The organism is Saccharospirillaceae bacterium (genome assembly GCA_022448365.1).
GTDB lineage: Bacteria > Pseudomonadota > Gammaproteobacteria > Pseudomonadales > Oceanobacteraceae > Bacterioplanoides.
On the sequence record JAKVCS010000008.1, the window covers coordinates 1 to 56186 of the forward strand.

A 56186-nucleotide genomic window follows, 5' to 3' on the forward strand; every position below is an offset into this window, starting at 1 on the left:
GCTGTTGAACTGCCAGAAGGCGTTGAAATGGTAATGCCAGGTGACAACGTGACTCTGGAAGTGACTCTGATCGCTCCAATTGCGATGGACGAAGGTCTGCGTTTCGCCATCCGTGAAGGCGGCCGTACAGTAGGCGCTGGTGTTGTAGCGACTATTGTCGAGTAATAAGAAATTACAATTTCTTATTACCGGTAAGTTTCAAATAAATCAGAGACTTACAACAAAAAGAAAAAGGCTTCATCCCTCGCGGGGTGCGGCCTTTTTTTATTGGCTTGACACTTTTTGTACAGCCGAATACAATTCGCGTCCCTTTTATTAGGGGAAATTAGAGGAATCGCTATCCAACGCGGTTCTGGTTCTTTGATTTTGGGAGTTTGGTGATGCAAAACCAACGTATCCGTATCCGTTTGAAAGCTTTCGACCATCGTCTGATCGATTCTTCGACTCAGGAGATTGTTGAAACTGCAAAACGTACGGGCGCTCAGGTTCGTGGTCCTATTCCACTGCCTACTCGTAAAGAGCGTTTCACCGTTCTGATCTCTCCGCACGTTAACAAAGACGCGCGTGATCAGTACGAAATCCGTACACACAAGCGCATGCTCGACATTGTTGAGCCGACTGAGAAAACAGTTGATGCGCTGATGAAGCTTGATCTGGCTGCCGGTGTGGAAGTTCAGATCAGTCTGGGTTAATCCGTAAGGTTTTTTCCAGAACACACAGTGCTCTGTGTAACGCCCGTTCAACTGGGCGGCCATAGTGGGTTAAAGCCCCGTACACGAGAGGAAATACAAAATGGCAATTGGTATTGTCGGTAAAAAAGCGGGTATGACTCGCGTATTTACCGAAGCAGGTCAATCTGTTGCTGTAACTGTTCTTGAAGTAGCGCCTAACCGCATTACTCAAGTTAAAACCGCCGAAACAGACGGTTACAGTGCACTGCAGGTTACTTATGGTGAGAAGAAAGCTTCTCGCATTTCTAAACCAGAAGGTGGTCACTTCGCTAAAGCTAATGTTGAAGCGGGTCGTGGTCTTCTGGAATTCCGTACTGAAGAAGCGCTGGCAGTGGGTGAAAACCTGTCTGTTGAGCAATTCGAAGCGGGTCAGAAAGTAGATGTAACCGGTACTTCTAAAGGTAAAGGTTTCCAGGGTGGCGTTAAGCGCTGGAATTTCTCTACTCAGGACGCAACTCACGGTAACTCTCTGTCTCACCGTGCTCCTGGTTCTATCGGTCAATGTCAGACTCCAGGCCGCGTATGGAAAGGTAAGAAAATGGCAGGTCACATGGGTGCTGAGCAGGTAACTACTCAGGGCTTAGAGGTTGTTCGCGTCGATGCTGAAAACAACCTGCTGTTGATCAAAGGTGCTGTTCCAGGTGCGACTGGTTCCGATGTAATTGTTAAACCAGCTGTTAAGGCTAAGGGGTAAGCAATGGAACTGAAAACTAACTCTGGTGCAGCGGTAGCTGTTTCCGATGTAGCCTTTGGTCGTGAATTTAACGAATCTCTGGTTCATCAGGTTGTAACTGCATACCTGGCCGGTGCTCGTCAGGGCTCTAAAGCTCAAAAGAACCGCTCTGATGTTGCTGGCGGTGGTGCTAAGCCATGGCGTCAAAAAGGAACCGGTCGTGCTCGTGCGGGTACTGCTAGTTCTCCGATCTGGCGTTCTGGTGGTGTTACTTTCGCAGCTCGTCCTCGTGACTTCTCTCAGAAAGTAAACAAGAAGATGTATCGCGCAGCGATGCAGGCCATTCTGTCTGAACTGGTTCGCCAGGAGCGTTTGATTGTTGCTGATTCTTTCGCAGTTGAATCTCATAAGACGAAAGAATTTGTTGCCAAACTGAATGAACTGAAGCTGGATAACGTGTTGATCGTTGCTGGCGAAGTAGACGAAAAACTGTATCTGGCAGCTCGTAACGTACCTCATGTGGGTGTTACTGAAGCTTCTGCTATCGATCCGGTTAGCCTGATTGCTTTCGATAAAGTTCTGGTGACGGTAGACGCTCTGAAAAAGCTTGAGGAGGCCTACGCATGAACCAAGAACGTATCTATAAGGTGTTAGTAGCTCCGCACATCTCTGAAAAAGCAACCATCGTTGCAGAGAAAGCTGGTCAATACGTTTTCCGTGTTGCTCCTGATGCGACTAAGCCAGAAATCAAAAAAGCTGTTGAAGCTCTGTTCGAAGTGAAAGTTCAGTCCGTTCAGACCGTCAACATCAAAGGCAAGACCAAGCGTACCGCTCGCGGTATGGGTAAGCGCAACGATATTCGTAAAGCTTACGTTCGCCTGGTTGATGGCCAAGACATCGATTTTGCAGACGTGGAATAAGGGGAGCTAAGTTATGGCATTAGTAAAAACTAAACCGACTTCAGCTGGCCGCCGCCACCTTGTAAAAGTCGTTAACAGTGAACTGCACAAAGGCAAGCCTTTCGCAGCTCTGTTAGAGAAGAAGTCTAAGTCTGGTGGTCGTAACAATAACGGTCGTATCACCACTCGTCACATTGGTGGTGGTCACAAACAACACTACCGTGTAATCGACTTCAAGCGTAACAAAGATGGTATCCCGGCTGTTGTTGAGCGTCTGGAATACGATCCGAACCGTAGCGCTAACATTGCTCTGCTGAAATATGCAGATGGTGAACGTCGTTACATTCTGGCACCAAAAGGCGTTTCTGCTGGTGATCAGATCATGTCCGGTGAAGAAGCTCCGATCAAGCCAGGTAGCGCAATGTCTTTGCGTAATATCCCGGTTGGTTCGGTAATTCATAATATCGAACTGAAGCCTGGTAAAGGTGGTCAGATCGCTCGTTCTGCGGGTACTTCTGCTCAGCTGGTTGCTCGCGATGGTGCTTACAGCACTCTGCGTCTGCGTTCCGGTGAGATGCGTAAGGTTTTGTCTGACTGTCGCGCGACCATGGGTGAAGTGGGTAACTCTGAACACGCTCTGCGTGAGCTGGGTAAAGCTGGTGCGTCACGCTGGCGTGGTGTTCGTCCTACCGTTCGCGGTGTTGTGATGAACCCTGTTGATCACCCACACGGTGGTGGTGAAGGGCGTACCTCTGGTGGTCGTCATCCAGTTACTCCTTGGGGCGTTCCGACTAAGGGCTACAAGACTCGTAAGAATAAGCGTACCGATAAACTGATCGTACGTCGTCGTTCTGCGAAATAATTAAAGAGGATTGAACTGTGCCACGTTCATTGAAAAAAGGTCCATTTATTGACCATCACTTAATGAAGAAGGTAGAGGCTGCTCTTGAGAAGAACGACAAACGTCCGATCAAGACTTGGTCTCGCCGCTCCACAATCTTTCCGGATTTCGTGGGGCTGACGATTGCTGTACACAACGGTCGTCAACACGTACCTGTTTTCGTAACTGAAGACATGGTTGGTCATAAACTCGGCGAATTCGCTCTGACACGTACCTACAAAGGTCACGTGGCAGATAAGAAAGCCAAGCGTTAATAGGAGGGGTGAAGTATGTCTGAAGTAGCCGCTGTATTACGTGGTGCTCGCTTATCTGCACAAAAAGCACGCCTGGTTGCGGATCAGATCCGCGGCAAAAACGTTGCTGAAGCGCTGGAAATCCTGGCATTCAGTGGTCGTAAAGGTGCCGACATCATGAAAAAAGTATTGGAATCTGCGATTGCCAATGCTGAGCACAATAACGGTGCTGATGTCGATGAGCTGAGCGTATCAACTGTGTTTGTTGATGAAGGTATGACTATGAAGCGTATTCGTCCACGTGCTAAAGGCCGTGCGGATCGTATCTTCAAGCGTACTTGTCACATCACTGTGAAAGTTTCTGAATAGGAGTTGGTCAGATGGGTCAAAAAGTTCATCCAACCGGTATCCGCTTAGGTATTACTAAAGACCACAATTCGGTCTGGTATGCCGGTAAGGATAAGTATGCCGACAACCTGCTGACTGACATCGCTGTTCGTTCTTTGATCGAAAAGCGTTTAGAAAAAGCTTCAGTGAGCAAAGTTGTTATCGAGCGTCCTGCGCAAAACGCTAAAGTTACCATTCACACTGCCCGTCCGGGTATCGTGATTGGCAAAAAAGGCGAAGATGTAGAAGTTCTGCGCAAAGACGTAAGTGAACTGATGGGTATTCCGGTACACATCAATATTGAAGAAGTTCGTAAGCCAGATCTGGATGCCAAACTGGTAGCACAGAGCGTTGCTAGCCAGCTGGAGCGTCGTGTGATGTTCCGTCGTGCTATGAAGCGTGCAGTACAAAACGCTATGCGTGGTGGTGCTGAAGGTATCAAGATCCAGGTGAGCGGCCGTTTAGGTGGTGCTGAGATCGCTCGTTCAGAGTGGTATCGCGAAGGTCGTGTTCCGCTGCATACTCTGCGTGCAGACATCGACTACGCAACTTACGAAGCACACACTACCTACGGTGTTATTGGCGTAAAGGTTTGGATCTTCAAAGGTGAGATCCTTGGCGGGATTCAAGAAGTCCGTGACCGCGCTAAGAGCAGCCAGGGTAAAAAGAAATCCGGTCGTTCATAAGGGGAATTAGATATGTTGTTACCAAAACGTACCAAGTTCCGTAAGGTTCAGACCGGCCGCAACCGTGGCCTGGCGATCCGTGGCTCTAAAGTGAGCTTCGGTGAATTCGGCCTGAAGGCGACTGGTCGTGGTCGTATGACCTCACGTCAGATCGAAGCCGCACGTCGTGCTATGACCCGTAAGGTTAAGCGTGGTGGTAAGATCTGGATCCGCGTCTTCCCAGACAAACCTATTACAGCCAAGCCTCTGGAAGTTCGTCAGGGTAAAGGTAAGGGTAATGTTGAGTACTGGGTTGCTCAGATTCAACCGGGTCGCGTCCTGTACGAAATGGAAGGTGTTCCTGAAGAGCTGGCGCGTGAAGCGTTCTCTCTTGCCGCAGCGAAACTGCCTTTCAAAACTGAATTTGTTAAACGGACGGTGCTGTGATGAATGCAAGTGAGCTGAAAGAAAAATCAGTGGCTGAGCTGCAATCTCAGCTTGAAGAACTGTTGAGCGATCAATTCAAACTGCGTATGCAGAAGTCTACTGGTCAACTGGGTCAGTCCCACCTGATCAAGCAGACTCGTCGTGATATCGCTCGCGTTAAAACCGTGCTGGCACAGAAGGCAGGTGAATAATCATGACTGAGACAACTGTTCGTACCCTGAGTGGTCGTGTCGTGAGCAACAAGATGGACAAGTCCATCACCGTTCTGGTTGAACGTCGCGTAAAGCATCCGATCTATAAAAAGTTCGTGAAAAAGTCAACCAAGGTTATGGCCCACGACGCCAATAACGAGTGTCAGATTGGTGACACCGTTACTGTTAAAGAGTCACGCCCTTTGTCTAAAAACAAGACTTGGGCGCTGGTAAGTATCGACGAGCGCGCCGCCAAGGTTTAACACCAGGCGCAGTTAGTAAGGAGCGATAGGCATGATCCAAACGCAAACCATGCTTGACGTTGCTGATAACAGTGGCGCGAAGCGAGTTCAGTGCATCAAAGTACTGGGTGGCTCGCATCGTCGCTACGCTGGCATCGGCGACTTGATCAAAGTGTCCGTTAAGGAAGCAATTCCTCGCGGTAAAGTTAAGAAAGGTCAGGTGATGACCGCAGTAGTTGTGCGTACCCGTAAAGGTGTACGTCGTCCGGACGGTTCTATTATCCGTTTTGACGTCAACTCTGCTGTACTGTTGAACGCATCTAATGCGCCAATTGGTACCCGTATCTTTGGCCCTGTTACTCGTGAACTGCGTTCTGAGCAATTCATGAAAATCATTTCCCTGGCACCAGAAGTGCTGTAGGGAGGGGTGACTATGTTAAAGATTCGCAAAAATGACGAAGTAGTAGTTATTGCTGGTAAAGACAAAGGCAAGCGCGGCAAGGTACAGAAAGTACTGGCTGACGGTCGTTTGATTGTTGCTGGCATTAACATGGTGAAGAAACACCAAAAACCAAACCCGTACCTGCAACAGCCAGGTGGTATCGTTGATAAAGAAGCCGGTATTCAGGCATCTAACGTTGCTATCTGGAATGCTAAGACTGAAAAGGCTGACCGTGTTGGCTTTAAGGTTGAAGGCGAAAGCAAGGTACGTATCTTCAAATCCACAGGCGAACAACTGGACGCCTAATCGGACCTGGATACTGCTATGTCACGTTTAGAAAAACTGTACAAAGAAGAAGTAGTAGCCAAGCTGAAAGAAGAGTTTGGTTACGATAATGTAATGCAGGTGCCTAAGATCACTAAGATCACCCTGAACATGGGTGTTGGTGAAGCTTTGGGTGACAAGAAGTTGCTGGACAGCGCGGTTGCCGATATGGAAACCATCGCTGGTCAGAAAGTTGTTGTTACTAAGGCACGTAAGTCGGTAGCGGGCTTCAAGGTTCGTGAAGGCTGGCCAATTGGCTGTAAAGTAACCCTGCGTCGCGACCGCATGTGGGAATTCCTGGACCGTCTGGTAGATATCTCTCTGCCACGTGTTCGTGACTTCCGCGGTATCAACCCGAAATCATTCGATGGTCGTGGTAACTACAGCATGGGTGTGAAGGAACAGATTATCTTCCCGGAAATTGAATACGATAAAGTAGACAAAATCCGTGGTATGGATATCACCATCACTACTACAGCTAACACTAACGACGAAGGCCGCGCTCTGCTGAAAGCGCTGCAGTTCCCGTTCCGTAACTAAGGAGTTTGTAACATGGCAAAGATTGGCATGAAGCAGCGTGAACTGAAGCGTGAAAAGTTGGTCGCTAAGTTCGGCGCTAAGCGTGAAGAACTGAAAGCCATCATCAAAAACCCTAACTCTTCTGACGAAGAGCGTTGGGATGCACAAATAGCACTGCAAAAGCTGCCGCGCGATTCTTCCGCCAGCCGTCTGCAGCGCCGTTGTCAGATGACAGGTCGTCCTCACGGTGTATACCGTAAGTTCAAACTGTCACGCATTAAGTTGCGCGAAGAAGGCATGAAGGGTAATGTCCCTGGCCTGAAAAAAGCTAGTTGGTAAGCAATTCCCAAAAGCTGTAGAATGCGCGCCTGTTTTTTGTTCCGTTGCTGATTTTTTGAGCAGCGGGTGATAGGTGCGCGTTTTGTACTGCTGTATGGGGCGCTGTACAACCGAGGTATATTTAAAATGAGTATGCAAGATACGTTGGCGGATATGTTCACCCGCATTCGTAATGCCCAGCAAGCTGGTCATACGAATGTGAGCATGCCGTCTTCAAAGATTAAAAAATCCGTAGCCCAGGTTCTTGAAGCCGAAGGTTACATTGGTGGTTTTTCTGTCGATGAGGCTGTTAAAGCAACAATGACCATCGACCTGAAATACTACGAAGGTAAGCCAGTTATCGAACGTATTGAACGTGTTAGCCGTCCAGGCCTGCGTCAGTACAAAGGTGCTGCTGAGCTGCCAAAAGTAGAGGCAGGCTTAGGCGTTGCTATCGTTTCCACTTCTAAAGGCGTTATGACTGATCGTGCTGCTCGTGCTGCGGGCGTTGGCGGTGAAGTTATCGCGACCGTATTCTAAGGAGTATTAACGATGTCTCGCGTAGCAAAGGCTCCTGTCGCTATCCCAGCCGGTGTTGAAGTAAAACTGGCTGACGACAAAATTTCGATTAAAGGTAAGCAAGGTCAGTTAGACCTGGACGTTCACGCTTCTGTGGCTATCAGCCAGGAAGAGAGCGTACTGAAGTTTGCTCCAAAATCTAACGACAAAGCGTCTAACGCTTTGGCTGGTACTTTCCGTGCTCTGGTTAACAACATGGTGAAAGGTGTATCAGAAGGTTTTGAGAAAAAGCTGATCCTGCAAGGTGTTGGTTACCGTGCGAAAGCATCAGGCAACACGCTGAATCTGTCATTAGGCTTCTCTCATCCTGTAGATTATGAGCTGCCAGAAGGCGTTAAAGCCGAAACTCCTAGCCAAACTGAAGTTGTTATCAAAGGTATCGACAAGCAGAAAGTTGGTCAGGTTGCAGCTGAAATCCGGGGCTACCGTCCACCAGAGCCTTATAAAGGTAAAGGTGTTCGTTATGCAGATGAAAATGTGCGTCGTAAAGAAGCCAAGAAAAAGTAAGGTCTAGGCCATGAATGAGAAGAAAAAAGCTCGTTTGCGCCGTGCTCAGAAAACTCGCTCACATATCCGTGAGAAGAGCTCGGTACGTCTGTGCGTTCATCGTACGCCCAGACACATCTACGCACAGATCATCTCTGCCAATGGCGCTACCGTCCTGGCAACTGCTTCGACTGTAGAAGCCGATCTGCGTAACGAAATCACTGGTAATGTTAACGCTGCTACTAAAGTTGGTGAGCTGATCGCAGAACGTGCGAAAGCTGCCGGCGTAACCAAAGTTGCGTTCGATCGTTCCGGTTTCAAATACCATGGTCGTGTTAAAGCTCTGGCTGATGCGGCTCGTGAAAACGGCCTGGAATTCTAAAGGGTAAAGATCATGGCAAATAATGAACGTGTAGAACGTAACGAAAGCGAACTGCAAGAGAAGCTGGTTCAGGTCAATCGTGTAGCCAAAGTGGTAAAAGGTGGTCGTATTTTCGCCTTCACTGCTCTGACTGTGGTTGGCGATGGCGCCGGTCGTGTAGGTTTTGGTCGTGGTAAGTCTCGTGAAGTGCCAATGGCAATTCAAAAGGCTATGGAACAAGCAAAACGCAACATGGTTACCGTTCAGCTGGACGGCAGCACTCTGCAATACCCAGTTAAAGCCCGCCACTCTGGTGCTCAGGTTTATATGCAGCCTGCATCAGAAGGTACTGGTATCATCGCCGGTGGCGCGATGCGTGCCGTGCTGGAGATGGTTGGTGTTAAGAACGTACTGGCCAAGTGCTATGGCTCGACTAACCCGGTGAACGTTGTTCGTGCAACTTTCAACGGTCTGGCTCAGATGAAATCACCTGAGCAGGTTGCAGCTAAACGTGGCAAGTCTGTTGAAGAGATTCTGGGGTAATTGTTATGGCTAAGAAAACCGTAAAAGTAACCCAAACTCGCAGTACGATTGGCAAATTGCCTAAGCACCGTGAAACCATGAAAGGTTTGGGTCTGCGTCGTATTGGTCACACTGTCGAATTGGAAGACACTCCTTCTGTTCGCGGCATGATCAACCAAGTTCAATACATGGTTAAGGTCGAAGGAGAGTAATATGCGTCTCAATGAATTGAGCCCAGCTCCTGGTTCCAAGCCTGTCGCTAAACGTGTTGGCCGTGGTATCGGCTCTGGTCTTGGTAAGACTGGTGGTCGTGGTCACAAAGGTCAGAAATCTCGTTCCGGCGGTAAGGTTGCACCAGGTTTTGAAGGCGGTCAGATGCCTATTCACCGTCGTCTTCCTAAATTCGGTTTCACCTCGCGTAAGGCACAATACGTTGCTGAAATTCGTTTGAACGAATTAGCGCTGGTTGAGGGCGATGTGGTAGATCTGGCTGCACTGAAAGCTGCTGACGTGATCGGCGAGAAGATTAAAGAAGCTCGTGTGATTCTGTCCGGTGAAGTGAAGACGGCTGTAACCGTAAAAGGTTTAAAAGTCACTAAAGGCGCTAAAGCTGCTATTGAAGCGGCAGGTGGAAAGGTCGAAGACTAATGGCTAGGCAAGGCTCATTACCACAGGGTATGCAATCCGGACTAGGCGAGCTTTGGGCTCGTATCCGTTTCGTACTTCTGGCAATTGTTGTATATCGAATTGGTACCCATATCCCGGTACCTGGGATTAATCCGGAGGCGTTGTCGCGTCTGTTTGAACAGAACCAGGGCACGATCCTGGAAATGTTTAACATGTTTTCCGGTGGTGCATTGGAGCGCATGAGTATCCTGGCACTGGGTATCATGCCGTACATTTCAGCATCGATTATTATGCAATTGCTGACGGCTGTGAGCCCGCAACTGGAACAATTAAAGAAAGAAGGTGAGGCTGGTCGCCGTAAAATCACGCAATACACCCGTTACGGAACGGTATTGCTGGCGACTATTCAAGCCTTCGGCGTTTCGGCCGGCCTCGCTGGTCAAGGCGTTACTTTCTCTGGCGGAATTGACTTCTACATCGCTGCGGTACCATCTTTTGTGGCTGGTGCGGTATTCATGATGTGGTTGGGTGAGCAAGTTACCGAGCGTGGTATCGGTAACGGCATCTCCATCCTTATTTTCGCCGGTATTGTTGCTGGTTTGCCAAGTGCAATTGGTCAGGCTTTCGAGTCTGCGCGTCAGGGTGACCTGAATATTCTGGTATTGCTGGTAATTGCGGCACTTGCCGTTGTTGTGATCGGTTTCGTTGTGTTCGTTGAACGTGGTCAGCGTCGTATCACAATTAACTATGCTAAGCGTCAGCAGGGTCGTCAGATGATGGCGGCTCAATCCAGTCATTTACCCCTAAAACTGAATATGGCCGGTGTAATTCCAGCGATCTTTGCTTCTTCCTTACTGCTTTTCCCAGCTTCTCTGGGTCAATGGTTTGGTAAGGGCGAGGGTATGGAATGGCTGCAGGATGTTAGCCTTGCGCTAGCGCCAAGTCAGCCGCTGTACATTGTACTGTTTGCTGCCGGTATCATATTCTTCTGCTACTTCTACACAGCGTTGATGTTCAATCCGAAAGATGTAGCTGAGAACTTGAAGAAGTCTGGTGCTTTCATTCCGGGTATTCGCCCTGGAGTTCAGACAGCGAAATACATTGACAGCGTTCTGGGTCGTTTGACTCTGTTCGGCTCACTGTACATCGCTGCTGTATGTCTGATGCCGCAATTCTTAGTAGTTGCTGCTGATGTACCATTCTACTTCGGTGGAACCTCGCTGCTGATCGTCGTGGTTGTTGTAATGGACTTTATGGCGCAGGTGCAATCGCATCTTATGTCACACCAATACGAATCGCTGATGAAGAAAGCAAACCTGAAGAATTTTGGTTCAGCTCGCTGAGCCAGATTTAGGAGACTGTCATGAAAGTACGTGCGTCTGTTAAAAAAATCTGCCGTGAGTGCAAAGTCATTCGTCGTAACGGTAGTGTGCGAGTGATCTGTACAGATCCTAAGCACAAACAACGTCAAGGTTAATCCCTGACGCGTCAGGTTAGTCCTGACAAGGCGGGTGCCTTAAATCTTCAGGTGGCTTGATTTTTGATCAGGCCACCTGTAGTATTTTGCGCCCTTTCATTAAGTAAGTGTAACGGAGTTAGACATGGCCCGTATTGCCGGTGTCAACATTCCTGACAACAAGCATGCAGTTATTTCTTTGACCTATGTTTTTGGCATTGGTCAAACAACTGCCCAGAAAATCTGCGCCTCTACAGGCATCGCTGAGAGCACCAAGATTGGTGATCTGAGTGAAGATCAGCTGGATGTTGTTCGTAACGAAGTCGCTAAATACACGGTAGAAGGTGATCTACGTCGTGAAGTACAAATGAACATCAAACGTTTGATGGACATGGGTTCTTTCCGCGGTATTCGCCACCGTCGTAGCCTGCCACTTCGCGGTCAGCGTACTAAAACTAACGCACGTACCCGTAAGGGTCCGCGTAAGCCGATTCGTAAGTAACTTCTGTTACCTGAATCGGTCTTTTAGTGTAGCTGCATTCGACTTGTTGCAGTGTTGATATTAAAAGCAGGATTTAAAAATGGCTAAGCCAACTAGATCAACAAAGAAAAAAGTTAAAAAGACGGTTGTCGATGGCATTGCGCACATCCACGCCTCTTTTAACAATACCATCGTAACCATCACCGACCGTCAAGGTAATGCTCTTTCTTGGGCTACCGCCGGTGGTTCTGGTTTCCGTGGTTCTCGTAAGAGCACTCCTTTTGCAGCTCAGGTAGCTGCAGAGCGCGCTGGCGAGGCGGCTAAAGAGTATGGTCTGAAGAATCTGGACGTAGAGGTCAAAGGCCCTGGTCCAGGTCGTGAATCAGCCGTCCGTGCTCTGAACGCGTGTGGTTATAAGATCAGCAACATCACCGATGTTACGCCGATCCCACACAACGGTTGTCGTCCACCTAAGAAGCGTCGAGTATAAGGAGGCAGAAATATGGCACGTTATATTGGTCCTAAGTGTAAACTGTCTCGTCGCGAAGGAACGGATCTGTTCCTGAAGAGCGGTGTGCGTCCACTGGACTCTAAATGTAAAGCAGAAACCAAACCTGGTGTACACGGTGCTGGTCGCGGACGTTTGTCAGACTACGGTCTGCAGTTACGTGAAAAGCAGAAAGTACGTCGTCTGTATGGTGTTCTGGAAAAGCAATTCCGTGGCTACTACAAAGAAGCAGCTCGTCGTAAAGGCGCAACCGGTGAGAACCTGCTGCAACTTCTCGAGTCACGTCTGGACAACGTTGTTTACCGCATGGGCTTCGGCTCTACTCGCGCGGAAGCACGTCAATTAGTTTCTCACAAGGCTATTGTTGTAAATGGCACTACCGTTAACGTTGCTTCTTTCCAAGTGAGAGATGGCGATGTGGTATCGGTTCGTGAGAAAGCTAAGTCACAGGATCGTATTAAAACTGCGCTTGAGTTAGCAGGCAACCGTACTGATTGCGGTTGGATCGATGTTAACGCTAGCAAGATGGAAGGGACTTTCAAATCAGTTCCTGAGCGCGCTGATCTCCCAGCAGAGATCAACGAAAACCTGATCGTGGAACTTTACTCTAAGTAATAGAGGAAATTAAGGGGCAGCTATGCAGCGTGCAGTTAATGAGTTTTTAACTCCTCGTCACATTCAAGTTGACGAAGTAAACACTACCCATGCCAAGGTAACGCTGGAGCCACTGGAACGTGGTTTCGGTCATACTTTGGGCAGCGCATTACGTCGTATCTTGTTGTCGTCCATGCCGGGCGCAGCGATCGTAGAATGCGAAATTGATGGCGTACTGCATGAGTACAGCGCAATTGAAGGTGTGCAGGAGGACGTAATTGAAGTCTTGCTCAACCTGAAGGGCGTTGCAGTCAAATTGCACGAACGCGACGAAGCGACTCTGAGCTTAAGCAAAATGGGTCCTGGCGCAGTCACTGCTGCCGATATTCAACTGGATCATGGTGTTGAAGTTGCAAATCCAGAACATGTCATCGCGCATTTAGGCGAGGGCACTGAACTGAAGATGAACCTGAAGGTTGCTTCTGGTCGTGGTTACGAGACTGTCGAAGCTCGTAATCAAAACGACGAAGAAACTAAGGCCATCGGTAAATTGCAATTAGACGCCACTTTCAGCCCTGTTAAGCGTGTCTCTTACAGCGTAGATTCTGCGCGTGTAGAACAGCGTACAGATCTGGATAAGTTGGTTATCGATTTAGAGACCAACGGCACTATTGATCCGGAAGAAGCGATCCGTCGTTCTGCGACCATCTTGCAACAGCAGTTAGCGATATTCGTAAATCTGGAAAACGAAGAAGTCGTTGAACAGCAGCGCGAAGAAGAAGAGATTGACCCAATCCTGCTACGTCCAGTAGATGATTTGGAGTTGACTGTTCGTTCGGCTAACTGTCTGAAAGCAGAAAATATTTACTACATCGGTGATCTGATCCAGCGTACTGAAGTAGAGCTGTTGAAGACTCCAAACTTAGGTAAGAAGTCTCTGACTGAAATCAAAGACGTTCTGGCTTCTCGTGGTCTTTCGTTGGGTATGCATTTAGAGAACTGGCCACCAGCTTCTCTGCGTAACGACGATAAGGTTTTGGCGTAAGCTTAAACGTTCAGTTAGTAAGGAATTAAACCATGCGTCATCGTAAAAGTGGTCGTCACTTCAATCGTACAAGCGCACACCGTCAAGCCATGTTTAAGAACATGGCGGTGAGCTTGTTCGAGCATGAAATCATTAAGACTACTCTGCCAAAGGCAAAAGAGCTGCGTCGTGTAGCTGAGCCACTGATCACTCTTGCAAAAGAAGATTCAGTTGCTAATCGCCGTCTGGCCTTTGCTCGTACTCGTAGCAAAGAAGCAGTAGGTAAGTTGTTCACTGATCTGGGTCCTCGTTACCAAGACCGTCCAGGTGGTTACATTCGCATTATGAAATGTGGCTTCCGTGCGGGTGATAACGCCCCAATGGCTTATGTTGAGCTTGTTGATCGTCCAGTGGTTGAAGCTGACGTTGAAGAAGTTCAGGAAGAAGCCGGCGAATAATTCTGTTATTTGCCGTTCAGTTTGAACATAAAAAAACCCGCTTTGAGCGGGTTTTTTTATGTCTGCTATTTTTGAGTCGGGTTGTCAGGCTATAAATGCAGCAAACTCTTTCAGTGCTCGCTTTGATTCCGGCATATAGCCAGCATGGAGCTGAAATACGTGCCACATTTCCGGGTACTCACTGAGCACAACCGGTACATTTGCGGCCGCCATTTTCTGCTTCAGGCGGATGCTATCTGAGTACAGTATTTCTTCACTGCCAACCTGAATCAACGTTGGCGGAAAATCTGTAAAATCGGCATGCAATGGTGAAATCTGCGGGTGTTCTACACTGATTTCTCCAGCGTATTTGGGTGCCATCTGCGACACCCACTGCGGTGTGAGGAGTCTTTCCCGCTCAGCTCGCTCTGAAAAAGACTCGCCGCTACAGGTTAAATCAATCCAGGGTGAAAATAGCACCAGCGCATTGGGCATTGGCATGCCTGCTTCTCGGATTGCTTGTGTAACGGCCAATGCTAACCCGCCACCGGCGGAGTCTCCGGCAATGATAACTGCGCTGTCTTTAGCCAGTTCTTTGTACGCTGACAGAGCGTCTTCAACGGCGGCAGGAAACACATGCTCCGGCGCCAGTCGATAGTCAATCAGGGAAGCTGTCAGCCCTGTTTGCTTAGCAATCCTAGCCACCATGTCGGCATGACTTTGCGGTGAACCAGAAACATAGCCACCGCCGTGCAGATAAAGTAGTTTTTTGGTGCCATCTGCTGCTAATGGGGTGAGTTGCCACGCAGGTACACCGGCCAGGGTCGTTTTGATTTTTCTTACACCCAACGGCATTGGTGCAAATTTCTGTAACAAGTCCAGACGCTGACGCTGCTTTTCAATCGGATAGTCTGGCTGAAAAGTTGGTTGAACGAGTTTTTCGATCAGAGTGCCCGTAATACGTGCCATTAAACTGGCCATAGCGTTCCCTGTTTTATTGAATTTATTGTAGTGGACTAAAAAAACGAACAACAGATTACCCTGTTGTTCGTTGAAGAGGAAGTACACTCATCCTTGAGTAAGGATCATGAACGTGGCAGAAACCCCGCCTAAAAGGTCTCAACCACGGCAGAAACTGTATCTGATATGTCTGTCATTTTGGGCAAGAAGCCGTCAGGATGAGAAAGCGGCAGTAAAGAAATGTCGCTGACGAACTCTCTTTCAGTGAACATTTCTTCGAGCGCCCCGTCCGCTATAACAAACCAGGATCAAAGTCAGAGTAGTGCGAGACTCAGCTGCGGTACATAGGTGATGATCAACACGGTTATCAACAGAATAAAGAAAAACGGGAGCGTCGCGCGATACAGCGTCATTACCGGTTTATCAAAGCGGAAGCTGGCGATAAACAGATTCATACCTACTGGTGGTGTGAAATAACCCAGCTGCATATTGGCCAGGAACAGAATGCCAAGATGGATTGGATGGATTCCGTACTCAATGGCGATCGGAAGAATAATCGGAATCATAATGACGATGGCGGAAAAGATATCGAGCATCATGCCTAATATCAGCAGAAACAACGTTAATAACAGCAGAAAAGTAAACCCATCACTGACGTGCTGTTGAATAAAAGCAAAAATCTGTTCTGGTATACCTGCATCAATCATGTAATTGGTTGATGCCAGAGATACCGCGAGAATCAGAAGAATTGCTCCTACCAGTTTCATGGAATCGCGCATCACTTCTGGCAATTCACGAAGTGTAATTTCCTTGCGGATAAACACCGTCACAACAAGGACATAAAGTGCCGTGATTGCAGCAGCTTCGGAAACCGCAAAGAAGCCTGAATAAATTCCCCCCAGCACGACAATTGGCAGCGGTATTTCCCATGCCGTATCTTTAAGCGCTGCCCAGGCTTCAGATTTATTAAACGTATGATCTGTTTGTTGGTCGGAGCGCGGTTGCAGCACAGCATAGACCGATAACGCAACGAGCATCAGTCCGCCCGGGATCAAACCGGCAAGAAAGAGATCATCAATACTGACTGGTGTATCCAGCGCCATTTGCTGTGCCACTACGCCGTATAGAATTAACGGCAGAGATGGTGCAAACAACAGACCGAGGCTACCAGAAGTAGTTACCAGGCCTAGGTTGAACTGCTGGCGATAGCCGGCTTTTTGCAGTGCTGGTACTAACAATGCCCCCAAGGCGACGATTGTTACACCAGAAGCTCCGGTAAACGCAGTGAATAAAGCGCATGCAACGAGTGCAACAATTGCAAGGCCGCCCGGCATCCAGCCCAGAAAAGCGTCGGTGATTCTTACCAGGCGCTGCGGTGCTTTACTTTCACCTAATAAATACCCTGCAAATGTGAATAAGGGGATGGCGATGAGAACCGGCATTTCTGCCACTCTGAAAATTTCTACTGCCATTACTTGCAGATCAACATCGGTTTGATAAAACCCCCATAAAGCGGATGCGGCAATGACCGCAAATAAAGGGGCACCTGCCAATGCCAGCATCAATAAAATCAAAGGGAACAATATTGTCATGCAGATGCCCTGTCAGTCGTGACGGATTGTTTTGTCGCAACGCCATAAATTGCAGAAGACAGTGCCTGAACGACGAAGCGTAACGCCATCAAAGCGAAACTCAGCGGAATGACGATTTGCAAAGGCCAGGCCGGTACCTGATCAAAAGCGACGTCGTTATATTCCAACGACCCTTTTACAAATTCGATACTGTGCCAGGCAATCAGACCACATACTGCTGCAGCGAAAATTGCGGTAATTACTGAACTGATGCGTTTAACCGTGGCGCCAGCCATACGATTAATGATATCGATAGCGATATGTTCACGGGTTCTGGTTGCCAGCAACGCGCCTAATAAACCCAGCCACAGGACCATGACGCGCAACAAGGGCGGTATCCACACAACGCCGCCGCCAAACACTGTGCGAGCAATAATGTCGACGCCGGCGAGAACAATCATCACCAGCAGCAACAAAATCAAGACTGCATCTTCGGCTTTATGAATCCACCGTGCTATTTGTTTCATTCCACCGTAGCCGTTTGTTGTGAGCGGAACTTTTGAAGACGCTGTTGCAAGCGGTCATAAACATTCACTGGGTAAACATTCTTCGACTTCAGCTCTGCCAACGCTTTATTGGCCAGTTGCTGCCACAGAGCTTTATCAGTATCGCTCAACTCTACAAATTCCATCCCATTCTGTTGCAGCGCCATGCGCGCACCAGCCTCGTCTTTTTCGTTCTGCGCGTCCATTGCTTTGAAGGTTTTGTTCATGGTGTCGCGAACAATTTTCTGGTCAGCTACAGATAACTTTTTAAAAGCACGCTCATCTACGATCATCATGCCGAACAGAAATACCAGCGGGAAATCGGTCGCGTGGGTCAGTTTGGTATGCCATTGCAGCGCAATAGAGGCCGACGGCGTAGCAGCGATGGTATCAATCAATCCGGTTTGCAGACTGGTGTATACATCGGATACCGGCAGAGAAATAGGCTCGACATCGCCACTGGTAAATGTGACCTGTGATACCACATCACCTTCTGGGACCCAAACTTTCTGAGAACGAACATCAGCGGATGTTTTTAATGCCTTATTGGACATCAGGTAGGCAAAGCCACCCTCGGATAAACCTAAAACGATGTAACCCTTTTCTGCCAGCGACTGCTTGATAATCGGATCAAATTCTTCACGCACTGCACGAATTTCTGCCAGATTACGAAAAGTAAAAGGCAGATTATAAAGTAACGAAGCGTTAGCAATATGTGCCATTGCCCCCGTTGAAACTGCCCCGCCTTGCAGCTGGCGAATACGCATTTTACGAATCACACTTTTATCACTACCTTGCACGCCACCGGGAAAGTACTTAATTTTTACCCGGCCTTCGGTTTGCTTTTTGATGTCCTTTGCGGCTTTGCGCATCATCTTCATCCAGTTGGTACCATCTGGTGCCAGGGAGGCAATTTTCAGTGTCGCGGCCTGACTGGTTGGGCAGATTAATACCAGCACCAACAGTAAGCGGGTTAACATTTTCATAGAAACTCTCTCTAATGTTTTTAAACGTGCTTTATTCAAAATACTCTGCAGATTCAGCCAGCAGTTCAGCAGCCTGGCGTTGAGCAAGGCGGTTAATCAGAGTCAGGCCTTCGACATGAGGATCGGCCGCCAGGGTTTGTTGCAATAATTGGTCGTGAAGTTCCTGATCAAACAACATGCGGGCGTATTGCTTAGCAAAAAGAACTTTGGCCATTAGGTGTTGGTCATCGGTTAGCTGCAATGCGGTTTCGAAATAACTGCGTCCCAGTTCGGGTTTGCCACCCAATGATGGTGGCAACTGAGTTTCCAGTACACCCAAATAGACCTGTACGGTGGCGTTATCATAACCAGGCTCATGGTGAGCAACCCACTGCATCAGAGCTTTCACTTTGCCGACCTGAGCAATGGCATTCCAGTCATCGCTGTTGGCTTGTATCCAGCCGGCCCATGCCGCAGCGAAGGCATAAATCATCGGAACATCGTCTTCGTCGAAATCTTCCTCTAATGCGATCACCAGCGGGTCAAGCTTGCCATCCATTTTTTCGCACAGCTCCTGATTGTATTCGCACAACGCGCGGCGAGCATATCCCATGGCTTTGTCCGCCATATGCTTGGCCTGTTCCTCATCCTCGGCAAACACACCAGCATAAGCCCCGTATAAACGTGCGCCGGCCAACAAAAAATCTTCGTCGTCCGGGTAGGTCAGAACCAGCGCATCGAGCAGCAGCAGGTAAGCTGGTGCACCGGCTGCAACGACCTCTGGATTGTCCTGGTTCATCATCGAGCGGGAGAGGTTGGCTGGCAGGTTACTCACGGAGCAGGCGCTCAGCAGTAGTAGCAAGCTAAGGCAGGTCATTAATTTCATAAAGGGCAGAGGCTAGATTTCAGGAGCGCGAATTGTACACTGTCTGATTAAAAATATTCATTATCAAGACCGGGATATTTCGACCGGTATCCGGGGAATAATGTGTTGCAGCCGCGCAACGCATACCGAGGGCTGTAATTTTATGGTCAGATACTTTCTGCCAGCTGAGTCAGAGTCTTGGTATCTTTGGAACTCCCGGCAGTAAAATCGATGCCGATGCGTTGCAGGATATCCAGCGCATTGGAGCTGTTGCTGTGCTCGGCAATGGTCTTTTTCGCCATAAAATATGTGATGTCATGGATGGATTTAACCAGTGCATAGTCGGCTGAACTGGTGTGCAGATTATCGATGAAGCTGTGATCGATTTTTACATAATCTACCGGCAGCGACCGAAGGTATTCAAATGATGATTGACCGGTACCAAAATCAGATAACACAAACTGGCAGCCGAGGTTGCGCATTTCATGCATAAAGTCGGCGGCATCATCCAGATCTTTGATGGCCGTTGTTTCGTTTAACTCAAAACACAGTTTTTCTACAGGTACGTCTTTCTCGCGAGCTTGTTCGAAAATATAGTTCAACAGATCTTCGTCGTTAATTGCGTGGCCGGAGAGCCGCAATACGAAGCGATCGATCGCGGCTGCCTGGCTTTGATTTTCGTGCAGCCACTGAATCATCTGTTCTAATATCCAACGATCCAGCAGATACATGCGGTTGTAGTTTTCTGCGGCTTGCAGGTATTCCAGCGGCGGGATCTGGGAGCCATGTTCGTCCTGAATACTGATGACGATTTCATACTGCACCTGGTCTTTCCACCGATCCTGAATCGGTTTGATCGGAATACATAGAACCTTAAGCTGATTGGTAGCCATGGCTTGGTTCAGCTTGTTACCCCAAGCCATAAACTCGTCCTGACGCTGATGTGACGCGTCGTTTTGCGCGTAGCGAATAATACGACTGCCACCTTTATCTTTCGCTACCAGGCAGGCTGCTTCGGCTTGTTCAATCAGATCGGATGCATCGCTCTGATCGTTATTCAGTTCTGATATACCGACGCTGATATGAACCCGGAATCTCTGATCTTCACTGTAAATATCAAAGTCTTCGATACGCTGTTTCAGAGAGCGCATGTTTGCTTCGGCCTGTTCGATATCTGCACGTCGAAACAGTATGGCGAACTCATTACTGCCGATACGTGCGCAAACGTTATCGGATTCCTGATCTTCCAGCATCGTTGCCAGTGTTTGCAGGCAGGCATCGCCACCTTCAACACCGTAATTTTTATTGATCAGTTTGAACTGATCGATGTCGATCATACACAGTGTGGTTGGAACCGGATTGCGCAAGTTCTGCGCAAAGGTTTCGTGTAGCTGGCGAACGAAGTGCTGTCGATTCAGCAAACCGGTCAGTGAATCGATATTGGCCTGTTCAGATAAGTCGTGATAAATCTGCTGCACCAGTTGATCAACGCTGTGATCAACGGCTGATTCGTCCTGCTCATAAAGACGTTTTACGTCGCCTTTATCAAAGGCAACGGCCAGCTCTGCCAGAGTAAAGTCGATTACTTTCATGCCGCTGTGATTTACACAGGCAAACTTGGAGTAATCGGGAGAAATCCAGACAATGGACACCGCCTGATCCTGGCGGGTTAACAGCAGCCAGTCTCCAGCCTGCAGGTTCTGAGCTTTGCGGTTCCCGCGGCCTTCCGGAACGATTGCTTGTTGGTCCGCGATAAACGTTGGCAGATCAACGGTTTCTCGGACTTCACCCTGGTTCAGGTGTTCCTCAGCGGCGCTGAGAATGTCGTTGTACCACTTCTGGTGCTGCGGCAGGCTACCATTCAGTTGATCAAGTTCTCGCTGCGCCAGTTCCAACATTGGTGTGAACCGCTGCAGCAACTCTTTGCGACCGGCATTTTTAGGGCTGAACAGTGCCAGTACCTGACGGTACAGTTTTACCGCCCCCTTAAAGCGCTTGCTATCGGCGCCTTCGCGCAGCAATAGCAGGCTGAGCAGTTGTTGCCAACCTTCTGTTAACCAATCAACCACACAGTTTGGCAAAGTGCGACCGGAGCTGTCTTTGCCAATTAAATGCTGAATTTTTTGGCGTGCCTGCTGCAGTCTGTGTTCGCCTTCTGCTGCCTGAGCAACCCGTTCAGCGTTTTGCCTGGCTTTACGTTCGGCATTAGAAACCAGTCCCTGCAGGTCCTCTAATAAATCATCCAGGGAGGTTTCGTCACTCTTAGCATTAACCACCAGTGGTGCAATCAAATCGTTAAGACGTTTGCTTAATTGATCCTCACCGCTGGTGGTGAGTTTGCCCAGTTTAGCCAGGTGGTTGAGGACCTGGCGCCCTGGATGCTCGGGATTAAACAGCAAGCTGGCATCTTTCAGCATCAGCCGCAGCAGCGGCCAGCCGAGCTGCTCAATATGAGGTTTAACAAAATCAGCAAGCTGACCGCTGGATAACAAATTCTGCGTAACCTGCTCGAGTGTCTCAATCGCATCGCGCGATTCTTCCGGTAAACTGGTTTCCTGGTCCGCCAGTTCCTGCTCAACCCGCTCACGAATATTACCGGGAAGTGTGTCTTGTTGACTGGCCAGGTCATTCAACACGTTATTGATGGCTTGAGGCTGGGCAACCGGCAGCGTCACTACTCGGGTTTGGTTTAACTCTTCAAAGCGCTGATGCCTCAATTGCAACAAAGACTGAATATTGGAATAGGCCTGTTGCGCTTCTTGCTGGTGGCGACGGAAGTTCTGCATGGTTGAGGTGGACGACGTGTTATCCGTTGTCATGCGCGACGCCACAAATGGTTGCTGCTCATTGGCGGCTTCCGTTACCGTCGTTGGGTGAGATGCAATCTGCACCACTTCCGCTGCTGAGTTATTGGTTGCCCGTCTGCGGTAGCGCATTGACATTGGGATATCGATGTCGCGGCATATTTCGCGATAACAAGATTGCAGCGTGGTGTAGGCAACTTGCTCAAAAACATCAAATGCCAGCGCTCGTGCTTCCTGTGGCAGATTAAGTTGTTCCAGGGCATCACGGAAAGCGTCAGTCACCGTATTCGGACCAATCGGGTTAAAGCAATCTTCGGTTTTGGCGCTGGATAGCGTATCGAGCAACTGACGGACTTCAAAACTGACGTGACTAAGTCGAGACTGCAGATGTGACGCCGCCACTTTTGCCAAGAGCCAGTCTTCGAAGTCGGCCTGCTGTACCAGGGACAGATTGTGCGGCTTTTCCCGGTTATCTTGTTCTTTATCGGCTTTGGGTTTGTTTTCCAACCACAGCCTAATCTGCAGCTGCAGGGCTTGCTTAAAGCTCTGATAAAAGGCGTTGGCGCCGTTTTTGGCTTGTTTCTCAAGTCGCAGCCATAGTTGCTGTTCGGCTGTGTTCCGTGCCAGATTTGCCTGGTCGAAGGTGCTTTCCAGAAACGCGGGTAACCAGACTTTCGGCAGGCGCTCGACAACATTCGCCGCTAATTGCTGGAAGGTTTTGCGATGGTCATAGCGGGATTCGTCAGATAACCCATCCTGCGCCTTATGGTTCTGATTAAACTCTTGTAACTGGAGGAAAATTTTATCGTTTGGGGTATCGAATTTCAGCCCGACTTCTTTTTCTTTGTGGTGCACCCAGTTGACCTTCACTTCTAATAGCTGCTGCTCAAGTTGCAATTTTAGTAGCAGCGGTTCGTCCGGTGTATCGATGGTGTCGTGCGGCCACGCCAGCTTCATGCCAGAGTGGGAATAGTCGGTAACCGTACAGTCATACCAATGATCATCGGGTAAACGCAGTTGGGCGATAAATTCGCTGTTAAACCTGGGGTGATCTCGGTATTCGGCTGCCATATTGATTCCATTATATGCTGCTTGAGCGCTGACTGGTGCACCCCTCGTCCCTCAGTATAGGTAACTCCGCGATGACCGCCTGATGGCTTGCGCTACAATCCAGTCATAAGCGGCTGAATTACCGACTTTTCAGCGCGCTTAGATTAATTGGTTCGTAAAACAGCTGTTAGTAAAACAAGGTAAAAGCTCAACGATCAAAACCCGAACTGCGTTCGTGTGCCCCGGTAAGGATCTTATGATGCTTATCGACGTTAGTTTATGAATGGGTATTGAAAACACGGTGATATTTGACACATGGCTCAACAGGCCTCGTTAGAAAGTGTGGGTTTTGTCATCGTACGTTCCCTTTGTGATATCAAATTCTCGTAAAGTGACCGTCATGTTGTGACAATCATGCACAGCGGCACTCAACCAAAGGGCATACATATGTTTTTCCAACGACTGGTTTTTGTTACTTCTGCATTGCTGGCATCGTCTCTGGCTGTTGGCTCCAAGTCAGAGGGTATTCATAAGTTCTGGATCGACAAAACCTATAACAACATGATTAAAGTTGATAATTACCAGGCCGAGGTTGAGCAGAGTTACCCGGGAGGTGTGGTCACAACAGCAGTTCAGTTCCGTCAGCCAGCGGATTTTTATATGCAGGTTGAAGAACCGCTGGAACTGCAAGGCGTGACTTTCAGTTATCAGAACGGTCAACTGGAATATTATTCGCCACAGATTAACCAGGCACTGGTGGTGAAAGGCTTATCTGGTCCTTCCTCTGACAGCGCGAAAGCTCAGGCCGAAGATATGTACTGGGCTAATCACGAATATTATAAGCGTACATTCACGCCATCGATCGAAGTTGCCAGCCGCATTTCAGTGGGCGTGGACCTGGATGCTGGCGATAATGAACGTGAGATTCTGAAAAGCCAGCTGTTTATTGATTACGACTATTCGTTACTAATGAAAGGCGATTTTTACTTTCGGGATGGTTCCGTGTTATCCATGGAGAATAAAAAAATCGACTTTAACCTGGCTGACTTTACTCTCCCAACGATGCAGCTGCCAGCGGCAACACCCTTGCGCTCCTGGAACCTGTCGGCTAATGCGTTGAGTGCGGATCAATTTGAAAAATCTGCGACATTTATACCCGTATGGCCCAACGTAGAATTACCACGCTGGAAGCTGGAAAAACCGGACTATTTCTTCAGTGAACAAGGGAAAGATGGCGCTGCTGTTTATTACAAAAACGCCCATTATTTTCTATTGATGACGGCTGAACAAACACCATCAAATGCAACGGCTCCTGCCGGAGCCCGAGTAGAACTGAATAACAATCGATATGGTCAACTGTTGCAGGCGCCTTCGATCAGTATCGTGGAGCTTCAGCGCGACGGGATTAGTTATCAGGTGTTATCGAATATCCATCTTGAAGACGTTTTGTTGCTGGCGCGCCAGCTCAGTAACTGAAGGCAGTGATACTGATACTCAAGAAAGTCGTGCGCAAATACCGCGGCATGGCTGATAAATGCCGCATGATTCGCGTACCTCCGTTAGTGAGGTAGCAGATCGAGCGCCAGTTTTACGAAGTCTTGTGATGTCAGGATTCCCTGCAAAACCCCGTTTTCATCCACCACCAGTAGACAACCTTGTTTCATTGAATGCAGCGATTCACCAGCTTCACGAAGGCTGGTTGTCGGGTTGACTGTCGTCAGTGTGGTTTTCATACAATCTGATAGCTGTGTCTGAGTCAGGTATTGGGCTAGCTGGTGGGCGCCAAATTTATCAGTAATTCGGAAAGCCTCGGTCAGAAACTCTTTCTGGGTAATTAATCCCAGTAATTTGTGTTGGTCGTCGGTCACAGGAATATGGCGAATTTGGTGGCTGGCCATTGTGGTTTCAACATCTTTCAGGTTTGACGTTGGTTTCAGCGTGATCAGATTGCGAATCATGATATCACTAACCTGTTTCATATCAGCTCCGTACTGCAATAAAGATTGTGCCTTTCAGTAAAGCAGGAATCTGCCTCGGTGCTATGCTGAAAACATCTATTTTGCGGAAATCAGGCGGCCTTTTATGAATATTACCAATAATATCCACAATTATTATGAGCATCTGGTTGCCGAAGAGGTGTTGCGGAGTCTGCCGGGAGACGTTGACCATGGATATCTGGCTGACGTTGCTTGTGTTGCTCTGAACCATTTGCCACCACGTTATATCCGACATGAAGTGGATATGGCGTTTTATATGTCGCCTAATGAGTTGCATGAGATCAGCGAGCGGGTAAAAGAAGCGGTGGTAAAAGCGATTGGCTTTATTGCCGCTCATCGCCGTGACGATGCAGAATAACCCGCAGTAATCTTTACAAAACGTAAAGACGAGATTCTGAACTTGATTGTTATGGTGAGAATCCAAGACACTGTGGCGAATGTTTTGGGGGAACTATGAATATTCTGCTGGTTGATGATGATCTGGAATTGTGTGAACTGTTGAAGCGCTATCTGGAGCGCGAGTTATTTCAGATAACTCTGGTTCATGATGCCCGGCGTGGTTTGGAAGAGGCGTTAACCGGTAAATATCAGGCCGTTATTCTGGATGTTATGTTGCCCGGTGGAAACGGTGTCGACATTTTGCGTGCTATTCGCCAGCGTAGTGATTTACCAGTGTTGATGCTGACGGCTAAGGGCGATGAGATGGATCGTATTCAAGGCCTGGAAATCGGCGCTGATGATTACATGCCTAAACCGGCGAACCCCCGTGAACTCGCTGCGCGGTTGCGCTCGATACTTCGCCGTAACCGCAGCGCCGATGTCGCGGATAGCAATATCAAATTAGATGAATTATTAATCAACCTGGACCAGCATCAGGTCAGCCGCGAGGGTGATGTACTCGACCTGACTGCCACTGAATTCAACATACTGTGTGTGCTTGCTCGTGAAGCCGGTAAAGTAGTAGAAAAAAATCGCTTGGCTGAGCAATCGATGCAGCGTTCCTTAACTCTTTATGACCGAAGCCTTGATATGCACCTGAGTAACTTGCGTAAGAAGCTCGGACCCAACCGTCACGGTGATCAGAGAATTAAAACGGTTCGTGGTATTGGTTATATCTACGCGCCGGAGCAGGGCGAAAACGCCGCCTGAATCCGATAAATCACTGTAACGTTTGTTTTTTAAACACCGCAATAAAGCACGGCATGGTGCCTGGTCATGTTCATCTGGTTTTAAAAGCAAAAAGAAACCGGTTTTATTGTCTCTGTAACCGGCTATGATTCCCCTCAGATTTTTTATGCTGGCAGTGACGATATGCGCGGTATTTTTGTAAAAATTTATCTGGCGTTTCTATTTACCAGTATCGTTGCCACTCTGGTGACACTGATTCTGGCCGCTTACTACCGTGAATGGTCGAATGAATCGATCAACCTGATTGCCCCCACCGGTGGTTACATCTCTGCCGCTGAGCTGACGCTGCAATACGGTGGCGAGCCGTTATTAATCGAATGGCTGCTAACGTTTCAGCGCCATCCCAGTGTGAATGCCTATGTTTTCGATAGTAGTGGCCTGAGCCTGCTCGATAACGTGCCTGATCAGGTGCGTGAATATGCCTTCTCGCCAGAGTCTTATGAAGCCCGTGTTGATCCCCTGGGGCGTTCAGAGATTATCGTCAAAGCCCCCATCGCAAGTTACGACGGTCGTTTTTATTTATTGGTGGTGGAATTTGTTCACCCGCTGGCGGTATTTAATTTGCCGACGTACCTGGCGTGGGGGCTGGGAGCCTCACTGGCGCTATTTGCGGTACTGGGGTTTTTGTTGTCCGGTTATTTAACCCACCCGCTGCGACATATGCAGCGCAGTGTAAAAGCAATGGCCAAAGGTGACTGGTCGGTGCGTATTCCACGCAACCTGCGTCGTCGTCAGGATGAGATTGGGGAGTTGAGCCGCGAGTTTAATCAGATGGCGGGCAAATTAGAGCGCTCAATCCAGGATCAGCGTCAGCTGGTGCGCGATGTCTCTCATGAATTGCGCTCGCCGCTGGCCCGCTCACGGGTGGCACTGGAGCTGGCTCGTTTGGACGCGGTACCAGAACAGAACGAATTTCTTGATCGTATTGAGCTGGAAACGCAGCGGTTAGATGAATTAATTGGTGACCTGTTAGGGATGGCGCGGCTGGAAATTGAACAAGATCAGAAACATTGGCAAGCGCTTAACTGCGAACAACAGTTGCGTCACATTATTGAAGACGCCCGGTTTGAGCGGCCGGATGGTTCGATTCAGATCTTTTCACGCACATCACGCTCGCGGGTACTGGCCGATCCACGTCTGCTGGCGGCGGCATTCGAGAACATCATCCGCAATGCGTTATTACATACCCATCCGGGAACATCTGTGGATATTCGTTTGGCAGACGAAGACGAATGGCTACTGCTGAATATCCGAGATCACGGTCCGGGTGTCCCGGATGACAAACTCGATGATCTGTTAAGACCGTTTGTGCGTAATGAGAATGCTCGTCAGCGCAGTGAAGTGTCGTTGGGACAGGGCCATCGGGGCTTTGGCCTCGGTTTAGCCATTGCCGATAAAGTGATATGTGCCCACGGCGGTTCGCTTGAGTTGAGTAATCACATTGAAGGCGGTTTGCAGGCGGATATTCGTTTGCCCTTGTTAAGTGAAGGCGCCTGAGGGTTGTTCCGTGTCAGGTAATTGGGTGGCTTTTTTGCTATGATACCGGCCAATTTTCACTCGTGAGTTTCTGGAATCCCATGTCTGAGTTAAAAAACGATCGCTTTCTGAAGGCGCTGTTGCGTCAGCCGGTTGACCGTACCCCGATCTGGATGATGCGTCAGGCGGGCCGTTATCTGCCTGAATATAAGGCGACCCGTGCCCAGGCCGGTGACTTTATGTCGTTGTGTAAAAACCATGATCTGGCCTGTGAAGTCACTATTCAGCCGCTTGAGCGGTTCCCGCTGGATGCTGCGATCTTGTTCTCTGATATTCTGACCATCCCGGACGCTATGGGGTTGGGTCTGTATTTTGAAACTGGCGAAGGGCCGCGGTTCAACAAGATCATCCGTACGGAGGCTGACGTTAATAGCTTGAATGTAGTTAACACCAAGGCCGATCTGGATTACGTGTTAAAAGCCGTCAGCACCATTCGTGGCGAATTGAATGGGCGTGTACCGCTGATTGGGTTTTCCGGTAGTCCTTGGACGCTGGCTACCTATATGGTCGAAGGTGGTTCATCAAAAGATTTCCGTCACGTCAAAGCGATGATGTATGACACGCCGGAAGTCATGCATCAGTTGTTGGATACACTGGCGAAATCTGTGATTGATTATTTGAATGCTCAGATTGAAGCCGGCGCCCAGGCGGTGCAGATTTTTGATACCTGGGGCGGCAGCCTGAGCGACGTGTGTTATCGCGAGTTCTCGCTGAAATACATGGAGCAGATTGTGGCGGGTTTAAAGCGGGAGCATGATGGTAATAAAGTCCCGGTTATTCTGTTCACCAAAGGCGGCGGTCAGTGGTTAGAATTGATGGCGGATACCGGTGCTGATGCACTGGGTCTGGACTGGACCACTGATATCGGTACTGCCCGTGGTCGGGTTGGTGATCGTGTTGCGCTGCAAGGTAACATGGACCCCTCGGTACTTTACGCGTCGCCGAAAACCATTCGTGCAGAAGTTAAACGTATCCTGGACAGTTACGGCCATGGCTCTGGTCAGGTATTTAATCTGGGTCATGGTATTCACCAGTTTGTTGATCCGGAACACGCCAGAGCGTTCGTGGAAGCGGTGGTTGAACTCAGCCCTGAGTATCATCAGTAACCGCAGGTATACGGCTTAAGTAATTGAAAAACGGTGTCTTTCAGACGCCGTTTTTTTTCGCTCAATTGTTACTTTGTCTGATAATTCTTTACGCTGATGGTCGCCAGCCATATAGGGCTTACGCAAGGATCGTGCTATCTTTTCCTGAGTACCCCGATCTTTCATTTAACCTGACTACTCGGACGACCGATCTCCAGGAATGAGGCACCTCTTTTTATGACATTGCTCTGGATTCCTCTGCTCCCGCTGTTTGGAACCCTGGTTCCCCTTTTGGCCGATCGTTTTGGCCGGCGGGTAACCTTAACGACCACGGCCTTTGTTCCTGCTATGGCATTGGTCTGCTTATTTACTCTGATGCCACAGGTATTGGACGGTGAAGTCATTCACTGGCAAACCAGCTGGATACCCAATGCCGGATTATCCCTGGCTTACCACCTGGATGGTCTGGGCATGTTGTTCTGTTTGCTTATCCTTGGCATCGGTTTGTTGGTTTTGCTGTACGCCCGGTATTACATTTCTGACGAAGACCATATGGGGCGTTTTTACGCTTTCCTGCTGTTATTTATGAGCGCCATGTTGGGGGTGGTGTTATCGGATAATCTGCTGCAATTATGGGCTTATTGGGAACTTACCAGCATCAGCTCGTTTCTGCTGATCAGCTTCTGGTCGGATAAAACCGACGCACGTAAAGGCGCTCGCATGGCGCTGACCATCACCGGTGCTGGTGGCCTGGCACTGTTGGCGGCATTCATTGTGATAGGCGAAACGGTTGGTAGTTACAGTCTGACTGAGGTATTAAACAGCGGTGATTTGTTACGCGAGAGCGCAGCCTACCCACTGATTATTGTGCTGTTCCTGCTGGGAGCCTTCACTAAGTCTGCTCAGTTTCCATTTCATTTCTGGTTACCACATGCGATGGCCGCGCCAACCCCGGTATCCTCTTACCTGCATTCGGCGACCATGGTTAAGGCCGGTGTTTTCCTGTTGGCTCGTTTTTATCCGGTGCTGTCGGGGACAGAATTATGGTTTGGAGTGGTATCTCTGGTCGGTCTTGCGACTTTGCTGGTCGGCGCTTACACGGCGTTGTTTAAGCATGATTTGAAAGGACTGCTGGCGTATTCCACCATCAGTCATTTGGGGCTGATCACGCTGCTGTTTGGCCTCGATACACCGTTGGCGGCAATTGCCGCGGTATTCCATATTATTAACCACGCAGTATTTAAAGCGTCGCTCTTCATGGCTGCTGGCATCATCGATCATGAAGCAGGTTCGCGAGACATGCGCCAGCTCAATGGTCTTTGGCAATACATGCCGATAACCGCGTCCCTGGCCATGGTTGCCGCAGCATCCATGGCTGGTGTTCCGCTGTTAAATGGTTTCTTATCGAAAGAGATGCTGTTTGCTGAAACATTGTCACAACACACGCTCGGTTCTCTGTCCTGGATTATTCCAGTGTTGGCGACTTTGGGTGGTGCTCTGGCAGTGGCGTACTCGTTGCGCTTTATACACGACGTATTCTTTAATGGTGAACCCATTAACCTGCCCAAAACGCCACATGAGCCACCGCGCTACATGCGTGTGCCAGTGGAAATTTTGGTGGTGATCTGTTTGCTTGTTGGTGTTGTGCCCAATCTCACCGTTGGTGCTTTGTTAAATGCTGCCGCAGGCGCAACGCTTCAGGCGCCTTTGCCTGAGTTCAGTCTGGCAATCTGGCACGGATTTAATATGCCATTGCTGATGAGTTTGCTGGCTGTGGTGGGCGGAAGCTTGTTGTATATCAATCGCCGTCATTTATTTAACTTTCAGGGGCAGTTTAACGAGATTGACGCTAAGGTTGAGTTCGAAAGGTACATCCAGTATCTGGTGGCTAAAGCCACTCAACTGCAGCAGGCGTTTGATAACGGTAAGTTGCAGCGATACATCACCTACCTTGTGGTGATTTCTCTGGCGGTTGCGGGCTGGCCTCTGCTCGAATTAGCTGAGGCTCACGGCAGTCGCCCCGAGCAACTGATGGAATGGCCAATGCTGGTGGCGACCATCATCGTCATAGTGGGTACTCTGGCGACGATGATTTTCAGCCATTTACGTCTGTTATCACTGGTCATGATTTCGATTGTTGGCTTAGTGGTAGCGGTGGCCTTTGCCTATTTCTCTGCACCGGATCTGGCTTTGACCCAGTTGTCGGTGGAAGTGGCTACCATTGTGTTGTTCCTGCTGGCACTGTTCTTCCTGCCGCAAAAAACACCGCTTCAGGAAAGTTCGATTCAGCGCATTGTGCGTGATCTCGGAATCGCTTCGGCCATTGGTGCGGTGATAGGTACCTTGTGTTATGCCATGTTGACACGTCCGCTGGATACTATTTCCGACTATTTTGTGGATAACAGCAAAACTGGCGGGGGTGGTACTAACGTCGTTAACGTGATTCTGGTTGATTTCCGTGGTTTTGATACTCTCGGTGAGATTACTGTACTGGCGATTGCTGCATTGGGTATTTTCAAACTGCTGGCTGGCATGCGGTTGTTCGTACCAACGGCGGATCAGGACGGTGTTGCCTGGTCGAAAGATAAAAACCCAATGATGCTGGCGCTGGTGTCACAGAGTTTATTGCCATTGGCGCTGCTGATTTCTGCATACATTTTCCTGCGTGGCCATAACCTGCCCGGTGGCGGTTTTATTGCAGGTTTAATTACGGCCATTGCTTTGATCCAGCAATACATTGCCCACGGAGTATCGTGGATGAAAGAGCGTATGGATTTCCCGTATCACTATATGATCGCAATAGGCTTATTGCTGGCGATTTTGTCTGGCCTTGGTAGCTGGGTGTACGACCGACCGTTCCTGACAACCTGGTTTGATTATTTCTACTGGCCGGTGGTGGGTAAATTTGAGTTAGCCAGTGCCATGGTCTTCGATCTGGGTGTGTATTTCACTGTGATTGGCGCGACCATGTTGATTCTTGCCAATCTGGGTAAGTTAACCACCACAGAACGTCCGACCGCGGGAGTAAAATAACATGGAAACTTTATATGCCGTGTGTGTCGGTGCGATCACGACCGGGGGAATTTTCCTGGTATTACGTGGTTATACCTTCGCTGTTGTTTTGGGTTTAACGCTGCTGTCTTATGCCGTGAATTTATTCTTATTCGCCAGTGGTCGTCTTGTTATTAACGGCGCTGCTATCCTCGGTGAAAGCGAACAATACGCCGATCCGTTACCTCAGGCTCTGGTCTTAACCGCAATAGTTATTGGTTTTGCCATGACTGCATTCGCGTTAATTCTGGCCTTGCGTGCGCGGTCTGACTTAGGCAATGACCAGGTTGATGGTAAAACAGAAATTCACGATGATCTGCCGCAAAAAGGTCGCCGTAATGGGGGGGAAGATAAATGAGCCTGATGGATCATCTGATTTTTTTCCCGGTACTATTACCGCTGATTACCGGTGTGTTATTACTACTACCGCCATTACATGAAGACTTGCCTCGTCAGCGGATGATGGTATTCGCCGCTAATGCCGCACTGGTTTTGATTGCTCTGCTATTGCTTGGTAACAGCCTTAAATACGGTACTCAGGTCTATATGATGGGGGACTGGCAGGCACCGTTTGGAATTGCATTGGTAAACGATACGCTGGCATCGGTGATGCTGGTATTAACGTCTATTCTGGCGCTGGCAGCACACTTATACGCCTGTGCTGGTGATGACGAAAAAGGCCCCTTTTTCCAACCGCTGTTTATGTTTCAGATTGTTGGTATTAATGGCGCTTTTCTGACTGGTGATATCTTTAACCTGTTTGTTTTCTTCGAGATTTTATTAATTGCATCTTATTCATTGCTGATCCACGGTGGCGGCAAACAGCGCACTCAGGCAGCCGTACATTATGTGTTATTAAATCTTGCGGGTTCAGCCATGTTCCTGTTTGGTTTGGGTATGATCTATGCGTCATTCGGTACGCTCAATATGGCCGACCTGGCATATAAAGTTGCCCACCTGAACGAAGAGAATATCGAGCTGGCCAAGTCTGGTGGCTTATTATTGTTAGTCGTATTCGGTCTAAAAGCCGCGTTGTTACCAATGCACTTCTGGTTGCCTCGCACTTACGCATACACGTCGACACCTGTGGCTGCACTGTTCGCTATTATGACTAAGGTCGGGATTTACAGTATATGGCGTGTTCATACTGCTATCTTTGGTGATCATGCCGGAGAGTTGGCCGGCTTAGCTATTGGCTGGTTATGGCCATTGGCGCTGATGACTCTGGTAGCGGGAATTATCGCTGTTATGGCAAGTCAGACGTTAAAAATGTTAGCAGCCAATCTGGTGATTGTTTCAGCCGGAACGTTATTGGTTACCCTGGCGTTGAATACTCCTGAGGCGACGGCTGCGGGTTTGTATTATCTGATTCACAGCACGTTATTATCAGCGGCATTATTTTTAATTGCCGGGTTAATTCAGGAGCAACGTGCCCAGGCTCAGGACCGATTTGTTAAAGGTCGGCCAGTATCACAACCCTTATTAATTGGCGCTTTGTTTTTTATCGCTGCGCTGGGTTTGATTGGTATGCCTCCCTTCTCAGGCTTCGTCGGTAAAATCCTGATTCTGCAGGCATCGTCAGATGTACTCGAAGCTTCCTGGATCTGGGCTCCATTACTGATGTCAGGTTTAACGGCGATGGTTATGTTAACCCGCGCCGGCAGCACCCTGTTCTGGCGTGCCGCAGGCCAGCCTGCACAGGAAACCAAAGCGCATGCGTTACAAGTGACTGCGGTAGTTGTTCTGCTTTTATGTTCGCCGTTGATGGTGATATTTGGCGGGCCATTATCGGATCTAACTGTTACGGCTGCACAGCAGCTGCACAAGGTACCGATGCCGGTGCTCGCCACTGGCGACTTACCCGTAGCGGAGGTATTACCATGATTGCACGCTTACTTCCTATGCCGATGCACAGCACCTTGTTGCTGGTTGTGTGGTTATTATTAAACGGTCTCTCTGCAGGGCAGTTATTATTGGGGACCATCCTGGCGATTGTTATTCCATTACTGACTTCACCATTCGCAGATCACCAGAGTAAGGTGAAAAAGCCTTTTGCAATGGCAGTTTACGTATTGCGTTTATTGTGGGATATCGTTGTTTCTAATGTGGAAGTCGCACATCGGGTATTGCGAAGCAATCGTAAGTTAAATCCTGGTTTTATTGCTTTTCCTTTGGAATTAACCGGAGATTTTCCGTTAACGGTATTGGCCAGCACTATCTCCCTAACGCCGGGTACTGTAAGTGTCGACTTTTCTGAAGATAAACAATGGCTCTATATTCATGCGTTGCACATCGACAATGAACAGGAAATTATTGATTCCATTCGTGATCGTTACGAACAGCCACTAAAGGAGATTTTCTCATGAGTAGTGCAGATGTTCTGAGTTACGCCATCCTCGGTACCGGGCTGTTGGTTTTGGTATCGCTATTATTGAATGTTTGGCGTATTTTATTGGGCCCGGAAATTACCGACCGTATTCTGGCTCTGGATACATTATACATTAATAGTATTGCACTGATTATTTTAATGGGTTTACACAATGGTTCAGCGCTGTATTTCGAAGGTGCGTTGTTAATTGCCATGCTGGGCTTTGTGAGTACTGCGGCACTGAGTAAATACCTGTTGCGCGGAGATATTATTGAGTGATGGAAAATTCAGATTTATTTAATTATCTGGTGGCTGGCTTGCTGATTATTGGCGGCTTTTTCGTATTTGTGGGCTCTTTAGGGTTGGCTAAATTACCAGATTTTTTCACACGTTTGCATGCGCCAACGAAAGCTACCACTCTTGGCATCGGTTCTGTACTGATAGCCTCCATGTTAGTGACCAGTGTGCGTGAAGGTGGCTTCAGTGTTTATGAGCTGGTAATCAGCTTATTCCTGTTTATCACAGCTCCGGTTTCTGCCCATATGATGGCAAAAGCTGCACTGCATAAAAAAATCTCTATGTTAGATCGAACGAAAAACCATGACATGACGGCACGAATTGCGGCCCAAAAAACGCCGCAAGAAGAACAACAGCCGGAAGATTCTCCGGCCTGAAGTCTTCCCCGGTCTCATTACATTTGAAAGCCCTGTTGGTGTTAATCAATAGGGCTTTATTGGTTACAAACTTGCAGATAATCAGTGACTGGGCCATGATAAAAAGATATTCGGAAAACAGAAATCCTGATGCGTCTGGATGATCTTGTTTTAGCACCCAAATAAGTTATTCAAATCAATTATTGATATTATTATGTTGGCCAGTTATACGACTTATTTAAGCTTCAGTGTTGGCAAGTCAATGCAGGATTAACGGCATTTAATATCAATGATTAACCCTGCCACTCATGCTAAATTCTTAAAAGGCTGATAAAAGCGTTCTTGCCGGATTATGGTGATGATAGCTTTAGGATCAGTACATTAAGCCTAGTCTTGTGAGTAGCATAAGCAGGAATCCATTGCCATGGAATGCGTAATGAAAAATCTTTTCTATCAGTAATAACAGGGTATGTGCTGGATTGCCGGTTTATACCGAAACATTTAATCGCCTGAACATATTCTTAGAGATTGCAAATTCCAGCGTATTGCCTGCGGCCATTGCGGCATGCTGAACAACGGCAGCAACCCCCTGCTTTTATGAGTTAACCAAAGGTACACATTATGTTTGGCATCAAATCGACGTTAATAACGGCCGGTGTGGGGATCGCAGCGGTCGCCACTATGGCTTTTTTATGGAAATCAGAAGAACTGAAAGCCGCTAAACTGGAGACCCGGTTAGAGATGATTCGCACGGAACTGGTGCAATCCAAGAGCAATAATCTGTCATTAAAAACCCAACTAACAAAACAAAATAAAGATCTGGCGCGTTTACAGACTCTGGCAGAAGTGAATCAGGAGAAAATTAATGAACTTGAGCATGATCGTGACGACGCCCGTAAGGAAACTGCAACAGCGATTGATCAGATTAACCAGCTACGCTCAAAAGAACTGGAAATGGCCCGACAACAGCCATATTCACGCGGTAACCTTGCTCACAAGCGTTTGTCTGACAGCATGCAGCGGATTGCCGGAACGCAAGATTGAGCGTATCCAGGTTGTCAGTATTCCGGCGTTACCACCAGTTATAACGCTTGCCCCTCCGTCCCCACCCAACTCGACTTTGCCACCGGTATTGGTGACGACGGCTGACGATGTAGCCTATTACATTGAGGCTTGTGACGCTTTCTCTGATGTCGATGACGATGACTCTGACGCAGTTGCCCGGTTGCAGCAGGATTACCCGGGATTGTCGCGTAGCTCCGCCTGCGATTGGGCAGTGTACGGTTTCACTGTTCAGGGGTGGCTTAACTTCGAAGCTTATATGTCAGAGCTGGCTGGTTACGTCGAACAATTGCGGGCTCATATTGATTATCAGAATCGTATGATGGAAGAACGGCAGAAAATTGTAGCTGAGCGCGATAAAGCACTGATTGATATGCAATCGAGCCGCGAAACCAGCAGCATCGAATAAGCGGTTTGTATGCTATATCAGAAGGCCGATGAATGAGGTGATGTCACGAATGAGCAGGAGAGTGCTTAAACATGAAGCGCGAAAATCGCGGATAAAAAATCCCCGCTTCAGATAGCTGAAGCGGGGATTTTTTATCCGGGGGTTACGGGTTGCAGCCTGAACAAATCAGACTTTCTTCCCTTTAATTTTTTCCCTCGCGGTTTGCATCATGACGTACAGTGCCGGAATCAGGAAGATACCAATCACTGTTGCAAATAACATCCCAGAGAGCACTACGAAACCGATTGATATACGGCTCATTGCGCCGGCACCACTGGCAACGATTAATGGCGCAACGCCGAGAATAAAGGAGAAGGCGGTCATCATGACTGCGCGGAATCGCAAGCTGGCAGCTTCTTCGGCAGCATCCAGAATTGATTTACCTTCTTCCCGAAGTTGCTTAGCGAATTCGACAATCAGAATGGCGGATTTACTGGCCAGACCAATTAACATCACCAAGCCAACCTGAGCGTATAAATTGTTATCCAGTCCATTGATTAAATACAACGGAACTAACGCGCCCATAATTGCAACGACCACTGACAGGATAACTGCCAACGGAATCGTCCAGCTTTCGTATTGTGCCACCAGAAACAGATAAGCAAACAATAACGACAACGAGAAGATCAGAACCACGTAACCCGCGGATTCACGTTCCTGCTGTGCGGTACCTGTCCATTCCAGTACATACCCGGATGGCAACACATCAGCGACAATCCGTTCAACTTCCTGCATCACATCACCACTACTGAAGCCATCTGCGGGTGTGATGTTGATGCCGGCATTGCGGTATGTGTTGTAGCGATCCAGTTTTTGCGGCCCCAGTGCCTGGCGGATATCCAGAATTGATCCTGCAGGAACCAGTGCACCATTATCCGACTTAATATAAATACCGCTGATGTCTGCGATGGCATCACGATATTCACTTTCAGCCTGGAGCATCACGCGATAATTGCGGCCGTATAACGTGAAATCATTCACGTAGGACGAACCCAGCTGGCTTTGCAGGGTATTAAATACAGTCGCTGGTGAAACGTTGAGAGTCGCGGCTTTTTCACGATCCAGAATGACTTCCAACTGAGGATTGTTGGCGTTGTAAAAGGTGAAAGCCTGTTTGATTCGATCAGAGCTGTTCAGTGCCAGAATTAAACTGTTTGCTACCTGGGCCAGGGCTTGTGGTGTGTCGTTTGCCTGATCCAGCAGGTTAGCTTCCAGTCCACCGGCAGTACCAAGACCAGGAATCGGTGGGGGTGGGAAACCAAAGGCATTAGCTCCGGGTATGGCCTGTAATTCTTTGGTCATTTGCTGAAAGGTGACGTACCAAGGAGTATCTGGACGTTCATCCCAATCTGTTAATACCGGCAACATAAAAGCGTTGTTGGAAGCGGCACCACCAATTAAGCCGAAGCCACTGATGGTCATCGTGCGCTCAATTTCGGGAATTTCCAGCAGCGTTTCATCAATGCTCGCCGCCAGATCTGTGGTGCGATTGACTGATGCGCCCTGAGGCAGCGAAATATCAACAAAGAATGCTCCCTGGTCTTCATAGGGAATGAAACCAGTTGGCGTATTTTTGAATAAAAACGCAGTTGCACCACAAATAATTACCAGGAGCGATACAGTGGTCATAACGCGTTTATTCAGGAATACAGCACCTCGTACGTATGTTATCCGGGCGCCATCCACGCGACGATTAAACCAGGCAAAGAATCCTTTTGGTTCGGCTTCCGGTTTTAGCAGTAAGGCACATAACGCCGGTGACAAAGTTAAAGCGTTCAGTGAAGACAAAGCAACGGCAACGGAAATGGTGACCGCGAACTGAGTGTATAATTTACCGGTTAAACCCGGCATGAAAGCCACCGGAACGAATACCGCCAGAAGCACCAGCGTCGTGGCGATGACCGGACCAATCACTTCGCTCATGGATTTGGCAGTCGCCGCCGGAGCATCAAGGTTATCCTCCTTCATGTGGCGCTTAACGTTTTCTACCACCACAATCGCATCATCCACCACAATACCAATGGCCAGAATCAGAGCAAACAGAGAAATAGTATTTATTGAAAATCCCGCCGCTTGCAGCGCAACAAAGGTACCAACCAACGAAACCGGGATGGTTGCCGATGGAATTAAAGTGGCACGCCAGTCGCCCAGGAACAGGAAGGTTACGGCAATTACCAGAATAAAGGTCATTATCAGCGTATCGACAACTTCGGAAATCGATGCGCGCACAAAGCGGGTGGAGTCATAAAATACCTGATATTCCATACCTTCCGGAAAGTACTCGCTGAGGCGCTCCATTTCTGAGATAACTTTATCGGCAACATCCAGTGCGTTGGCACCTGGGCTTTGATAAATGGCGAACGGAACTCCTGGTTTGCCGTTAACACGCATCTTAAAACCATACGTTTGCGAACCCAGTTCGACACGGGCAACGTCTTTCAGATAAATACGTGAACCATCACGACTGGTTTTAACGATAATGTTTTCGAATTCTTTGGCGTCGCTTAAACGGCCTTTACTGGTAATGGTGAACTGGAATTGCTGGTCGCTGCTAACCGGAGGTGCGCCAATCTGTCCCAGTGCCGCCTGAACCGATTGACTTTGAATAGCCGAGCTGATGTCACTCGGTGTTAAGTTCATTGCCTGTAGCCGATCCGGATCAAGCCAGATACGCATACCGTATTCCATACTGCCAAACTGCGAGGCACTGCCCACACCGTTAATACGGGCAATAGCATCTTCCACATAAATCGACGAGTAATTACTCATAAACAGATTATCGAGACTTTCATCCGGTGATGTCAGAGCAATAACCATCAGCATTGAGCTGGATTGTTTCTGAGTCGTCACACCACGACGAACAACATCCTGTGGCAGGCTGGCATTCGCCAGTGCAACACGGTTTTGTACATTGACCGCAGCCTGGTCAGGGTCGGTGCCAACCTTAAATGTCACGGTCAGCGTATAGCTGCCATCGTTGCCACTGGTTGAACTCATGTACAACATATCGTCGACACCGTTCACCATAGATTCAATTGGCGTGGCGACCGTCTCTTCCACAGTCTGGGCATTCGCACCAGTGTAGCTGGCTTCAACTTTCACCTGAGGCGGGGTGATGTCCGGATACTGAGTAACGGGCAAACTGACCACGGCCAGCAAACCCGCAATCATGATGACAATGGATATCACCAATGCGAATTTGGGGCGATTAATAAAAAAGCGTGAAAACATAAATTATTGCTCCACTGCTTCAACGGTCTGACCGTTTTTCACTTTCTGCAGGCCCTGAGTAATAACGCGTTCACCGGCTTCTAAGCCGGAAACGACAATCCAGTTTGAACCCATCTGTTCACCCAGCGTCACGCGACGCTGCTCAACAACCTGCTGATTATTAACCACCAGTACCATATAACCATCACGATCACGCTGTACGGCAGCTTGTGAAACAGTAACCACTTCCGGCGCATTCTTAGGTTCGAGTGTTACCCGCACAAACTCGCCCGGTAGCAGCAGTTCATTCGGATTCGGGAATTGGGCACGTATCGCCACCGAGTCGGTTTCTGTATTCACTTCAGGAGACAAAAAGTCGAACTCACCGTCAAACTCGTATTTTTCACCATTCGAAAGCAGCAGTTGTGGAATCATATTGGACCCTTGCAGCTCCGGAGAGGCGCGGCGAGCTTCCAGCAGAATTTTGTTGGATACCGAAATATCCACATAAACCGGATCGGTCTGAACAATGGTGGCCAGGTTACTGCTGTTAGCAGCAATCAGGTTGCCGGTATTTATACTGGCACTGCCAATTTTGCCATCAATCGGACTTTTGATATCGGTATAGCCGAGATTAAGCTGCGCTTGCTGTAGTTGAGCTTCGGCTTGCAAAACCTGCGATTTTGACTGGTCGCGTTGAGCTTCCGCACTTTCCAGCTGAGCTTTGGAGGTGGCGCCACTTTTGCGTAACTTTTGCTGACGACTTAATTCTGCACTGGCCTGTTTTAATGATGCTTTGGCGCTCAATAATGCGGCTTGTGCCTGCTTGAGCTGAATTTCGTAGGTGACCTTTTCAATAGAGAACAACGGATCATCTTTTTTCACCCGACTGCCTTCAACAAAATGGCGTTGCTCCAGGATACCGCCCACGCGCGGAATAATCTCGATACGCTGTACTGCGCGAATACGCCCGGCGATTTCGATATCCGGCGTTACTTTTTCTTTTTTGATTGTATTAACAATAACGGCGGGACCTTCCGCAAAGCTGGAATAACTCAGCAGTAGCGCAACGGCCATAAACAAAGGTTTCATGCAAAATCTCCAGTGCATAGGTGGGGGACGGTCTATAAAATCAGATTAGTTCAGGAATAGCGAATATGCTTGCACAGCATAATAATCGGCTGAACCGGGTTTGGTTAGCATATAAATGCAATTATAGGTATGGAAGCGGGATGTAATGTGGTGGATCTGTGTTGTTGTATCGGAGCGCTCAGATGCGCTCCAGTGCCTGCTGCAGTTTTTCGACGGCGATCACTTCCATGCCTGGGATCGGCTGACGTGGTACGTTCCCTTTTGGCACGATGGCGCGTTTAAAACCATGTTTTGCAGCTTCTTTAATTCGCTCCTGACCGGAGGGGACAGGACGGATTTCGCCAGACAGGCCAACCTCACCAAATACGATTAAATCCTGAGGCAAAGGCTGATTGCGGAACGATGAAAGGGCGGCCAGCAGTAACGCCAGATCGGAACCTGTCTCCGTCACTTTTACCCCACCTACAACATTAATGTAGACATCCTGGTCACCCAGGTGGATCCCCCCGTGGCGGTGCATCGCAGCCAGCAATAAATTCAAACGGTTTTGATCGGTGCCAACGGCCACCCGTTTCGGATGACCAAAATGACTGTCGTCGACCAGCGCCTGAATTTCCACCAATAATGGTCGGGTACCTTCCCAGATCACCATGACGGCACTGCCAGCGGTAGGTTCTTCGCTGCGGCTGAGGAAAATAGACGATGGATTTTTAACTTCTTTCAAACCCTGATCAAGCATGGCAAAAACACCAAGCTCATTAATCGCACCAAAACGGTTTTTAATGCCACGCAGGGTACGAAAACGACTGTCGCCGGAACCCTCTAACATGATCGAGCAGTCGATCATATGTTCCAGTACTTTGGGGCCAGCGATGGTGCCATCTTTAGTCACATGACCGACCAGAAATAAAACCGTATCAGTTTGCTTGGCAAAGCGGGTTAAATACGCTGCACTTTCGCGGACCTGAGAAACGCTGCCGGGGGCTGACTCAACGCCATCGACGTGCATGACCTGAATCGAATCAATTACCACAATCCTGGGCTTGTGCTGCTGCAGGGTTTGCACCAAACGTTCAACATTGGTTTCGCTGAGCATATTTAATTGGTCTGTGGGTAATCCAAGGCGCTGAGCACGACGGGCAACCTGTTGCAGACTTTCTTCACCGGTGACATACAATGCCGGCATTTGTGTCGCCAGATGGCACATGGTCTGAAGTAAGAGTGTGGATTTACCGGCGCCAGGGTGGCCACCAATTAAAATTGCGGAACCCGGCACCAGACCCCCACCCAGAACCCGATCAAACTCCAGCATACCCGAGCTGAAGCGCGGTACCTCATTCAGATCAACCTCTGCCAGGCGCTGAACGCCTTGAGTACCAGCATTGCCCGCATAACCACCAACGGCAGCCTCCCGAGCCTGGGCCTTGGTACTTGCGACAACAAATTCCTGTAATGTGTTCCAGGCACCACAGCCGGTGCATTGGCCCTGCCATTTGGAGTGGTCGGTGCCACAGTCATTACATACGTATGCGGTTTTTTTCTTCGCCATGATGGTACAACTGAACTGTAAATAAATGGTTTTGTGAACGAATCGACCGTTTCTTGCTAAAAACGAAAACCACAGACGTCCACAGGTAAAGCATTTCATTGTAGGATTGATGCCCTGCAAGGCAGCTACCTTAACTTACTGTTCACGAATTATCATGATGAAAATCCTCCATCTGGATGACCACGTTCTGTTTACCGAGGGACTAAAGGCCATCCTGTCCAATCAATATGGCTATCAGGTCAGCTGCGCCAACACCATTGAGCAGGCCTTAACTGCGCTGGAGCAGGAGTCCGGTTTCGAGTTAATCCTGGTGGATCTCAGCATGCCGGGCCTGGATGGCATTGCCTTTATTGACAGTTTGATTGAGCGCCAGATATTCATTCCTTTTGTGGTGTTATCGGCCTCGGAAGATTTGTGGGCGATTCGTCATGCGATGGATAAAGGCTCAGCCGGTTTTATTCCGAAGACCTACAGCAGTGAGGTCATCATCGATATTATTCAGAGCGTCATGGCTGGCGATGTTTACCTTCCACAGTCTGTTCAGGAAGGTCTGGTTAATCTGCCGGAGCAGGAGCCGTGTGATGCGTTAGAAAAGCTGATGGTGCGTTACCGTATCAGTAAGCGTCAGATGGATGTACTGAAATACATGCAGCAGGGCTATTCAACAGAAGAAATTGCCCGGGTACTTAACCGTTCGGTCAATACCGTTAAATCGCACAGCAAAGCTTTATTTGCCGCATTTGAAGTGAATAATCGTTTGGAATGTGTGCGTTACGCTGAGCGGGTTGGATTACTGCAATCACATGTTTGATGGCCGGTAAATAATATAAGCACTGTACGGAGACAGTGCTTATATTCGTGCCAATCGGGGTTAACGCTTTTTCAACATCATCTGGATCTGGGGGGCCCCTACCAATAACGGACTGCTTGAATTGCTGCCGGTATTGATATCTTTAACCATTTTAGTGCCGGCAAAAGTTCCGTCAGTTACCCATAACTCATTGCCATGAGTTGCGCTCGCTGCAGTAAAATATAACTTCCCGGATACCTCTTTGAACTGATTAATATTAGTGGCCTGGTCATTGATTTTCAGGGTGTTATCGGCCGTGCCGTCGGTCACCCATAGTTGCTCCCCAGCTGTCATGCCACCTCCTGGCGCACCATCTCTGGCAACAAATATGGCCTTACTACCCAACGCTGTCATATCACGGATATCACTGTCTTCATTGCCCGGTCGAATATCTTTGACTCGTGTGGTGCCATTATAAAATCCGGTCGAAACCCACAGTTCCTCGCCGCCGGATCCAGAATCGACTGCGAACAATAATTTATCTCCGAGCGCCGTCAGATTGGTTGGTCGTGATACCCCCTGACTGAAAGTAGTGATTGCACGACGGGCAAAATTATTTTTTGCATAAAATCCTGCAATGTCACCACCGCCAAAGTTATAGCTGTAAGCCACGCCTGCATTGTTGGCTGCAAAGGAAACCAACTCAAGTTCGCTGATGCCCGGATCGCTGCCTAAACGTTGTACGGTATTACTGGTATCCACTCGCAGTGCCGCAAAGTTGGCGTTCGTATTGCCGTTGTTACCAATGAAAAATAAGTTGTCGTCGGTAGCCACCATCTTGCGAATATTCGCACCGAGGTAGGGGGTCGAAGCACCAGCAGGCAGTCCGGTAACAGGCACGCGATTCGGATTAACACGATGCAACTGAGTTCCGGCTGCAGTGCCGTCAGTTGACCACAGTTCGCTGCTCAACGTGCCTTGTACACCTGCGGCAAAATAGACTTTGTTATTGAACGCTACCATTTCACTGGGCGTGCCCGGATCAACACCGGTTGAGCCATTGGTGACTCGTACGGTACCGTCCGCGGTACCATCAGAGACCCAGACTGCGCGATCCGTGTCGTCACTGGCAACAAAGATCAGTTTATTATCAAGTGCTGTTAACAGGGCTGGGTTCGCGTCGCCACTCGGGTGAATATCTTTCACCAGGGTTGTTCCGGCTGCTGTACCGTCGGTTTTCCACAGTTCTTTGCCATTAATATTATTGCTGGCGACAAAAAAGTGAACATTACCTGCTTTGACGAAGTTGTGAGGGTTGCTGCTACCAGCATCATTGAGATCTTTAACCAGCCGGGTGCCTGCCTCTGTGCCATCACTGGCCCATAATTCCGCCCCTTGATTGATATCGCCGGTTGCGCTGAATAGCAGACCGGAAAATGCTGCGACCGGCACTTCAGCGGTTGGTGGATTATTACCATCAGTTGGTGGGTTGCCGTTGTCGCCAGTTGTCGGGTTGCCGTTGTCGCCTGTTGTCGGGTTGCCGTTGTCGCCTGTTGTCGGGTTGCCGTTGTCGCCGACCGATGGATTGCCAGAGTCATCCGAAGATGAGCTACCACCACATGCGGTAGTCATTATGGCTGTAACCGCTAAAGCCATTAGTTTTATTTTTGCCGACATAAACTGTACCTGATAGTGAGTGAATCGTTTGCAGGGGTAGTGTATTGATGACGGTTAAGAAGAAATCACCCTGAAGGGTGATTTATGAGTGTCTGCCAAAGAATGCGAAGCCGATCACATTGAGAGATCACTTCAGCAAGCGTTGAATGACGAGACGCAGCTGAGCAGCGCGAACGGGTTTGTGTAATACCATCAGTCCACTGTTTTTGGCCTGCTCAATACGCTGAGGGTCAGTATCACCTGTGATTAACAGTGCCGGTATGTCTTCTTTGAAGTGATTTCGCAATGTGGCAATGGCATCAATACCGTTTGTATTTTCACGCAGGCGGAAGTCCGAAATGATCAGGTCCGCTGGCTGGGCATCGGTGGCTAATCCGGCCAGTATCTGACTGGCGCTTTCGCCATCCATCACCCTGGCCCCCCAGCTGGTCAGCAGCTCGATTAACGCTTCGCGTACCTGCTGATCATCCTCGACAAGCAGCACCTGTTTTTGGTTCAACAGCTGCTGATTTACTTTGGTGGGCTTAGGAATGACGACCTGACTCTGATCACCCAGAGGCAGGGTCAGGGTAAAACAGCTACCTTTACCGGGAGTGGACAGCAGCTTGATATGCCAGTGCTGCAATACGCATAAACGGCGCACAATGGATAAACCCAGGCCAAGGCCTTTTTTCTGATCACGTTCCGGGTTATTCAATTGGTGAAATTCGGTAAAAATGGCCTGTTGCTGATCGGGGGCGATACCGATTCCGCTGTCACGAATCTCGATCTGATAGCACTGCTCAACGATATTGCCGCGTAATTCAACGCTACCTCGATGAGTGTAGTTCAAGGCATTGCTGAGAATATTACTCACCACCCGATGGAATAACACCGGGTCAGCGTACAATGTTGCCTGTGCCAAGGAGTGCTGAAATTGCAAACCTTTATCCGAGCACAAGGCACGATAATCGTTTGCCAGTTTATCCAGCAGTAAACTGCTGGGCAGATGCTGAGGGTGTGGTTCAATACTGTTGGCATCCAGTCGGGACACGTCCAGCAGGCTGTCCAGTAATTGCGACATGGATTCAATGCTCGACTCCATTTTATTCGCTGTGATCTGAGCATCCCCCATTGGCAATTGCTGTTTAATGACATTAAAAAATAAGCTGATTGCCTGCAGCGGTTGACGTAAGTCGTGACTGGAGGCTGCAAGAAATTTGGACTTTGCCACGGTTGCGGATTCTGCCTGATGGCGAGCTTCATCAACCTCCAGCCGCAGGCGAATGGAATCGATTAATGTCTGATGCAGGCGCCAGCCGTAACCGATGGCTGTGACCCAGAAAAATAATAAAAATGAAATTAGCAGCAGGTTGTATTCCAGTTGGTAGAGACGAAGAAAGACGCCCCACAGCGGCAGTGTTGCAAAGATAAAATAGCCCGCAGGGTAATACACCATCGCGGGTGCAGGGGTGATGGTCAGTGCAATGGTGATAATCAACAGCGCTGCAACGTAAATTATATTCTGTTGCTCAGAAAAGTGTTGCTCTTGCAGAAAGATAAAAGGCGCCAAGGCCCAGGTAATTCCCCAGATAAAAGAAACCATAAATATAATTCCCGACCATTGCGAACCGGAAAACAGAGTGTGAAATTTATGATTCACGCCATAAAACGCCAGTGTACAGCTCAGCAATATAAACTGGAGCACACACCAGCTGACGATTGCAATATTGCTGCTAAAAGAGCGATAAACCAGGAAGATCAGAAAACCTGTGAGCATTCCACCAACTAAATGTGGCAGTGCTTCGCGCATAAATTGACGATGACGTTCATTATCAATGTCACGGGCAAGAGGATGGCTTTTAAAGGAATAGAGCATCATGCGTAGCTGCTTCGGCTTATTGTGGTGAGAGGGGCACTATAACAAGCGTATTGAAATCGGGACACTGTAACTCAGCTCCATACTAATACCATCCTGGCAAAATTTGGCCGCCTTGTTATTAAACCGCGATGTGATTATTTCTCCGACAATTTTATTGGCTGCCAACCTCCTATTTACAGAGAGCGGGAGGCTGATTTGATATGCCACAGTGCGCATGATGTTATGACGTATCCAGAGGTTTTTTACTGTTCAGGCTCTGATACACTGTCTGGCCTTTAAAACAATCATATGCATTCAAATCTGAACAGGAGAACCGTCCATGAAAATTGAGACTCAGGCCATTCATGCAGGCTTCAGCGAAGACCCAACAACTCGTGCGGTTGCTGTACCTATTTACCAAACCACGTCTTACAGTTTCCGCGATACGCAACACGGTGCTGACCTGTTTGACCTGAAAGAGCCAGGCAATATTTACACCCGTATTATGAACCCAACCAACGATGTGCTCGAGCAACGTATCGCACAAATGGAAGGTGGCATCGCGGCTCTGTGCATGGCGTCCGGCATGGCTGCTATCACGGCATCGATCCAGACTGTTGCAGCGGCAGGGGACAACATCGTTTCTGTTAGCCAGCTGTATGGCGGCACTTACAACCTGTTCGCTCACACCTTCCCACAGCAGGGCATCGAAGTACGCATGGCGTCCGGCGACGATATCGCAGCGCTGGAAGCGCTGATCGACGACAATACCAAAGCGTTGTTCTGCGAATCCATCGGTAACCCGGCGGGTAACGTCGTAGACCTCAAAGCTCTGTCTGACATGGCTCACAAGCACGGTGTTCCGGTTATTGTGGATAACACGGTTGCGACCCCTTACCTGTGTCGTCCGTTCGAGCACGGTGCAGACATCGTGGTTCACTCTCTGACCAAATACATCGGTGGCCACGGCACAACCGTTGGTGGCATCATTGTCGATTCCGGCAAATTCCCTTGGAAAGACAACCCGCGCTTCCCGCGTTTCAATGAGCCGGATCCGTCTTACCACGGCGTGGTTTACGCTGAAGCACTGGGCGAAGCGGCGTTCATCGGTCGTGTCCGAGTGGTACCGTTGCGTAATATGGGGGCTGCTCTGTCGCCCATGAATGCCTTTATGATTCTGCAAGGTCTGGAAACACTGGCACTGCGTATGGATCGTCACGTTGAAAATGCACAGAAAGTGGCGCAGTTCCTGAGTGCTCATGAGCAAGTTTCCTGGGTTAACTACGCGGGCCTTGAAACCGATAAAAACTACGAAGTTGCTCAGCGTATGGTGGGTGGTAAGCCATCTGCGATTCTGAGTTTCGGTATCAAAGGTGGCGCAGAAGCCGGTGCTAAATTCATTGATGCACTGCAGATGATCAAACGTCTGGTAAATATTGGTGATGCCAAATCCCTGGCTTGTCACCCGGCCACCACCACTCACCGTCAGCTGAACGAAGAAGAAATGAAGTCGGCTGGCGTGAGCACGGATCTGGTTCGTCTGTCGATTGGTATCGAGCATGTTGACGATATCATCGCAGACGTTGAGCAGGCACTGGCTGCGGCTAAGTAAACGCTCATGCAGAAGCTCAGGAGTGGCTGGCATGTGTTTTTCGAAAGCAGCAATAGGATGTTGCGCTAGCATCAAAGGCACAGGGATGTCCCCCGATGCGGCGACAGAAAAATTCTGCCAGTGACTGCTCTAAAAAGCCCCTTACTTGTATTGGTAAGGGGCTTTTTTATTTATACTGCATAACAACTTTGAGTCTTACATCCGGAAACGTTTTATGTCTTTTGGTCAGTCGATTGCTGCGCTCAGTTTTATTCTGTCGATGGGCACCATTGCGGTGACCTATTGGGTTGCCGCGATACAAGGTACTGCTGCCATCTGCAACCCTTTTATTGATGGCTGCACCGACATCACTCATACCGGCATGAACGGCGATGGGGGTTTTATATTCCGTGGTGGCATGATTGCAGCAACGGCATTTTTTGTTGTCTGGTGGCAAATTATGCGCAGTTGGTTACAGCCTTTCAGCGGTAAAATGGCGCTCAATATTATGCAGATGTTTGGTACGCTGGCTGCCGTAGGGTTACTGGTGGGAACTGCGGTGTTATTGCCAGAAAAAGACGGCACCCGCTGGTGGCTGCATGTGAAAGGTGCCAATCTGTTTTTTCAGGGTATGCTGATCGCATTGACGATCAACTATGTATTGATATTTAAGGCTCGCAAGCAAGGTCTGCAAGTACCGTCATTTATCGCTAAGTCGGCTTTAATTGCGATTCTCTGGTTTACGTTTATTTCGTTCGCGGGTGTCACTGTCGGTGTCGAGATGAGTCAGGGAAAACGAATTATCGAGTGGTGGGCAACGTTGTTTATTGGTATTTATTTTTTAACCGCCTACTGGGATTGGAAAAAAGTACGAATCTCGGTAAGTTAATGGGCCATAACTAACGCGCTGCCGTACCCACTCTCATTTTCAGTCAAACACAAGGAGGTGTATATGACGTTGCCACAACGTGTTGCACTGTTCTCTTTTATGTTTCCGGTCGTCATCATCACTATCTGCTATTACCTGAGCTGGCAGGGTGGCCATGTTGACTTGTGTAATCCTTATATCACTGGCTGTGAGGCCATTACCGCAACGGGGATTTATTACCCCGCAGCCTATGTTTTTCGCGGGCTGATCATCGCTTATGTTTCATTTGGTTTATGGTGGTACTGCGCCGGAGCCTGGCTACAGAGTGTTCGCGGCGAGCCTCTTAAACGGTGGGTGAAAAACATGGTTTGGGTGGGTATGAGTGCAACAGTCATGGCTGTTGCTTCGCTGGCGGTGTTAGGTGAAAACATGGTCCCTAAAGCGGAGCATCGGGACCTGTGGCGTTTTCACGTCATTACGGCTTCGTTGTTCTTCCTGATTACCTCTGTATGCCAGATTTTGATGGCATACCGCATGAACCAGTTAAAACATCAGCTCGATATTAAAGACTGGAGCATCCGTCTGAAAGTGGCTTTGGGTGTGGTTCAGCTGATTATGTTGATGGCCTTTGTTGCCATTCACCTGCTGGGGCTGAAGGCCAGTGGCGTGGAGGAGATTTTCGAGTGGTGGCTGGCAACCTTCTGTGCGCTTTTCTTCTTAACTGGTTTTTGGGATTGGAAAGACTTCCGCTTAACCCGGTTGGAAAAAACGCAGGCGAAACAACCATCGCTGGATGCGGATGCTGAATTTCAGGGAGTGCAGTCATGAACACATTGCCACAGCGTATTGCTTTGGGCAGCTTTTGGTTATCCCATATCTCCTTCTGGTTCACATTGTTACTGGGCATGTATCTGGGCAACACACCGATTTGTATGCCTTACATCAGTGGGTGTACCAGTATCACTGCAACGGGCATTCCTGACCCGCAGTCGTACTTTTTCCGCGGTGGTTTAATTTCAGCCTGTGCCTTATTTATTTTCTGGTGGTACTGCATGAAAAGCTGGTTGATTCAGCTGACACCGGAGAAACCAATTCTGACGGTTCGCTGGATGGTGGCCATTGGTATTTTCAGTTCGGTATGCCTGATTGTTGCAACCGCCGTGTTGCGGCCTGAAAAAGGTGAATTACCCTGGAAGGTTCATACCATTGGTGCGGCGTTGTTTTTTTTAGTGTCATTATTGGTTCAGACCCGAGTTACCTTATATCTGCGTCAATTAGCCCGGGAAGGTGTTGATATTGGTACCAGTTTGCCACTTAAAACCAAGCTGATTATTGCTCAATGGGGTTTTCTATTCGTCATGGTTGTACTGCAGTTGATGGATACCAGCGACGATCCGAAGAACGTGGTGGAGTGGTGGATGGCGCTTTTGATTGGTTTATTTTATCTCAGTAGCGCTCAGGACTGGCGCTACTTCAAGTTAACCGATACGGAATAGTTTCAATGGGGCGATTAAAAATCGCCCCATTGAAACTGAAATACACTCAGTGCAGCCAGTGCTGCTGTTTCCGTTCTCAGAACTCTGGGTCCAAGGGTCAAACCGTGAAACTCCAGAGCCTGGCTTTGCTCCACTTCTGTCTCTGAAAAGCCACCTTCTGGTCCCACCAGAAGCGCCAGACTGGCTGGGGTATTGTATTCACTCAATGGTTTTTGTTTGTGAGGGTGAAGAGTAAATTTCAGTTCGGCGTCGCTGTTTTTACACCAGTCTGAAAAATGCTGCGGTGCCAGAATGTCCGGTACCTGATTTCTTCCCGACTGTTCACAGGCTGAAACGGCGACGCGGCGCCAGTGTTCCAGCTTTTTTTCCAGCCGCTCGCCTTTTAATTTTACTTCGCAGCGCTCACTCCACAGTGGTGTGATCGTTGCTACTCCCAGCTCGGTCGCTTTCTGGATGGTGAAATCCATCCGGTCACCTTTGGAAATAACCTGCCCCAGATGTAACGTCAGCGGTTGTGGGTCATCGCGTTTAAGAACCCCGCTAATACGGGCATTCGCACGTTTCTTACTGACATCGCACAGCTCTGCGGCATATTCGTTGCCGTCGCCGTTAAACACCCGAATCGGATCGCCATCGTTCAGGCGTAATACCCGTATTACGTGGCCAACAGCAATGTCATCCAGTTCGATGGTTTGCTGTGGGGTCAATGATTGAGAGCAATAAACGCGTGGGCCTGACATGGTTTAACTCTGTTGGAATATTTATGGGGAATACAGGCGGAAAGTATAACGAATTTCCCCTGAGTGAAGAAAACAGTCGGGCTATGACATGAATAAGGCGCTTTAGTATCCGCGTTTGGGTAGAACGGAAGCTGATAGTGGTTGAATCATGGACCGTGCATTGGCCCATGATTCGGACGTCAGATCAAGCCACCAGTCTGTTGAACTCAGACATCGTTAGCAGAATCTTCGTTGCGCAGTTTAAGGTGGCGATTCTGCAGCTGGAAAAGATGTTGTATTAATACTTCCTGCTCGGCGCCTTTCAGATCCGAGAAGTCGATACGAACCAGATTTGGTTCTTCCGGTTCGCTGCTTTCTTCAACCGAAACTACCTTGCCGGTCAGAGAAAGCTCGGCATTCGACGGTTTTAATTGCATATTCAGCAATAAGTGATCGTCTTTCTCGATACTTTGATGGGTATGAAATGCCATACCGCAGGCGCTGAGATTAATTCTGGTACGCGCCTCGGTGGCACTCATCTCTCGTTTCGCAGTGTTAGGCGGCTGACGACTGCCCAGCATATTTATTTTCTGATTAAACAATTCAAACAGTCGTGCGATCGTTGGATCTTGCGACTTCATTTGGCTTATGTGATTACCGATGTCCTGCTCCAGTTGACTCAGTTCATCTTTATGTTGCTGATGGCTTTCTTTCCAGGCCGATATTTCTTCGCGGCTGATGGTCTGGAAATCCAGTACAACTTCGTCATCGAGACGAAAAAAACGACGTCTATCTTCCATCACGTTTTGTTCTTCCTGTTTTATAATCACATTAGAAAATTTCGTTCGGGCGTAACTCGAAATCTTCTGGCTTGGCGTTTAATGCCTCTTCTACCCTGTTGTCATCGGCCTGAATTTCAGGTTTGTCATCATCATCACCTTCACGTTTGCGTAAAATAATGATTTCTACGCGACGATTACGGGCGCGAGATTCTCCATCCAGGTTTTCGACTAACGGCATTTTATCGGCGTGTCCAACAATCTGGAAACGCTCTTCATCCATCTCTGGCGCGATAAACAATTCTTCAGCGAACGCAGCTGCACGTGCAGTCGACAGGCCCCAGTTTGAACGGAAGCGACCACCCTGAATCGGAATGTCATCGGTATGTCCCTCAACAGAAATTTTGCCGGGTACCGTGACAAGTACTTCACGAATTTTATCGATAACTGGTAAAAATTTATCCTCTATATAGTCAGAACCGGAACGAAACGCTCCCCGTTGTTGAATGCGGATAATTATTTTTTTGCCGGATGTCTCGATTTCCACCTGACCTTCTGCAATTTCATCCTCCAGTTGCGCTGCTATTTCCATAGCTTCTTCTTCGGTTTTCTGCGTCTCCAGCTCGCTGCTCTGTACCACAACTTCACGGGTTAGCTTACCTTCATCACCCTGGGATTCTTCCTGTTGGGTAACCTCATCCTGACACAAAACTTCCAGTGAGCTTCGGGTGACATCACTGGTTTTCTGACGGATTTCATTGATGGGAGTAGGCTCTGGAATCGATGGACTGAAATGTCGTGCGATCACTGAGGTGCCTTTCGGTGGATCACTGACATTGATTAATGTCTGCACACCAAAGGCTTCGCGCAACTCACCGGCCAGGCGCTTGAATTTCAGCGCATCCATTTCAGAAAATGACAGCAGTAATACGAAGAAACACATCAGCAGAGACATCAGGTCTGCAAACGTCATTACCCAGGCAGGTATCCCCGCGGGGCAGGGAGGACACTCCATTTCTTCTTCAGCGGCCATAATGCACTCTGCCTTTCATTAACGTCTCCAGCGTTTGTCTGATGATTCCGATAGCCGTTATCCAGATGCAGGTTATTCAGAAACCGCGCGTTTTCCTTCCTGAATATAGGACTGCAGCATGGTTTCAATGACGCGTGGGTTTTGCCCGCTCTGGATTGCCAGCAAAGCATCAATAATCATAGATTTGAGACGGTCTTCTTCTTCCAGGCGCAGCTTCAATTTATCGGAAATGGGCAGAGCAAACATGGTTGCCATCATGGCGCCATAGAGTGTGGTTAATAATGCTACCGCCATCGCCGGGCCAATCGATTTTGGGTCATCCATATTCGCTAGCATCGCGACCAGACCAATCAGTGTTCCGATCATCCCCATCGCTGGGCCGACGTCACCCAGGGCGAGGAAAATAGAAGAACCCAGATCATGGCGATCGGTTGAGAGTTTCTTTTCTTTGTTGAGCAGAGTACGGACAACATCCGGGTCGTGGCCATCCACCAACAGCTGGATACCTTTGCCAAGAAAATCGTCGCTGACTTCTTTGCCTTCCAGCGACAGCAAGCCACCTTTGCGCGCCAGTCCGGCCAATTCCACAACTTCCTCGATAATGGCTTCCGGCTTGCTCAGTTTAAATGAAAACGCTTTACCAAGGATCTTAGCGGCACCCAGTAGCTGACCAAGCTCGAATTTCATCATCACGGCAAACAAACTGCCGACAACGACAATCAGTATCGATGGCACGTTAACAAACATACTGATGTCGCCGCCAAGTACCATCGAATAAATCACGATGCCGAAGGCGCCGACAAGTCCGACCAGGGTTGCGAGATCCACTACTGCTCCTTGCGCTTTCCATTGGATTGAGACAGGTCTGAGATTTCAACTCAGTTTCTTGTTTCTGAAGTTTAGCCAAACTTTACGGTTCTTCCTGTCCGGATGCGCAATAAGCCGAATAATTGCATTCTTAAGCCCCTGGGTTTAGTGTGGCCGCACTCTAAACAGGCGTGCGACTATGACTGAACAAACCCCGGAAAATCCCGATAACTTTGAATTTGAAACTGCTCTGCAACAGCTGGAGCAGCTGGTAAAGAGTATGGAAAGTGGTGAGTTATCATTACAGGATTCTTTACAGGCATTTGAGCAGGGGGTACGCCTGACAAGACAATGCCAGCAGGCATTGTCATCAGCAGAACAGCGGGTACAGATTCTGATGGAGCAGAACGGTCAATCGCAGGCGTATCCGTTTAATGGCGGAGAGCAGTAATGCAGCAGCAGTTAGCCACCGCACAGCAGCGTATTGAAGAACGATTGTTGGCAGCTCTGGCGTCTTTAGCGCTGGCTGATCAGCGCCTGGCGGATGCGATGCAACATGGTTTATTAAATGGCGGTAAACGTTTACGCCCGTTTCTCGCTTATGCCACCGCTGAAGCCCTGGGGGGCGAATGGCAGCAGGCAGATGCTGCTGCCTGCGCATTAGAAATGGTACACAGCTACTCATTAGTTCATGACGACTTACCGGCGATGGATAACGACGAGTTACGTCGTGGTAAACCGACCTGTCACGTCGCATTTGATGAGGCGACCGCCATTCTTGCAGGCGATGGCTTGTTGACCGCAGCCTTTGAAGTATTGGCAGAAGCGCCAACCAGCGATGCGCAGCGACTGACGCTTATCCGCTTGTTGGCGCGCTCTGCTGGTGGCGCGGGTATGGTTGCCGGACAGGCAATTGATCTGAATCACGTGGGTAAATCGATGACCCTGGCGGAGCTGGAAAATATGCATCGCCATAAAACCGGTGCGCTTATTCTGGCAGCGGTGGAGATGGGAGCCTATTCGGTAGCGGCAGAGCTGGACGATCAAGTTGCCATGGCGCTGCGCACCTACGCCGAGGCCATTGGTCTGGCTTTCCAGGTACAGGACGATATTCTCGATATCGAAAGCGACACCGAAACATTAGGTAAGGCCCAGGGGGCAGACGTCGCCCTGAACAAGCCAACGTACCCGGCATTGCTCGGCCTTGATGGCGCCAAGCAGAAAGCCCGGGAACTGGTCGCCAAGGCCCAGCAGGCACTGGCAGCCTTACCGGGTGATAGCTCGACCCTGGCCGCCCTGGCCCAGTATATTATCGAACGCGATCACTGACCTCTGGCTGGCTGTTGTGGCCAGAGTCGCCAGTCCATTAACGACACTATTGCCTAAGTAAACCTACTCATCAGGCCCACGAAACGGTAGAATGTGCGCCTTTTTTATGGGCGACGATTCTCCCTGCCGGATGCGCCTTCCGGCAACTACAATAAGCCCACTACCGGATTCGTGATTAGCTGATGTTTACTGAGATTCCAAGCTCCAGACCGTCTACGCCGTTGCTCGACACTGTTGATGTGCCGTCTGACCTGCGTGCTTTGACTGTTGAGCAACTGCCCCAGTTGTGTTCTGAGTTGCGTGAATACTTACTCTACAGTGTTGGCCAGTCCGGTGGTCACTTCGGCGCAGGTTTGGGGGTTGTGGAGTTAACCGCAGCGCTGCACTACGTATTTGATACCCCCAACGACAAACTGGTGTGGGATGTTGGTCACCAGGCTTATCCACACAAGATTCTGACCGGTCGTCGTGAACAGATGACCAAAATCCGTGCAGAAGACGGTCCGGCAGCTTTTCCGCTGCGCAGTGAAAGTGAATACGATACCTTCGGTGTTGGTCATTCCAGTACGTCCATCAGTGCCGCTATGGGCATGAGCCTGGCGATGGCTGCTCAGGGGAAAGACAACCAGGCCGTTGCGATTATTGGTGATGGCGCAATGACGGCTGGTATGGCATTTGAAGCGTTAAACCACGCCGGTCATGAGAAGTCGGATTTACTGGTGATTCTCAATGACAACGATATGGCTATTTCCGATAACGTTGGCGCACTGAATAAATATTTCACCCGTTTGTGGTCGAGTCAGACATACAATACGCTGCGTGAAGGCGGCAAAAAGGTACTGGGTAAACTCCCGGCTGGCTGGGAGCTTGCCCGTAAAACCGAAGAACACATGAAAGCCATGGTTGCTCCGGGAATTATCTTTGAGGAGCTGGGCTTCAACTATTACGGCCCTGTTGACGGTCACGACACCGAAGAGCTGGTGCATACGCTCGAAAATCTGAAAAAGTTGCCTGGGCCGAAATTCCTGCATGTGGTTACCAAAAAAGGTAAAGGCTTCGCTCCGGCAGAGAATGATCAGATTAAATACCACGCACTGAAGAAGCTGAACGCGGTCAGTGGTGGAGTCAGTAAGCCCACTTATTCCAATGTTTTCGGACGTTGGTTATGCGATATGGCAGAACGCGATGAGCTTCTGATGGGGATCACCCCA

General features: G+C 48.9%; 66 protein-coding genes (1 of these 66 running past the window's edge). 50 read left to right on the forward strand and 16 right to left on the reverse strand.

Annotated features, from left to right (window positions below; translation table 11 throughout):
- The 29 genes from MK185_16840 to rplQ form a co-directional block, all read left to right on the forward strand.
- A partial coding sequence (locus MK185_16840; protein ID MCH2042300.1) for an elongation factor Tu occupies positions 1-165 on the forward strand: 165 nt, incomplete at its 5' end.
- Between the two features lie 215 nt (positions 166-380).
- The gene (gene rpsJ / locus MK185_16845) at positions 381-692 is read left to right on the forward strand and encodes a 30S ribosomal protein S10 (protein ID MCH2042301.1); all 312 of its coding nucleotides are present in this window, start codon (positions 381-383) and stop codon (positions 690-692) included.
- A gap of 100 nt (positions 693-792) precedes the next feature.
- The gene (gene rplC, locus MK185_16850) at positions 793-1425 is read left to right on the forward strand and encodes a 50S ribosomal protein L3 (protein ID MCH2042302.1); all 633 of its coding nucleotides are present in this window, start codon (positions 793-795) and stop codon (positions 1423-1425) included.
- Positions 1426-1428: 3 nt separating this feature from the next.
- The gene (gene rplD, locus MK185_16855; GenBank protein ID MCH2042303.1) at positions 1429-2031 is read left to right on the forward strand and encodes a 50S ribosomal protein L4; all 603 of its coding nucleotides are present in this window, start codon (positions 1429-1431) and stop codon (positions 2029-2031) included.
- Entirely contained in the window at positions 2028-2324 is a 297-nt protein-coding gene (gene rplW, locus MK185_16860; protein ID MCH2042304.1) for a 50S ribosomal protein L23, read from the forward strand. Before rplD ends, rplW begins: the two co-directional genes overlap by 4 nt.
- 13 nt (positions 2325-2337) lie before the next feature.
- A complete protein-coding gene (rplB, locus tag MK185_16865; GenBank protein MCH2042305.1) occupies positions 2338-3165 on the forward strand; it encodes a 50S ribosomal protein L2 in 828 nt (275 codons plus the stop codon).
- A 17-nt stretch (positions 3166-3182) separates the two neighbouring features.
- On the forward strand, positions 3183-3458 hold the full coding sequence (gene rpsS / locus MK185_16870) for a 30S ribosomal protein S19 (protein ID MCH2042306.1): 276 nt from the start codon (positions 3183-3185) through the stop codon (positions 3456-3458).
- Between the two features lie 15 nt (positions 3459-3473).
- Positions 3474-3806, forward strand: a complete 333-nt coding sequence (gene rplV / locus MK185_16875; protein ID MCH2042307.1) for a 50S ribosomal protein L22 — start codon at positions 3474-3476, stop codon at positions 3804-3806.
- Between the two features lie 11 nt (positions 3807-3817).
- The gene (gene rpsC / locus MK185_16880) at positions 3818-4510 is read left to right on the forward strand and encodes a 30S ribosomal protein S3 (GenBank protein ID MCH2042308.1); all 693 of its coding nucleotides are present in this window, start codon (positions 3818-3820) and stop codon (positions 4508-4510) included.
- 12 nt (positions 4511-4522) lie between these two features.
- Entirely contained in the window at positions 4523-4936 is a 414-nt protein-coding gene (rplP, locus tag MK185_16885) for a 50S ribosomal protein L16 (GenBank protein ID MCH2042309.1), read from the forward strand.
- Positions 4936-5127 carry a 50S ribosomal protein L29 gene (gene rpmC, locus MK185_16890; GenBank protein MCH2042310.1) on the forward strand — a complete coding sequence of 64 codons (192 nt, stop codon included), beginning with the start codon at positions 4936-4938 and terminating at the stop codon, positions 5125-5127. Before rplP ends, rpmC begins: the two co-directional genes overlap by 1 nt.
- 2 nt (positions 5128-5129) lie before the next feature.
- Positions 5130-5390, forward strand: coding sequence for a 30S ribosomal protein S17 (rpsQ, locus tag MK185_16895; protein ID MCH2042311.1), 261 nt, complete (start codon positions 5130-5132; stop codon positions 5388-5390).
- A gap of 31 nt (positions 5391-5421) precedes the next feature.
- Entirely contained in the window at positions 5422-5790 is a 369-nt protein-coding gene (gene rplN / locus MK185_16900) for a 50S ribosomal protein L14 (GenBank protein MCH2042312.1), read from the forward strand.
- Positions 5791-5802: 12 nt separating this feature from the next.
- Entirely contained in the window at positions 5803-6117 is a 315-nt protein-coding gene (rplX, locus tag MK185_16905) for a 50S ribosomal protein L24 (protein MCH2042313.1), read from the forward strand.
- Positions 6118-6135: 18 nt separating this feature from the next.
- A complete protein-coding gene (rplE, locus tag MK185_16910; protein MCH2042314.1) occupies positions 6136-6675 on the forward strand; it encodes a 50S ribosomal protein L5 in 540 nt (179 codons plus the stop codon).
- A 12-nt stretch (positions 6676-6687) separates the two neighbouring features.
- A complete protein-coding gene (gene rpsN, locus MK185_16915) occupies positions 6688-6993 on the forward strand; it encodes a 30S ribosomal protein S14 (GenBank protein MCH2042315.1) in 306 nt (101 codons plus the stop codon).
- A gap of 126 nt (positions 6994-7119) precedes the next feature.
- Entirely contained in the window at positions 7120-7512 is a 393-nt protein-coding gene (rpsH, locus tag MK185_16920) for a 30S ribosomal protein S8 (protein ID MCH2042316.1), read from the forward strand.
- Positions 7513-7524: 12 nt separating this feature from the next.
- A complete protein-coding gene (gene rplF / locus MK185_16925; protein MCH2042317.1) occupies positions 7525-8058 on the forward strand; it encodes a 50S ribosomal protein L6 in 534 nt (177 codons plus the stop codon).
- A gap of 10 nt (positions 8059-8068) precedes the next feature.
- A complete protein-coding gene (gene rplR, locus MK185_16930) occupies positions 8069-8419 on the forward strand; it encodes a 50S ribosomal protein L18 (GenBank protein ID MCH2042318.1) in 351 nt (116 codons plus the stop codon).
- 12 nt (positions 8420-8431) lie between these two features.
- Positions 8432-8941 carry a 30S ribosomal protein S5 gene (gene rpsE, locus MK185_16935; protein MCH2042319.1) on the forward strand — a complete coding sequence of 170 codons (510 nt, stop codon included), beginning with the start codon at positions 8432-8434 and terminating at the stop codon, positions 8939-8941.
- A 5-nt stretch (positions 8942-8946) separates the two neighbouring features.
- Positions 8947-9132 carry a 50S ribosomal protein L30 gene (gene rpmD / locus MK185_16940; protein MCH2042320.1) on the forward strand — a complete coding sequence of 62 codons (186 nt, stop codon included), beginning with the start codon at positions 8947-8949 and terminating at the stop codon, positions 9130-9132.
- A 1-nt stretch (position 9133) separates the two neighbouring features.
- Entirely contained in the window at positions 9134-9568 is a 435-nt protein-coding gene (gene rplO, locus MK185_16945) for a 50S ribosomal protein L15 (GenBank protein MCH2042321.1), read from the forward strand.
- Positions 9568-10890, forward strand: a complete 1323-nt coding sequence (secY, locus tag MK185_16950) for a preprotein translocase subunit SecY (protein MCH2042322.1) — start codon at positions 9568-9570, stop codon at positions 10888-10890. Before rplO ends, secY begins: the two co-directional genes overlap by 1 nt.
- A 20-nt stretch (positions 10891-10910) precedes the next feature.
- On the forward strand, positions 10911-11024 hold the full coding sequence (gene rpmJ, locus MK185_16955) for a 50S ribosomal protein L36 (GenBank protein MCH2042323.1): 114 nt from the start codon (positions 10911-10913) through the stop codon (positions 11022-11024).
- Positions 11025-11148: 124 nt separating this feature from the next.
- Complete coding sequence (gene rpsM, locus MK185_16960) at positions 11149-11505, forward strand: 30S ribosomal protein S13 (GenBank protein ID MCH2042324.1); 357 nt, start codon at positions 11149-11151, stop codon at positions 11503-11505.
- Positions 11506-11584: 79 nt separating this feature from the next.
- Positions 11585-11974, forward strand: a complete 390-nt coding sequence (gene rpsK, locus MK185_16965) for a 30S ribosomal protein S11 (GenBank protein ID MCH2042325.1) — start codon at positions 11585-11587, stop codon at positions 11972-11974.
- A gap of 12 nt (positions 11975-11986) precedes the next feature.
- Positions 11987-12607, forward strand: coding sequence for a 30S ribosomal protein S4 (gene rpsD / locus MK185_16970; GenBank protein MCH2042326.1), 621 nt, complete (start codon positions 11987-11989; stop codon positions 12605-12607).
- A gap of 22 nt (positions 12608-12629) precedes the next feature.
- Positions 12630-13631 (forward strand): DNA-directed RNA polymerase subunit alpha, encoded by a 1002-nt coding sequence (rpoA, locus tag MK185_16975; GenBank protein ID MCH2042327.1) that lies wholly within the window; start codon positions 12630-12632, stop codon positions 13629-13631.
- 32 nt (positions 13632-13663) lie between these two features.
- Positions 13664-14068, forward strand: a complete 405-nt coding sequence (rplQ, locus tag MK185_16980) for a 50S ribosomal protein L17 (protein MCH2042328.1) — start codon at positions 13664-13666, stop codon at positions 14066-14068.
- A gap of 84 nt (positions 14069-14152) precedes the next feature.
- On the opposite strand, the gene MK185_16985 is transcribed toward rplQ, so the two are convergent.
- From MK185_16985 to MK185_17010, 6 genes are all read right to left on the reverse strand, one after another.
- Positions 14153-15028 (reverse strand): alpha/beta hydrolase, encoded by an 876-nt coding sequence (locus tag MK185_16985; protein MCH2042329.1) that lies wholly within the window; start codon positions 15026-15028, stop codon positions 14153-14155.
- Between the two features lie 293 nt (positions 15029-15321).
- Positions 15322-16599, reverse strand: coding sequence for a TRAP transporter large permease subunit (locus MK185_16990; GenBank protein MCH2042330.1), 1278 nt, complete (start codon positions 16597-16599; stop codon positions 15322-15324).
- Positions 16596-17105: a TRAP transporter small permease gene (locus MK185_16995; GenBank protein ID MCH2042331.1), complete on the reverse strand. Its 510-nt coding sequence runs from the start codon at positions 17103-17105 to the stop codon at positions 16596-16598. Before MK185_16995 ends, MK185_16990 begins: the two co-directional genes overlap by 4 nt.
- Positions 17102-18109 (reverse strand): TRAP transporter substrate-binding protein DctP, encoded by a 1008-nt coding sequence (gene dctP, locus MK185_17000; GenBank protein MCH2042332.1) that lies wholly within the window; start codon positions 18107-18109, stop codon positions 17102-17104. Before dctP ends, MK185_16995 begins: the two co-directional genes overlap by 4 nt.
- Before the next feature lie 31 nt (positions 18110-18140).
- On the reverse strand, positions 18141-18923 hold the full coding sequence (locus MK185_17005) for a TRAP transporter TatT component family protein (GenBank protein MCH2042333.1): 783 nt from the start codon (positions 18921-18923) through the stop codon (positions 18141-18143).
- 197 nt (positions 18924-19120) lie between these two features.
- Positions 19121-22828 carry a DUF1631 family protein gene (locus tag MK185_17010; protein ID MCH2042334.1) on the reverse strand — a complete coding sequence of 1236 codons (3708 nt, stop codon included), beginning with the start codon at positions 22826-22828 and terminating at the stop codon, positions 19121-19123.
- Between the two features lie 426 nt (positions 22829-23254).
- Between MK185_17010 and MK185_17015 the strand changes: the two genes are divergently transcribed.
- Positions 23255-24283, forward strand: coding sequence for a hypothetical protein (locus MK185_17015; GenBank protein ID MCH2042335.1), 1029 nt, complete (start codon positions 23255-23257; stop codon positions 24281-24283).
- An 83-nt stretch (positions 24284-24366) separates the two neighbouring features.
- Here MK185_17015 and MK185_17020 read toward each other — a convergent pair whose 3' ends face one another.
- A complete protein-coding gene (locus MK185_17020; GenBank protein MCH2042336.1) occupies positions 24367-24786 on the reverse strand; it encodes a CBS domain-containing protein in 420 nt (139 codons plus the stop codon).
- 103 nt (positions 24787-24889) lie between these two features.
- On the opposite strand from MK185_17020, the gene MK185_17025 reads away from it, so the two are divergent.
- The 12 genes from MK185_17025 (at position 24890) to MK185_17080 (ending at position 36156) form a co-directional block, all read left to right on the forward strand.
- Positions 24890-25162 (forward strand): late competence development ComFB family protein, encoded by a 273-nt coding sequence (locus MK185_17025; protein MCH2042337.1) that lies wholly within the window; start codon positions 24890-24892, stop codon positions 25160-25162.
- A 95-nt stretch (positions 25163-25257) separates the two neighbouring features.
- Positions 25258-25953: a response regulator transcription factor gene (locus MK185_17030; protein ID MCH2042338.1), complete on the forward strand. Its 696-nt coding sequence runs from the start codon at positions 25258-25260 to the stop codon at positions 25951-25953.
- 162 nt (positions 25954-26115) lie between these two features.
- On the forward strand, positions 26116-27489 hold the full coding sequence (locus MK185_17035) for a HAMP domain-containing histidine kinase (GenBank protein MCH2042339.1): 1374 nt from the start codon (positions 26116-26118) through the stop codon (positions 27487-27489).
- Between the two features lie 80 nt (positions 27490-27569).
- On the forward strand, positions 27570-28634 hold the full coding sequence (gene hemE / locus MK185_17040; protein ID MCH2042340.1) for a uroporphyrinogen decarboxylase: 1065 nt from the start codon (positions 27570-27572) through the stop codon (positions 28632-28634).
- Between the two features lie 216 nt (positions 28635-28850).
- Positions 28851-31646, forward strand: a complete 2796-nt coding sequence (locus MK185_17045; protein MCH2042341.1) for a monovalent cation/H+ antiporter subunit A — start codon at positions 28851-28853, stop codon at positions 31644-31646.
- A 1-nt stretch (position 31647) separates the two neighbouring features.
- Complete coding sequence (locus MK185_17050; protein MCH2042342.1) at positions 31648-32022, forward strand: Na+/H+ antiporter subunit C; 375 nt, start codon at positions 31648-31650, stop codon at positions 32020-32022.
- Between the two features lie 5 nt (positions 32023-32027).
- A complete protein-coding gene (locus tag MK185_17055) occupies positions 32028-33548 on the forward strand; it encodes a monovalent cation/H+ antiporter subunit D (GenBank protein ID MCH2042343.1) in 1521 nt (506 codons plus the stop codon).
- On the forward strand, positions 33545-34030 hold the full coding sequence (locus tag MK185_17060; protein ID MCH2042344.1) for a Na+/H+ antiporter subunit E: 486 nt from the start codon (positions 33545-33547) through the stop codon (positions 34028-34030). Before MK185_17055 ends, MK185_17060 begins: the two co-directional genes overlap by 4 nt.
- On the forward strand, positions 34027-34311 hold the full coding sequence (locus MK185_17065; GenBank protein MCH2042345.1) for a K+/H+ antiporter subunit F: 285 nt from the start codon (positions 34027-34029) through the stop codon (positions 34309-34311). Before MK185_17060 ends, MK185_17065 begins: the two co-directional genes overlap by 4 nt.
- Positions 34311-34706 (forward strand): Na+/H+ antiporter subunit G, encoded by a 396-nt coding sequence (locus MK185_17070; protein ID MCH2042346.1) that lies wholly within the window; start codon positions 34311-34313, stop codon positions 34704-34706. Before MK185_17065 ends, MK185_17070 begins: the two co-directional genes overlap by 1 nt.
- A gap of 600 nt (positions 34707-35306) precedes the next feature.
- On the forward strand, positions 35307-35729 hold the full coding sequence (locus MK185_17075; GenBank protein ID MCH2042347.1) for a hypothetical protein: 423 nt from the start codon (positions 35307-35309) through the stop codon (positions 35727-35729).
- On the forward strand, positions 35710-36156 hold the full coding sequence (locus MK185_17080) for a hypothetical protein (GenBank protein ID MCH2042348.1): 447 nt from the start codon (positions 35710-35712) through the stop codon (positions 36154-36156). The genes MK185_17075 and MK185_17080 overlap by 20 nt, the downstream gene beginning before the upstream one ends.
- Positions 36157-36321: 165 nt before the next feature.
- On the opposite strand, the gene MK185_17085 is transcribed toward MK185_17080, so the two are convergent.
- The 3 genes from MK185_17085 to radA form a co-directional block, all read right to left on the reverse strand.
- On the reverse strand, positions 36322-39426 hold the full coding sequence (locus tag MK185_17085) for an efflux RND transporter permease subunit (GenBank protein ID MCH2042349.1): 3105 nt from the start codon (positions 39424-39426) through the stop codon (positions 36322-36324).
- Positions 39427-39429: 3 nt separating this feature from the next.
- Complete coding sequence (locus tag MK185_17090) at positions 39430-40497, reverse strand: efflux RND transporter periplasmic adaptor subunit (protein MCH2042350.1); 1068 nt, start codon at positions 40495-40497, stop codon at positions 39430-39432.
- A gap of 178 nt (positions 40498-40675) precedes the next feature.
- Positions 40676-42046, reverse strand: a complete 1371-nt coding sequence (radA, locus tag MK185_17095; protein ID MCH2042351.1) for a DNA repair protein RadA — start codon at positions 42044-42046, stop codon at positions 40676-40678.
- A 154-nt stretch (positions 42047-42200) separates the two neighbouring features.
- Here radA and MK185_17100 point away from each other — a divergent pair, with 154 nt between their 5' ends.
- Positions 42201-42857 (forward strand): response regulator transcription factor, encoded by a 657-nt coding sequence (locus MK185_17100; protein MCH2042352.1) that lies wholly within the window; start codon positions 42201-42203, stop codon positions 42855-42857.
- Positions 42858-42917: 60 nt separating this feature from the next.
- Here MK185_17100 and MK185_17105 read toward each other — a convergent pair whose 3' ends face one another.
- Together MK185_17105 and MK185_17110 are read right to left on the reverse strand one after the other, a co-directional pair.
- Positions 42918-44468: a hypothetical protein gene (locus MK185_17105; GenBank protein MCH2042353.1), complete on the reverse strand. Its 1551-nt coding sequence runs from the start codon at positions 44466-44468 to the stop codon at positions 42918-42920.
- A 172-nt stretch (positions 44469-44640) separates the two neighbouring features.
- Entirely contained in the window at positions 44641-46374 is a 1734-nt protein-coding gene (locus MK185_17110) for a hybrid sensor histidine kinase/response regulator (protein MCH2042354.1), read from the reverse strand.
- Positions 46375-46693: 319 nt separating this feature from the next.
- On the opposite strand from MK185_17110, the gene MK185_17115 reads away from it, so the two are divergent.
- The 4 genes from MK185_17115 (at position 46694) to MK185_17130 (ending at position 50308) form a co-directional block, all read left to right on the forward strand.
- Positions 46694-47965, forward strand: coding sequence for a bifunctional O-acetylhomoserine aminocarboxypropyltransferase/cysteine synthase (locus MK185_17115; protein MCH2042355.1), 1272 nt, complete (start codon positions 46694-46696; stop codon positions 47963-47965).
- 214 nt (positions 47966-48179) lie between these two features.
- Positions 48180-48833, forward strand: a complete 654-nt coding sequence (locus MK185_17120) for a Frag1/DRAM/Sfk1 family protein (GenBank protein MCH2042356.1) — start codon at positions 48180-48182, stop codon at positions 48831-48833.
- A 63-nt stretch (positions 48834-48896) separates the two neighbouring features.
- Positions 48897-49640 (forward strand): Frag1/DRAM/Sfk1 family protein, encoded by a 744-nt coding sequence (locus MK185_17125; GenBank protein ID MCH2042357.1) that lies wholly within the window; start codon positions 48897-48899, stop codon positions 49638-49640.
- The gene (locus MK185_17130; GenBank protein ID MCH2042358.1) at positions 49637-50308 is read left to right on the forward strand and encodes a Frag1/DRAM/Sfk1 family protein; all 672 of its coding nucleotides are present in this window, start codon (positions 49637-49639) and stop codon (positions 50306-50308) included. Before MK185_17125 ends, MK185_17130 begins: the two co-directional genes overlap by 4 nt.
- Positions 50309-50322: 14 nt before the next feature.
- On the opposite strand, the gene MK185_17135 is transcribed toward MK185_17130, so the two are convergent.
- From MK185_17135 to pomA, 4 genes are all read right to left on the reverse strand, one after another.
- Positions 50323-51048 (reverse strand): 16S rRNA (uracil(1498)-N(3))-methyltransferase, encoded by a 726-nt coding sequence (locus MK185_17135; protein ID MCH2042359.1) that lies wholly within the window; start codon positions 51046-51048, stop codon positions 50323-50325.
- A 206-nt stretch (positions 51049-51254) separates the two neighbouring features.
- On the reverse strand, positions 51255-51857 hold the full coding sequence (locus MK185_17140) for a PilZ domain-containing protein (GenBank protein ID MCH2042360.1): 603 nt from the start codon (positions 51855-51857) through the stop codon (positions 51255-51257).
- A gap of 1 nt (position 51858) precedes the next feature.
- The gene (locus MK185_17145; protein MCH2042361.1) at positions 51859-52839 is read right to left on the reverse strand and encodes a flagellar motor protein MotB; all 981 of its coding nucleotides are present in this window, start codon (positions 52837-52839) and stop codon (positions 51859-51861) included.
- 72 nt (positions 52840-52911) lie between these two features.
- A complete protein-coding gene (gene pomA, locus MK185_17150; protein MCH2042362.1) occupies positions 52912-53667 on the reverse strand; it encodes a flagellar motor protein PomA in 756 nt (251 codons plus the stop codon).
- Positions 53668-53845: 178 nt separating this feature from the next.
- On the opposite strand from pomA, the gene MK185_17155 reads away from it, so the two are divergent.
- The 3 genes from MK185_17155 to dxs all read left to right on the forward strand — a co-directional run.
- Positions 53846-54097 carry an exodeoxyribonuclease VII small subunit gene (locus tag MK185_17155; GenBank protein MCH2042363.1) on the forward strand — a complete coding sequence of 84 codons (252 nt, stop codon included), beginning with the start codon at positions 53846-53848 and terminating at the stop codon, positions 54095-54097.
- Entirely contained in the window at positions 54097-54975 is an 879-nt protein-coding gene (ispA, locus tag MK185_17160) for a (2E,6E)-farnesyl diphosphate synthase (GenBank protein ID MCH2042364.1), read from the forward strand. Before MK185_17155 ends, ispA begins: the two co-directional genes overlap by 1 nt.
- Positions 54976-55157: 182 nt before the next feature.
- Positions 55158-56186: the 5' portion of a 1-deoxy-D-xylulose-5-phosphate synthase gene (dxs, locus tag MK185_17165; GenBank protein ID MCH2042365.1), read on the forward strand. The gene runs 843 nt beyond the window's last position; the window shows 1029 of its 1872 coding nt (coding positions 1-1029); its start codon is at positions 55158-55160; its stop codon lies beyond the right edge, outside the window.

Excerpts from the sequence above, each read along its gene's own strand:
- MK185_16985 (MCH2042329.1), bottom strand. The coding sequence starts at position 15,028 with ATGGCCAGTTTAATGGCACGTATTACGGGCACTCTGATCGAAAAACTC.
- hemE (MCH2042340.1), top strand. The coding sequence starts at position 27,570 with ATGTCTGAGTTAAAAAACGATCGCTTTCTGAAGGCGCTGTTGCGTCAG.
- MK185_17045 (MCH2042341.1), top strand. The coding sequence starts at position 28,851 with ATGACATTGCTCTGGATTCCTCTGCTCCCGCTGTTTGGAACCCTGGTT.
- rpoA (MCH2042327.1), top strand. The coding sequence starts at position 12,630 with ATGCAGCGTGCAGTTAATGAGTTTTTAACTCCTCGTCACATTCAAGTT.
- rpsM (MCH2042324.1), top strand. The coding sequence starts at position 11,149 with ATGGCCCGTATTGCCGGTGTCAACATTCCTGACAACAAGCATGCAGTT.
- rpsN (MCH2042315.1), top strand. The coding sequence starts at position 6,688 with ATGGCAAAGATTGGCATGAAGCAGCGTGAACTGAAGCGTGAAAAGTTG.
- rpsJ (MCH2042301.1), top strand. The coding sequence starts at position 381 with ATGCAAAACCAACGTATCCGTATCCGTTTGAAAGCTTTCGACCATCGT.
- MK185_17055 (MCH2042343.1), top strand. The coding sequence starts at position 32,028 with ATGGATCATCTGATTTTTTTCCCGGTACTATTACCGCTGATTACCGGT.
- rpmD (MCH2042320.1), top strand. The coding sequence starts at position 8,947 with ATGGCTAAGAAAACCGTAAAAGTAACCCAAACTCGCAGTACGATTGGC.
- MK185_17135 (MCH2042359.1), bottom strand. The coding sequence starts at position 51,048 with ATGTCAGGCCCACGCGTTTATTGCTCTCAATCATTGACCCCACAGCAA.
- rplC (MCH2042302.1), top strand. The coding sequence starts at position 793 with ATGGCAATTGGTATTGTCGGTAAAAAAGCGGGTATGACTCGCGTATTT.
- MK185_17130 (MCH2042358.1), top strand. The coding sequence starts at position 49,637 with ATGAACACATTGCCACAGCGTATTGCTTTGGGCAGCTTTTGGTTATCC.
- rpsQ (MCH2042311.1), top strand. The coding sequence starts at position 5,130 with ATGACTGAGACAACTGTTCGTACCCTGAGTGGTCGTGTCGTGAGCAAC.
- rplE (MCH2042314.1), top strand. The coding sequence starts at position 6,136 with ATGTCACGTTTAGAAAAACTGTACAAAGAAGAAGTAGTAGCCAAGCTG.
- MK185_17110 (MCH2042354.1), bottom strand. The coding sequence starts at position 46,374 with ATGATGCTCTATTCCTTTAAAAGCCATCCTCTTGCCCGTGACATTGAT.
- MK185_17105 (MCH2042353.1), bottom strand. The coding sequence starts at position 44,468 with ATGACTACCGCATGTGGTGGTAGCTCATCTTCGGATGACTCTGGCAAT.
- MK185_17010 (MCH2042334.1), bottom strand. The coding sequence starts at position 22,828 with ATGGCAGCCGAATACCGAGATCACCCCAGGTTTAACAGCGAATTTATC.
- rpmC (MCH2042310.1), top strand. The coding sequence starts at position 4,936 with ATGAATGCAAGTGAGCTGAAAGAAAAATCAGTGGCTGAGCTGCAATCT.
- MK185_17035 (MCH2042339.1), top strand. The coding sequence starts at position 26,116 with ATGCGCGGTATTTTTGTAAAAATTTATCTGGCGTTTCTATTTACCAGT.
- rplQ (MCH2042328.1), top strand. The coding sequence starts at position 13,664 with ATGCGTCATCGTAAAAGTGGTCGTCACTTCAATCGTACAAGCGCACAC.
- secY (MCH2042322.1), top strand. The coding sequence starts at position 9,568 with ATGGCTAGGCAAGGCTCATTACCACAGGGTATGCAATCCGGACTAGGC.
- rplO (MCH2042321.1), top strand. The coding sequence starts at position 9,134 with ATGCGTCTCAATGAATTGAGCCCAGCTCCTGGTTCCAAGCCTGTCGCT.
- rplX (MCH2042313.1), top strand. The coding sequence starts at position 5,803 with ATGTTAAAGATTCGCAAAAATGACGAAGTAGTAGTTATTGCTGGTAAA.
- MK185_17050 (MCH2042342.1), top strand. The coding sequence starts at position 31,648 with ATGGAAACTTTATATGCCGTGTGTGTCGGTGCGATCACGACCGGGGGA.
- MK185_17155 (MCH2042363.1), top strand. The coding sequence starts at position 53,846 with ATGACTGAACAAACCCCGGAAAATCCCGATAACTTTGAATTTGAAACT.
- rplV (MCH2042307.1), top strand. The coding sequence starts at position 3,474 with ATGTCTGAAGTAGCCGCTGTATTACGTGGTGCTCGCTTATCTGCACAA.
- radA (MCH2042351.1), bottom strand. The coding sequence starts at position 42,046 with ATGGCGAAGAAAAAAACCGCATACGTATGTAATGACTGTGGCACCGAC.
- MK185_17100 (MCH2042352.1), top strand. The coding sequence starts at position 42,201 with ATGATGAAAATCCTCCATCTGGATGACCACGTTCTGTTTACCGAGGGA.
- MK185_16995 (MCH2042331.1), bottom strand. The coding sequence starts at position 17,105 with ATGAAACAAATAGCACGGTGGATTCATAAAGCCGAAGATGCAGTCTTG.
- rplB (MCH2042305.1), top strand. The coding sequence starts at position 2,338 with ATGGCATTAGTAAAAACTAAACCGACTTCAGCTGGCCGCCGCCACCTT.
- rplD (MCH2042303.1), top strand. The coding sequence starts at position 1,429 with ATGGAACTGAAAACTAACTCTGGTGCAGCGGTAGCTGTTTCCGATGTA.
- MK185_17125 (MCH2042357.1), top strand. The coding sequence starts at position 48,897 with ATGACGTTGCCACAACGTGTTGCACTGTTCTCTTTTATGTTTCCGGTC.
- rpsE (MCH2042319.1), top strand. The coding sequence starts at position 8,432 with ATGGCAAATAATGAACGTGTAGAACGTAACGAAAGCGAACTGCAAGAG.
- rpsD (MCH2042326.1), top strand. The coding sequence starts at position 11,987 with ATGGCACGTTATATTGGTCCTAAGTGTAAACTGTCTCGTCGCGAAGGA.
- MK185_17025 (MCH2042337.1), top strand. The coding sequence starts at position 24,890 with ATGAATATTACCAATAATATCCACAATTATTATGAGCATCTGGTTGCC.
- ispA (MCH2042364.1), top strand. The coding sequence starts at position 54,097 with ATGCAGCAGCAGTTAGCCACCGCACAGCAGCGTATTGAAGAACGATTG.
- MK185_17115 (MCH2042355.1), top strand. The coding sequence starts at position 46,694 with ATGAAAATTGAGACTCAGGCCATTCATGCAGGCTTCAGCGAAGACCCA.
- MK185_17015 (MCH2042335.1), top strand. The coding sequence starts at position 23,255 with ATGTTTTTCCAACGACTGGTTTTTGTTACTTCTGCATTGCTGGCATCG.
- rpsH (MCH2042316.1), top strand. The coding sequence starts at position 7,120 with ATGAGTATGCAAGATACGTTGGCGGATATGTTCACCCGCATTCGTAAT.
- rplW (MCH2042304.1), top strand. The coding sequence starts at position 2,028 with ATGAACCAAGAACGTATCTATAAGGTGTTAGTAGCTCCGCACATCTCT.
- rplP (MCH2042309.1), top strand. The coding sequence starts at position 4,523 with ATGTTGTTACCAAAACGTACCAAGTTCCGTAAGGTTCAGACCGGCCGC.
- MK185_17070 (MCH2042346.1), top strand. The coding sequence starts at position 34,311 with ATGGAAAATTCAGATTTATTTAATTATCTGGTGGCTGGCTTGCTGATT.
- MK185_17065 (MCH2042345.1), top strand. The coding sequence starts at position 34,027 with ATGAGTAGTGCAGATGTTCTGAGTTACGCCATCCTCGGTACCGGGCTG.
- MK185_17060 (MCH2042344.1), top strand. The coding sequence starts at position 33,545 with ATGATTGCACGCTTACTTCCTATGCCGATGCACAGCACCTTGTTGCTG.
- rplR (MCH2042318.1), top strand. The coding sequence starts at position 8,069 with ATGAATGAGAAGAAAAAAGCTCGTTTGCGCCGTGCTCAGAAAACTCGC.
- dctP (MCH2042332.1), bottom strand. The coding sequence starts at position 18,109 with ATGAAAATGTTAACCCGCTTACTGTTGGTGCTGGTATTAATCTGCCCA.
- MK185_17090 (MCH2042350.1), bottom strand. The coding sequence starts at position 40,497 with ATGAAACCTTTGTTTATGGCCGTTGCGCTACTGCTGAGTTATTCCAGC.
- MK185_17020 (MCH2042336.1), bottom strand. The coding sequence starts at position 24,786 with ATGAAACAGGTTAGTGATATCATGATTCGCAATCTGATCACGCTGAAA.
- rpsC (MCH2042308.1), top strand. The coding sequence starts at position 3,818 with ATGGGTCAAAAAGTTCATCCAACCGGTATCCGCTTAGGTATTACTAAA.
- rpsK (MCH2042325.1), top strand. The coding sequence starts at position 11,585 with ATGGCTAAGCCAACTAGATCAACAAAGAAAAAAGTTAAAAAGACGGTT.
- rplF (MCH2042317.1), top strand. The coding sequence starts at position 7,525 with ATGTCTCGCGTAGCAAAGGCTCCTGTCGCTATCCCAGCCGGTGTTGAA.
- rpmJ (MCH2042323.1), top strand. The coding sequence starts at position 10,911 with ATGAAAGTACGTGCGTCTGTTAAAAAAATCTGCCGTGAGTGCAAAGTC.
- rplN (MCH2042312.1), top strand. The coding sequence starts at position 5,422 with ATGATCCAAACGCAAACCATGCTTGACGTTGCTGATAACAGTGGCGCG.
- MK185_17075 (MCH2042347.1), top strand. The coding sequence starts at position 35,307 with ATGTTTGGCATCAAATCGACGTTAATAACGGCCGGTGTGGGGATCGCA.
- MK185_17030 (MCH2042338.1), top strand. The coding sequence starts at position 25,258 with ATGAATATTCTGCTGGTTGATGATGATCTGGAATTGTGTGAACTGTTG.
- MK185_16990 (MCH2042330.1), bottom strand. The coding sequence starts at position 16,599 with ATGACAATATTGTTCCCTTTGATTTTATTGATGCTGGCATTGGCAGGT.
- MK185_17085 (MCH2042349.1), bottom strand. The coding sequence starts at position 39,426 with ATGTTTTCACGCTTTTTTATTAATCGCCCCAAATTCGCATTGGTGATA.
- MK185_17145 (MCH2042361.1), bottom strand. The coding sequence starts at position 52,839 with ATGGCCGCTGAAGAAGAAATGGAGTGTCCTCCCTGCCCCGCGGGGATA.
- MK185_17120 (MCH2042356.1), top strand. The coding sequence starts at position 48,180 with ATGTCTTTTGGTCAGTCGATTGCTGCGCTCAGTTTTATTCTGTCGATG.